Here is a 54877-nt window from a genome sequence, read left to right as displayed (position 1 = left end):
GAGGACGCCGACGTGGCGCTGGCGGTCAAGGCCTCGGGCGGCGCCAAGTTCCGCAACGCCGGCCAGGTCTGCATCTCGCCGACGCGCTTCCTGGTCCACAACAGCCTGAAGGACGAGTTCGCGCGCGAGCTGGTCCGGCATGCCGAGAGCCTCAAGCTCGGCGACGGCCTGGACGCGGCCACCACCCTCGGCCCGCTGGCCAACGGCCGCCGCGTCGCGGCCATGGGCAAGATCCTGGAGAACGCGCGCGCCACCGGCGCCAGGGTCGCCACCGGCGGCGAGCGCGTCGGCAGCGACGGCAACTTCTTCGCGCCCACGGTGCTGACCGACGTCTCGCTCGACGCCGACGTCTTCAACAACGAGCCCTTCGGCCCGATCGCCGCCATCCGCGGCTTCGACACGCTCGACGAGGCGATCGCGGAAGCCAACCGCCTGCCCTACGGCCTGGCCGGCTACGCCTTCACGCGGTCCATCGCCAACGCGCACCAGCTGTCGCAGCGCGTCGAGGTCGGCATGCTGTGGATCAACCAGCCCGCCACGCCGACGCCGGAGATGCCCTTCGGCGGCGTCAAGGATTCGGGCTACGGCTCCGAGGGCGGCCCGGAAGCGCTCGAGGGCTACCTGGTGACGAAGTCGGTCTCCATCATGTCGGTCTGACACCACGAAGGACGGAACGCCGTCGCACGACGGCGTCCGCGAGCCCCGCCACGCGGCGTGCCGTCCCACCCGGCGCACGCCGTGGCGACGGCACCTTCTGGGGCATGACTGATCCACGCAATGTCGCGCACGACAAAAAAGTGCAACAGGAAAAGAAGCATCGCGGCGAGGAAATCGCACCCGGTGCCGAGCATGCGCCCCAGCCCGGCATGAAGCCGGCACTCAAGCACGACGAGCCCCAGGGCGACGACAAGCAGGACTGACACTCGTCGCTCCGCTTCCGGCGCCGCCCGTCGACGGGCGACGCCGACCGACAACACCGCGCTCGCGCGGTGTTTCGACATCCGGGGGACGGCCTTCGCGGCCGGTTCCCGATACTTCTTTTCCTGCTTTCTTTTCCTCCTTTCCCAGCGACGCTTCTTCGGCGTTCATCGAAGACCATGGCCCAGTCGGAAAAACCGAAGATCAGGAACTCGCCGCCGCCCGAGGTGGCGGTCGAGCACTCGCAGGCCGACTCGATCGGCCAGCACCGCGACGACATCTTCTTCGCCGCCATCGAGACCACCCGCATGCCGATGCTGGTGACCGATCCGCGCCAGGCCGACAACCCGATCGTCTTCGCCAACCGGGCCTTCCTCTCGATGAGCGGTTACGCCGCCGAGGAGATCATGGGCCACAACTGTCGCTTCCTGCAGGGGCCCGACACCGACCGCGCCACCGTCGCGGCCGTGCGCGAGGCCATCCAGGACCGCCGCGAGATCAGCACCGAGATCCTCAACTACCGCAAGGACGGCACCTCGTTCTGGAATGCGCTGTACGTCTCGCCGGTCTACAACCAGAACAAGGAGCTGGTCTATTTCTTCGCCTCGCAGCTCGACGTGAGCCGGCGCCGGGACGCCGAGGAGGCCCTCGGCCAGGCGCAGAAGATGGAGGCCCTGGGCCAGCTGACCGGCGGCATCTCGCACGACTTCAACAACCTGCTGCAGGTGATGTCGGGCCACCTCGACCTGCTCGACCTGCGCCGCAAGACCGGCAAGGTGACCGACGCCGTGGTGAGCCGCGCGGTCGACAGCATCCGCAGCGCCGTGCAGACCGCCTCCACGCTCACGCAGCAACTGCTCGCCTTCTCGCGCAAGCAGCGGCTCGAAGGCCGGCTGGTCAACCTCAACACCCTGGCCGAGGGCATCACCGACCTGGTCCGGGAGACGCTGGGCGACGGCATCGAGCTGCGCGTGGAGTCCGAGCCCGCCCTGGCCAACTGCCAGCTCGATCCGACCCAGCTGGAGATGGCGGTGCTCAACGTGCTGGTCAACGCGCGCGACGCCATGCCCGAGGGCGGCACCGTCACGCTCAGGACCCGCAGCGTCGAGGTCGACGGCGAGGACACCGGCACCTTCGTCGGCCTGATGCCGGGGCGCTACGTGTCGCTGTCGATCACCGACACCGGCACGGGCATCGCGCCGGAGATCATCGGCCGCGTCATGGACCCCTTCTTCACCACCAAGGAGGAAGGCAAGGGCACGGGCCTGGGCCTGTCGATGGTCCACGGCTTCGCCAAGCAGTCCGGCGGCACGGCGAGCATCGAGTCGGAGCCGGGCGTGGGCACCACGGTGCGGATGTACTTCCCGGTCACCGACGCCGTGGCGCCTTCGGCCACCGACGTCCCCCGCACCACGCGCCGCGTGGCCGACCATGGCGGTAGCGAGACCATCCTGGTGGTGGACGACCGCATCGAGGTCGCCCGGCTCTCGCGCGACATGCTGCAGGACCTGGGCTACACGGTGCGCGTGGCGGGCAACGCGCGCGAGGCGCTGGCGCTGGTCGAGGACGAGCGCGGCGCCTGGACCCCCGACCTGCTGTTCTCCGACCTGATCATGCCCGGCGGCATGAACGGCTTCGGGCTGGCGCGCGAGATGCGTCGGCGCCTGCCGGACATCCGCATCCTGCTGACGACCGGCTTCGCGGGCTCGGCCGACGGCAAGAACTCCGACCAGGGCACCGAGTTCGAGGTGCTGAAGAAGCCCTACCGGCTGGCCGACCTGGCGCGCCGGGTGCGCATGGTGCTCGACGACCCCGTCGGGCGCTCGGACCGGCCGGACTGACCGGCCCGGACACCTCCGGCCTCAGGCCCGGCCGCCCTGCTGGCCCACGGCCGCCAGGGTCCGCAGCAGCGCCCGGTTGATGTCCTCGGGCTCCATCTCGTGCTCCTGGCGCAGGACGCGCAGGGCGCGCGGGTCGTCCGACTCCAGCGCGAAGGCGACCTCCAGCGTCGGCGCGTAGGGTCCGGTGCGGGTGAGCACGGCCATGACGATGCGGTCGGGCAGTGGAATGCGCGCCAGGCTCGCGCGCAGCGGCTCGTCCATCACCAGGTCGAGCTGCGAGAACAGGCCGCACAGGTAGATCTCGCGCCGCAGGTCCTCCTCGATGCCGGCGTCCATCAGGTGGTGCATGAGCTGGCTGCGCAGCACCATCGACGCGTTCACCGGCCGCAGGCCGACGTCGTCGCTGGCGTGGGCGAGCTGCTCGGCCAGCCAGCGGTTGAGCGTGCGGAAGCCCAGCATCATGAAGCCGTGGCGCAGCGACGCGATGCCGTTGCGCAGCCCCAGGCCGGCCGAGTTGAGATAGATCAGGAGCCGGTAGGCCAGTGCCGGCTCCTGGGCGAAGGCCAGCTCGATGCGGTCGAGCGACTGCTCGGCGTCGAGCGCGTTCATCGTCTGCACGATGGCGCGCCGGGTCGGCGGCAGCGGCTGGCCCTGGTAGCGGTGCAGCACGTCCTCCACCGGCCAGCCGGCCACCGCCCAGGCGCCCTGCTGGTCGAGCGCGTGCTCGGCCAGCGCGCGGCTGGCGACGCCGTCGACCAGCGTGTCGGGCGCGACCGGGCTGTCGCTCGCGCGCCCGGCCATGCGGGCGCCCGCGGAGGTGTCGCGCGCGCGCAGGGCCGCCTGCATGGCGACCGCGGCGTCGGTGGGCGCGAGGTGGACGGCGCGACGCACGGCCCAGCGCTCGGCCTCCAGCGCCCGCAGTTCGTCGGGCGTGCCGCCGAGCACCAGCTGCGCCCCGCGCGCGTGGGCGTTGCGCACGGCGGCGCGCAGGCGGACGTCGTCGAGCCAGGCGGCGGGCACCTCGACCACCGGGTCGGTGCGCGTGGCGTGCGCCAGCAGGCCGGCGAGCAGGTCGCGCGAGCGCACCGCCAGCACCAGGCCGGGCGACTCGGCCGACCACGATTCCTCCAGCGTGCGCAGGAGGTGCAGGCCGTCGACGCCGGGGTCGTCCGCGTGCACGAAGAGCCGCACGCCCGCGAGCGCGCGGGCGCGATTCCACAGGGGACGGTAGCCCAGGGTCAGGCTGCCGAGAACCGATTGCGCCATGCCAGTCCGCTCCTTCGGCTCAGCTGATGAAGTTGAACAGCGACAGCTTCTGCACCTGGGCGTAGGAACTCAGCGCGGCCGAGTACACCGTCTCGTTGGTCTTGAAGTCCGAGATCGCCTTGACGGTGTCGAGGTCCTCCGCGCGCGAGCGGTCGGCCTCGAGCTGCGCGCTGCGCGTCTCCTGGCGGCTGGAGATGCTGTCGACCCGGTTGAGCAGGTCGCCGGCCCGTCCGCGCGAGGTCGACAGGCGCGAGGCCGCCGCGTCGATCTGCACCAGCGACTGCGCCACGCCCTGCGAGACGGCGCCGGCGGTGGCGCCGTCGCGCACGCTGGCGATGGCCTGGTCGAGCACGCCGAAGAGGCTCGACCTGGTGCTCGGGCTCACCACCAGGCTGTCGCCCGCGACCGGCTTGCCGCTGGCCTTCAGCGACAGGCCGTCGAACGCGATCGTCTGGCCGCTCGTGTAGGGCTGGCCGGTCTTCACCGTGGCCTGCGTGACGGCGTCCTTGACGTCGTAGGTGGTGGCGCCGGCGGCATCGACGGCGAAGGTGATCCGGTAGCCGTGGCCCGTGAGCGCGGCCGGATCGGCGACCTGGCCCGCATCGCTCCAGACGCCGCCGGTGCCGGCACCCTGCGCGATGGCGAACACGCCGTTGCCCGTGGGCACGTCCATCCAGGTGGCGTGGCCGTCGAGCGCGGCGGGGACGCCGACCTCGCTGGCCGCCGGCTGGCCGGCGATGCCCTGGTAGCCGACCCCCACGCCGTTGTCGACGAAGGGCGCTCCGGTGCTGCCCAGGCCGCCGAACAGCGGCTGGCCGTTGGTGTCGCGGGTGTTGGCGTAGCCCACCAGCTCGTCGCGCAGGGTGGTCATCTGCTGCGCGATGCTGGCGCGGTCGGTCGCCGAGAGCCCCACCCCGCCGGCCTGCACGACCAGCGTGCGGAAGGTCTGCATCGAGGTCATCGCGTCGCCCAACGTCGACTCGGCGGTGGAGACGGCGTTGCGCTGCACCTCCAGGGCGCGCTGGTCGGTGGCCACGCGCGCCGTGCGCGTGGTGGCGCGCTCGGCCTGCGCGGCGGCGGTCGGGTCGTCGCTCGGGCGCAGCACGCGCTTGCTGGCGCTGATCTGCTCCTGGAGCTTCGACATCTGCGACTGGCGCGTGGCGATGCGGCTCATGGCGTTGTCGTAGGCGTTGGCGGTCGCGAGCCGGGTGCTGGACATGAATCTCTTTCCTTCGTCTGGGCGGGGGGACGTGCGGGGTGCGCGGCGGCGGCGGGGCCGTTCAGCGCATGTTCTGCAGCAGCGTGTCGAACAGGTTCTGCGCCACCTGGATCATCTTGGCCGAGGCCTGGTAGGCCTGCTGGTACTGCAGCAGGTCGGCGGCCTCCTCGTCGAGGTTGACGCCGTCCTGGTTAGCACGCTTGGTCTCGGTGCTGGTGGCGATCGACTCGGAGACGCTGGCGGCGTACTGCGCGCTCTGCGAGCGCACGCCGACCTGCGCGATCAGGCTGGCGTAGCCGTCGACCATCGGCGCGCCGTCGAACACCGCCTTGTCGCGCAGGGCGAGCACCGCGTTGGCGTTGCCCGCGTTGAGCGTCGTGTAGCCGGACGTGGTGGCCTGCACCGTGACGGTGTCGCCGGCCTTGGGCGTGCCGCTGAGCGCCAGCGTCCAGCCGTTGTAGCTGATCGACTGGCCCGACGCGTAGGCCACGCCGCTCGGGTTGCCGGTGCCGGCGCCGGCGACGTTGAAGGTGCCGTTGGCGTTGAAGGTCAGCGTCACCGGCGTCGTGAGGTTGGCGTTGGCCGAGGTGGCCGCGAGCGTGCCGACGGCGATGCTGCCGGTGTTGCCGGCGGCCGGGCGCGCCTCGACTGGACTGGCCGCGGCGAGCTCGCGCGGCGAGTTCAGCGCCACGGCCATCTTGCCGGCCGCCGCCGTGTAGGGCTTGAGCGTGAAGACGTCGCCCGCCGCCGCCGTGCCGCTCGCCAGGTCCAGGCGCAGGCCGTCGACCACGGCGGGCAGCGGCCCGGTGTGCTGCGTCGCCTTGCCGTCGGACAGCCGGGTCACCTCGAACGAACCGCCGGCGCCGAACTTGATCCGGTAGGACGACGCGGCCATCGCGCTGGTGTCGCTCACGCTGGCGGCGACGACCCCGTTGCCGGTGTTGGCCAGCTCGGCTTCGGCATCGGGGATGGCGATGTCGCGGAACAGGCTGCGCCCGGCATGGCCGTCGAGGTCGACGCCCAGCCGGTTCTGCGCGTTGACGTCGGCCGCGATGGCCAGCGCCATGCGGCCGAGGCCGTCGCGCGTGGACGTCAGGTCGCTGTTCTGGAAGCGCAGCAGCCCGGCGACCTTGCCGCCCGAGAGGATCGATTCGTCCACCGGGGTGGAGAGCGTGCCGCGCTCGAGCGTGATCTGGCTGGTGCCGCCGTCGGCGGTCTGCATCGCCAGCTTGGCGGTGCTGGCGCCCAGCACCAGCGCCTGGCTGCCGATGAAGACGTTGAGGCTGCCGTCGTCGGCCGCCACGGTGGAGACCTGCACCTGCGTGCCGATGTCGCGCACCAGCTGGTCGCGCTGGTCGAGCAGGTCGTTGGGCGCGTGGCCGGAGCCCTGCGAGCGGGCGATCTGTTCGTTGAGCGCGGCGACGCGGCCGGCCAGGCTGTTGACCGACTTGACCGCTTCGTCGAGTCCGGAATTCACGCCGCGCTGCAGGTCGTCGAGCTGCGTCTGGGCGTTGGTGAAGCGCGCGGCCATCTCGTCGGCGCGCGAGAGCACCACGTTGCGCGCCGTCGTGTCGCTGGGCGTGGCGGCGACGTCGGAGAAGGCGTTGAGCATGTCGCTCACGGCGGCGCCCAGGCCGCTCTTGCCGCTGGGGAACACGTCCTCCAGCGCGTCGAGCCGGTCGGCGCGGGTCGAGTCCATGGCCGCGATCGACTGCGACTGCACCGCCTGGCGCGCGAGGAACTCGTTGTGCGAGCGCGTGACGTTCGCCACCTCCACGCCCTTGCCGATGTAGCCGCTGCCGGTGTATTGGCCCGGCACCGACTGCAGCACCGCGCTCTGGCGCGAGTAGCCCACGGTGTTGGCGTTGGCGATGTTCTGCCCGGTGGTCGACAGCGCGGTCTGGTTCGCCATCAGGGCGCGCGAGCCGACGTTCATCAGATTGCTCATGGGGGGATCTCGGGGTACGGGGCTTCGGGGGATGTGGCGGAAAAGGCGGCGGCGTCAGACCTGCTGCGCGCGCTGGAGCATGAGCGTCGAATTGATCGCGCGGCTGAGCTTGGCCGCGTAGGCCGGGTCGGTGGCGTAGCCGGCCTGCTGCAGCTCGCTCGCGTAGGCGGTGGCGGCGGCGTTGCCGCCGCCGGCGCCCACGGCGGTCGTGGCGTTGGCGGCGACGGCCTTGGCCTGCGCGTAGCGCGGGCTCTCGCCGATCAGGCGCGCGTAGTCGCGGAACGACGCCTCGTAGGAGTCGTAGGCGCGGAAGTTGGCCTGCACCTTGCGCGGCTCGCCGTCGACGTACTCGGTGGTGGTGATGGTGGCGACCTTGCCGGTCCAGCCGGCGCCGGCCTTGATGCCGAACAGGTTGTGCGAGCTGCTGCCGTCGGCGTTGCGGATCTCGCTCCTGCCCCAGCCGGTCTCGTGGCCGGCCTGGCCGACCATGAACGCCGCCGGGATGCCCGTGGCCTGCGCCACGCGCTCGGCCGCGGCGCTGTGCTGCGAGACGAAACCGCTCTGGCTGGCGCTGGGGTTGACCACCGTCGAGGCGGCGGGCATCGACACCGTCGGCAGGCTGCCGCGCGCGTCGCCGGTCATCTTCTGGCTGAGCTGGCGCGTGATGGCGTCGGTCAGGCCGCCGGGCATGCCCGAGAGCTGGACCGAGAACTGCTGGTCGAGCAGGTCGGTGCCCAGCTTCTCGCCCTCGCTGTCCATCAGGCCCGACTTCATCGTCGCCTCGCGCATGCTCTTGAGCAGCTCGCGCATGAACAGCGACTCGAACTGCTTGGCGGCCTCCTTGACCGCCTTCGGGTCGTTGGTGCCGGCGGCGAGCTTGAGCGCGTCGAGCGAGCGCGCATCGGCCGCCAGCGCGTTGCCGCTGCTCGCGGTCAGGGAGTTGGATGAGGAGGAAATGGTCATGGTTCAACGCTTTCCAGGAACGCCGTGGAACCGGCTCCGCCGGGCCACCGGCGTTGCCCCCGGCGAGGGGGTTGGCGCAGCGACACGCAGTGCGCGAAGACTGGGGGCGAGCTTGATCATCAGATGACTTCGAGTTCGGCGTTCATGGCCCCCGAGGCCTTGATCGCCTGCAGGATGGCCAGCAGGTCCTGCGGCGTGGCGCCCAGCGCGTTGAGCGCGCGCACCACGTCCGAGAGCTGGGGCGAGTTGGGCACCTGGATCAGGATGCCGGGCTCCTGCTTGATCTGGATGCTGGCCTGCTCGGCCACCACCGTGCGGCCGCTGGAGAGCGGCCCCGGCTGGCTGATGACCGGCGTCGAGCTGATCGTCACCGACAGGTTGCCGTGGGCGATGGCGCACGGCCCGAGCGTCACCGACTGGTTCAGCACGATCGAGCCGGTGCGCGCGTTGATCACCACCTTGGCCGCCGGCGCCGCCTGGTCGAGCGTGATCTCCTCCAGCTCGGCGAGGAAGCCGACGCGGGCGTTGGCCTCGGTCGGCGCGCGGACCTCGATGGTGCGGCCGTCGATGGCGCGCGCGGTGCCGGTGCCCATCTTGCGGTCGATGGCCAGGGCCACGCGGCGCGCGGTCTGGAAGTCCGAGCTGTTGAGGCCCAGGCTGACGTTGTCGCCCTCGAGCAGCGGCGAGGGCACCGCGCGCTCGACCTGCGCGCCGTTGGGCACGCGCCCGGCGCTCAGGTGGTTGATCTGCACCTTGCTGCCGCCGGCCGACGCGCCGGCGCCGCCGATCACCAGGTTGCCCTGCGCCAGCGCGTAGATCTCGCCGTCGGCGCCGCGCAGGGGCGTCACCACCAGCAGGCCGCCCTTGAGCGACTTGGCGTTGCCCATCGACGACACGTTCACGTCCAGCATCTGCCCCGGCTGCGCGAAGGCCGGCAGCTGCGCCGTGACGATCACCGCCGCCACGTTCTTCAGCTGCAGCTGCGAGGCCCGGTTGTCCGGCAGCACGATGCCCAACTGCTGCAGGTAGTTGGCCACGCTCTGCGTCGTATAGGGCATCTGCGTCGTCTGGTCGCCCGTGCCGTCGAGGCCCACCACCAGCCCGTAGCCGGTCAGCTGGTTGGTGCGCACGCCCTGGACCGAGGCGAGCTCCTTGATGCGGATGGCGTGGGCCGGCGCGAGCAGCGCGGCACCGAGGGCGAAGGCGGCGAAGAGACGGAGGATCGATGTCATGGAGCGGTCGGTCAGAAGGGGAGCACGTTCATGAAGAAGCGGTTGAGCCAGGGCATGACCTGGGCTTCCTGCTGCGCGCCGCGGCCGCGCGACTCGATGCGCACGTTGGCCACCTGCAGCGAGTTGACGACGCTGTTGGCCTGGATGGCGCGCGGGTCGACGGTGCCGGAGAAACGCAGCACGTCGACGTTCTGGTTCACGCCGATCTGTTTCTCGCCCGCCACCACCAGGTGACCGTTGGGCTGCACGTCGATGACCGTCGCGGTGATCGAGCCGGTGAAGGTGTTGGCGCTCTCGGTGCCGCCCTTGCCCGCGAAGTCGTACTTCGAATCGGCGCTGGCACCGGCGCGCGCGAGCGCCGCGACCGAGAGGAACGGCACCGCCGCGATGTTGGTCTTGATGCCGTCGGTCTTGTCGATCGTCGAGGTCGACTTCTGGCTCGCGCTCACGTTCTCCACGATCAGGATCGTCACCGTGTCGCCCTGCATGCGCGCCCGGCGGTCCTCGAACAGCGGCCGGTAGCGCGCCGGATTGAACAGGCTCCCCGTCGCCGGCCGCACCGCCGTCACCGCCGGCTGCGGCGCCAGCATCGCCACGTTCGTCCTCGGCATCTCCACCTCCGGCGTCTGCGCCAGGGTCGAACACCCCGAAACGAACACGACGCTCGCCACCGCGAAGGCGAGCGAAGCGAAGCCCGTTCCAGAAACGCCGCGGAACCGGCTTTGCCGGGCCGCCGGCGTTGCCCCCTGCAAGGGGGTTGGCGAAGCCACACGCAGTGGGCGAAGACTGGGGGTCATCACAGCTGTCCGAGCTTCTGCAGCATCTGGTCGCTCGTCTGGATCGCCTTCGAATTCATCTCGTAGGCGCGCTGCGTCTGGATCATCGACACCAGTTCCTGCACCACGTTCACGTTCGAGGTCTCCAGGAAGCCCTGCATCACCGTGCCCAGGCCGTTGGTGCCGGCGGTGCCGCCGTTGGGCTGGCCGGAGGCGGCCGTCTCCACGTACAGGTTGTCGCCGCGCGGCTCCAGGCCGGCCGGATTGACGAAGTTGGCCAGCGCCAGCGAGCCGATGTTCTGCGGCGTCGGGTTGTTGGGCAGGGTGGCCGAGACCGTGCCGTCGGCGGCGATGCTGACGTTGGTGGCCGAGGGCGGCACCGTGATGCCGTTGGCCACCGGCAGGCCCGAGGAGGTCACCAGCCGGCCCTGGGCGTCGACCTGGAACGAGCCGTCGCGGGTGTAGCCGATGGTGCCGTCGGGCTGCGTGACCTGGAAGAAGCCATTGCCCTTGATGGCCACGTCGAGCTGGTTGCTGGTCTGCTGCATGCTGCCCTGCGTGAACGAGCGGCTGGTGGCCACCGTGCGCACGCCCAGGCCCAGCTGCAGGCCGGTGGGCAGCTGCGACTGCTCCGAGCTGTTGGCGCCGACCTGGCGCAGGTTCTGGTACATCAGGTCTTCGAAGACGGCGTTCGAGCGCTTGAAGCCGGTGGTCGAGACGTTGGCCAGGTTGTGCGAGATGACGTCCAGCTGGGTCTGCTGGGCTTCCATGCCGGTCTTGGAGATCCAGAGCGAATTGATCATGACGGAGCGGTTCCTTGGAAAGGGAGCGGGTGCGGGCCTCAGCCCTGGACGTTGAGGAGCTGCGAGGCCGACTTGTCGGAACTCTCGGCGGTCTGCAGCAGGCGCATCTGCTGCTCGAACTGGCGGGCCGCGGCGATCATCCCGACCATGGTCTCCACCGGGTTCACGTTGGAGCCTTCGAGCGCGCCCGTCTCCAGCCGGCCGGTGGGGCTCGTGGGCAGCGGGTCGAGCGTGGCGGTGCGGAACAGGCCGTCCTCGCCGCGCGTGAGCCGGTCCTCCGGCGCCGCCGCGGCGAGCTTGATGCGGCCGACGGTCGAGGCCGGCGCGCTGCCGGTCTGAGCGCTGACCGTGCCGTCGCCGCCCACGGTGAGCGTCGAGCCCGGCGGCACGTCGATCGGCGCGCCGCCGTCGGACAGCACCATCAGGCCGTTGGTGGTCGTCAGGGTGCCCTCGGGCGAGACTTGGAACGAGCCCGAGCGGGTGTACGCCTCGGTGCCGTCGAGGCCCTGCACCGCGAACCAGGCGTTGCCCTGGGCCGCCATGTCGAGCGTGCGGCCGGTGCGCTGGATGGCGCCGGGCTTCTCGTCGTGGCCCGAGGTCGCCTCCATCGCGAACACGCGCGTGGAGGCGCCGTCGCCGCGCAGCGGCACCGCGCGGTAGGCGGAGAGCTCGGCGCGGAACCCCTGCGTCGACGCGTTCGCCAGGTTGTTGGCGAGCACGCCCTGCCGCGCGGCGGCGGCGCTCGCCCCGCTCATGGCGGTGTAGATCAGGTGGTCCATCGCTGCGGCTCCGTCTCAGACGCGATCAGCGCAGGTTGACCAGGGTCGACATCACCTGGTCCTGCGTCTTGATGGTCTGGGCGTTGGCCTGGTAGGCGCGCTGCGTGGTCATCATGTTGACCAGCTCGGCCGTCAGGTCGACGTTCGAATCCTCCAGCGCGCCCGAGCGCAGCTGGCCCAGCGTGCCGTCGCCGGGCGCGCCGCGCGTGGGCTGGCCGGAGGCGAAGGTCTGGCTCCAGTAGCCCGCGCCGGTGGGCGACAGGCCCTGGGCGTTGCGGAAGTTCACCAGCGCGATCTGCCCGGCCGACTGCGTCTGGCCGTTGGAGTAGGTGGCGGTGATGACGCCGTTGGCCTCGATGGCGATGCCCGTGAGCTGGCCGGAGGTGTAGCCGTCCTGGGACAGGTCGGCCACGGCGAAGCGCGAGTTCACCTGCGTCATGTTGCTCAGGTCGAGCGAGGCGGTGAAGGTCTGCGCCGGGTTGTTGGGCGAGGCCAGCGTGATGGGCGGCACGCGCGAGGTGGTGGTGTCCAGGCTGCCGTCGGTCTTGAAGTTCAGCTGGAACGGAGTCGAGGCGGCCGGGTCGGCGCCGTTGACGCTGGTGTAGACGTTCCAGGTGTTGTTGGCCGTCTTCTGGAAGTACAGGCCCACGGGCACTTCCAGGCCCTGCGGGTCGTAGGCGGTCAGCGAGGTGCCGTACTTCACCAGCGGCGTGGGCGGCGTGGCGTTGGCCGCGACGGTGGCGGTGGCGTCGAGCGTGATCTCGGCGGTCATCTTGGTGGTGGGCTTGGCCGGGATCGGCGTGCCGGTGGGCAGCTTGAGCGGCTGCGCGTTGAAGCTCTGGCGCACGCCCTTGACGTCGGTCGGATAGCCCATCAGGTTGGCGCCGGCGTTGGTCACGAGGCTGCCTTCCTTGTCGAGCTTGAAGTTGCCCGAGCGCGTGTACGCGGTGCTGCCGTCGTTGGTCTTGACCTGGAAGAAGCCGCCGCCGTTGATGGCCACGTCGAGTTCGTTGCCGGTGATGTTGATCGAGCCCTGGGAGAACTGCTGCGACACGGTGCCCACCTCCACGCCCAGGCCGACGTTGGTGCCGCCGATGCCGCCGGCCGCGCTGGCGTAGACCTCGGAGAACTCGGCGCGCGAGGACTTCATGCCCACCGTGTTGGCGTTGGCGATGTTGTGGCCGATCACGTCGAGGCTGCGGCTGGCGGCGTTCAGGCCGGAGAGTGCTTGCTGGAAACTCATGGAAGTTGCTCCTGGGGATGGAAGGTCGTCGTCGGCGCGTTCAGAGGACCGAGCGCACGCTGGAATAGGACTTCACGCCGTTGCCCTGCAGGGTCAGCGTGAGGCCGTCGGTGCCGCTGCCCACGGCCATGACCTTGTCCTGCATCAACAAGGTGGAGGTGACGGCCGTGGTGCCGTTGGAGGCCACGGCCTGGAACCTGAGCGGGGTGCCGCTCGGGTAGGCCGAGGCGTCGACCTGGAAGCTGTGCTGGCCGGCCTCGAGCGCGCCCATCGAGAGCGTGTCGATCACCCGGCCGCCCGTCGTGAGCACCTGCACCTGCACGTCGGCGGCCTTGCCCGCGAGGTCGAAGCCGCCCGCGCCGGTCTTGCCGTCGGCGCTGACGGCGAGCTTGTCGCCCTCCACCAGCACGCTGTGGCCGACCAGGTTGCCCGCCTGCAGCACCTGCATGGCCGACATCTGGGTCGACATGCTCTTCATCGTGTCGTTGAGCTGGGCGATGCCGCTGACGGTGTTGATCTGCGCGATCTGCGAGGTCATCTGCGCGTTGTCCATCGGGCTCATCGGGTCCTGGTTGTTCATCTGCGCGACCAGCAGCTTGAGGAACTTGTCCTGCTGCTCGGAGGCGTCGGTGGTGGTCAGCGAGGACTTCGCGTCGGCGCTCGCGCTCGCGCTCGACGTCGGCGTGTAGGTCTTGGTGGTGCCGGTCAGGGCGGTGGTCGCGGTGGTGGCGGTCATGGAATGGGTGTTCGGGACGAAGGAGTGAGGAAGAACCGGCTCAGGCGCCGATCTGCAGCGTCTTGAGCAGCAGGCTCTTGGCGGTGTTCATCACCTCGACGTTGTTCTGGTAGGAGCGCGAGGCCGAGATCATGTTGACCATCTCCTCGACCGCGTTGACGTTGGAGTGCGTCACGTAGCCCTGGGCGTCGGCCATCGGGTTGGCCGGCTCGTGCACCTTGCGCCCGGCGGCCGGGTTCTCGGTGACGGCGTCCACGCGCACGCCGGCGTTGGCCTCGCCGCCCATGTCGAGCGTCTGGAAGACCACCTGGCGCGCCTTGTAGGGCTGGCCGTCGGGGCCGGCGACGGCGTCGGCGTTGGCCAGGTTGCTGGCCACCACGTTGAGGCGCTGCGACTGGGCGCTCACGGCGCTGCCGGAGATGCCGAAGATGGAGAACATGGACATGGCTTATTGACCCTGGATCGCGGCGAGCATGGTCTTGCCCTCGCCATTGATGAAGCGCAGCGTGGCCTCGTAGCGCACGGCGTTGTCGGCGAAGGCGGCGCGTTCGCGGTCGAGGTCGACGCTGTTGCCGTCGAGCGTGGGCTGCGTCTGCACGGCGTAGCCGCTCGATCCGCCCACCCCGCCCGCGCCGGCGCCGCCCAGCGGGATGTGGCGCGCGTCGGTGCGGCCGATGGCCTTGCCGCCGGCGCCGCCGCCGCCGCCGGTCGCGTCGCGCAGGGCGTCGGAGAACGAGAAGTCGCGGGCGGCGTAGCCGGGCGTGTCGGCGTTGGCGATGTTGCCGGCGATGGTGCGCTGGCGCTCGGCGCGCAGCACCAGGGCCTTGGCGTTGAAGTCCAGCGAGTTCGTCAGTTGATCCAGCATGGCGGCGGTGGTGGTGCGGGTGGGTGGTGACAGGACGTGGCCCATGGCGGGGCGTGCGGAAATTGTCCGGTCGGGGCGCCCGCCGGAAGCGCGGAGTAAGGGGGGGTTTCGTGGCCTGTTTCCGGCTTTGCGCGGCGCCGTCCTGCCTACAGTTCGGGGCACGGCGACGGGCCGTGCCCGTTCTCCCCGCCTCTTTCGTTCCAGATCCACAAGGAATCCGCCGCATGCGCCTCCCTCCCCTGCTCGCCGCCGCCGTGTGCGCCGCCGCCCTGGCCCTGGGTCCGGCACCGGCACGGGCGCAGCAGGCGCCGTCGGACGGCGCCGAGGTGACGCCCGAGTTCATCGCCTCCACCCAGCAGTGGCTCGACGACGCGGTGTCCAAGGCGCAGTCGGCCAATCCCGCGCCGCTGCGCATGGAGGTCGGCATCGGCGCGCTCGACGCGCGCCTGCGCCTGGCGCCCTGCTCCCACGTCGAGCCCTACATCCCGGTGGGCTCGCGGCTCTGGGGCCGCACCCGCCTGGGCCTGCGCTGCACGCAGGGCGGCGGGCGCTGGAACGTGTTCCTGCCGGTGACGGTCAAGGCCTTCGGCCCGGCCTGGGTGCTGCGCGACAACGTCGTCGCCGGCAGCGTGCTGACGGCGGCCGACGCCGTCCAGGCCGAGGCCGACTGGGCCGCCGAGCCCTCGCCCGTGATCGTCGAGCCCGCCCAGTGGGTCGGCCAGGTGGCCTCGCGCTCGCTGGTGGCGGGTCAGCCCCTGCGCCAGTCGATGGTCAAGGCGGCCCAGGCCTTCGCCGCCGGCACCCCGGTGCGGGTGGTGGCGCAGGGCCCGGGCTTCGAGATCTCCTCCGACGCCGAGGCGATCACGCCCGGCGTGGTGGGTCAGCCGGTGCGCGTGCGCATGGAGAACGGCCGCATCGCCAACGGCGTCGTGGTCGACCTGCGGACCGTCCGTCTGCCCATGTGATACCGATCGTCCGGCCACCCCCGTGCAAAAAACCACTCAAGTTCTCCCCGGCAGCGTCGAAAGTACGCCTAAGGACCCTGTGACAGGGTCGTCGGAGAGCCACCATGAAGATCAATCCCCTCAACGACGCCGCCCAGGCGGCCGCCCTGGGCGCCGCACGCGGCGCCACGGCCGGCACCCGCTCGGCGGGCGCCGGTCCGGTCTCGGCCGTCGCCGCCACCTCCGGCGTGCCGGTGACCGTCTCGGCCACCGCGCGCTCGCTGGAAGTCGTCTCGGCCGGCAGCGGCATCGACGAAGCCAAGGTCGCCGCCGTCAAGAAGGCCATCGCCGACGGCAGCTTCAAGGTCGATTCCGGCGCCATCGCCGACAAGCTCCTGAGCAACGCCCAGGAATTCTTCAGCCACCAACGCAGCTGACCGCCATGCCCGACACCCTCGATTCCACCCAGCAACTGCTGTCCGCCGTCGAGCGCCAGCTCGACCTCGTCGACGCCGTGCTCATCGAGGGCGACGCCGTGCGCCTGGACGCCGCCTGCTCGGACATCCGCATCGCCTCGCTGGCCTTCGCCGGCGCGCTGGAATCGGCGCTGTCGGCCGAGGCCTTCGACCGCGAGTTCCGCGCCCGCATCGAGACCGTGGCCCGGCGCCTGTCGATGCAGCGCACCGGCCTCGCGCAGCGCAACGTGGTGGTCGAGCGCGCGCTCGCCTCCCTCATCAAGCCGCGCGCCAGCGCCACCTACGTCATGCCCGGCTCGCCCGCAGCGTCGGCGATGGCGCACTGACGCGAGCGCTCCTCCCAGCAAGCCGCCGATCGTTCCACTCTCCGTCCCAGGCACACACCATGAATCCGCTGCTCGTCATCTTCGGTCTCGACATCGGTCTGCTGGCGCTGGCCTACTGGGCCGGCTCCCTGCTGGGGCTGATGCTGGTGATGGGGCTGTGCTTCGCCGTCGCCCTCGGCCTGATCGTGTTCTCCACCGCGTCGCCGGAGGCGGAGACCGAGCTGCCGTTCGACGACGACCCGCACACGGCGCTGGGTCCGTACTTCTCCTCCTTCGCCACGCTCGAGCGCTGAGCGCCGGCCCCGTCCCCGGACGGGATCGCGGACGAAAAAAAGGCCCGGAAGCTCTCGCGTCCGGGCCGAATTCCGCATGAACTCCCACTCCTCGACGGGACAGTGGGTGCCCGTCCGCGCCGCCGACCTGTAGGCGTTTCACCCGTTCCCCTGCGAGCGGCCTTCAGGCGCGCCGCCGTCTCCGGTCTTCGGCCTCCGGCCCCGCGGGCTCCGAGGACTACGCCGGCCGCGCGCCGGGCCTGTCATATTGGTCCTCCACCGGAACCATGGTGGTCCGGGGCAGCGCTGCAGGAAAGTGGAACCCATGACGGAATTGAATCTCGCGCTCCAGGGCGGCGGCGCCCACGGCGCCTTCACGTGGGGCGTGCTCGACCGCCTGCTGGAGGAGCCCGGCATCGACATCCGGCGCATCAGCGGCACCAGCGCCGGCGCCCTGAACGGCGCCGCGCTGGCCACGGGCCTGGTCCACGGCGGGCGCGAGGGCGCCAAGGCCAACCTGGCCCTGCTCTGGCAGCGGGTCGCGATGGTGGGACTCCCCTTCACGATGCTGCTGCTGCCGCTGCGCAAGCCGGGCTGGGGGATCTGGGACGACGCGATCCCGCTGGTGTCGCCCTACCTGGTGAATCCGCTGGGCATGGGGCCGCTGCGCTTCATCCTCGACGAGCTGATCGACATCGAGGCCCTGCGCGGCGAGAACGCGCCGGCGATGCACGTGAACGCCGTGGGCGTCAACAGCGGCCGGCACCGCGTCTTCGGCCCCGGCGAGCTGTCGATCGACGCCATCCTGGCCTCGGCCTGCGCGCCGCTGGTGTTCCAGGCGGTGCAGATCGGCGACGAGGCCTACTGGGACGGCAGCTACGCCGCCAACCCCGCCCTGTGGCCGCTGTACGAGGGCCTGACCGACGCCGACGTGCTGATGGTCGAGCTGACCCCGCTCGCGCGCGCCGAGACGCCCACGACCGCCAAGAACATCCTCAACCGCATCAACGAGATCGCCTCGACCCAGGGCCTGATCTCCGAGATGAAGGACCTCCGCGCCTTCAACGCCCGCCGAGGCCGCGACATCCGCATGCACGTGCTGAGCCTGCCGGACGCGTCGTCCGGGCCGGAGACCGAGCCGTCCATCAAGCGCACCGTGGGCATGGAACTGTTCGAGTCGCTGCGGCGCAAGGGACGCGCCACTTGCGAATCGTGGCTCGCGGCGCACCGGGCGTCGCTCGGCGTCGCCGCGTCGGTCGACATCGAGGCGCAGTACCTGTCTGCCCTCGACCGCAACCCCGCGAGGAACGCCTGATGGCCCCGTGGCACCTCGCATCGCTGCCGCTCGCGGCCCTCGTGACCCTCGCGGCCGGGCTCGCCGGCTGCGACGCCAGCAACACGGCGTCGAACGTCCGGGCGCCGGGCGCCGACACCTCGGCCACGACCAGGGCGCTGGAGGCCGGCGCGGCCGCGCTGCAGGACAAGGCGCCCATCCAGGCCCTCAACGCCTACCTCGACGGCTTCCATTTCTACAGCGGCAGGCCGCAGGAGCAGATGGAGGCGCACCACTACTGCGCCATCCTCAACGAGGACGTGATCCAGTGCGTCATCTACGACGGCAACGTCGCCGACGCCAAGCTGATGGGCGTGGAGTACATCGTGACCGAGCGGCTCTTCCGCGACCTGCCCGCGGCCGAGAAGGCGCTCTGGCACAGCCACGCGCACGAGGTGAAGTCGGGACAGCTCGTCGCGCCGGGCATCCCGCAGGTCGCCGAGAACGAACTGATGAAGAAGCTCGTGGGCACCTACGGCAAGACCTGGCACACCTGGCACACGGACCGGCAGAAGACGCTGCCGCTGGGCGTGCCGCAGCTCATGATGGGATTCACCGCCGACGGCCAGGTCCGCCCGGCGCTGGTGGAGGACCGCGACCGGCGCTTCGGCATCCGCAGCGCCGACAAGAAGAAGGAGCGCGAGCCGATCGTCGCGCCGGCGGTCGCGCCGGGCGCGGATGCCTGGCAGGCCGGCCACGCGCCGCAGCTCGCCGATCCGACGGGACAGGAGCACGGCCACGGCCAGGGCGGGGCCGCGCCGAAGCGCTGATCCGCCGGTCGCGCGGGCGACGTGCTGCGTCCGGCGCGTCAGCCGCCGGCATCCGGCGGTCTCGGGCCGAAGCGCGCGCGCGTGTGCTCGCGCGCGGCGTCGCCCATGCGGCGCCTCAGACCGGAGTCGTCGAGCAGCATGGCGATGGCCCGGACCATCTCGTCGCCCGAGGCGCAGACGAAGCCGGTCGTCCCGTGCTCGACCACCTGCCGGTGCCGCGGGCAGTCCATCACGACGCCGGGCAGGCCCGCCGCCATGGCCTGGACCAGGAAGAGCGGATGGCCCCGGGTCCCCCCGGGCGCGACGCAGAGCCAGCCGCGCGCGAGTTCCGCGGCCCGGGCCGCCTCGTCGTCGTCGACGTCGACGCTCCGGATGCCGGCGGCGCGGAAGCGGCTCGCCGTGGCCTCGTCCATGGAGCCCAGCCACCCGAATTCGATGGCGAGCGCCTCGGCGCTCAGGAGCACCGCGATCTGGGACAGGATGTCGATGGAGCGCGTGCCGGCGTGGGTGCCGCCGCTCAGGACCCGCGGCGCCGGGGCCTCGTCGCGCGGCGCCGCCAGGAAGGCCGCGTGGACCGGATGCTCCACGAGATGGCGCAGGTCGCAGGACCCGGGCGCGCGGACCTCGAGCGGGAAGATCGCGACGGCCGCGCGCCGCGACGGCCGCAGCGAGCGCCGCGCCAGCATCCCGATGAGCCAGCCGGCCGCGCGCAGCGCGACGCGGGAGCGGCGCCCCCGGAGCGAATAGAGGACCTGGCCCGTCGCGCCGGACCGGCGCAGGGCCAGCGCGCCGACGACGCAGGCGGCGAGGCCGTGGAAGTGGAGCGTGGCCGGCCGGTCGCGGGCGATCTCCCGGCAGCAGGCCTCGTAGAGCGCCCGGTAGCGGGCACGGCCGCCGCCGTCGGCGACGTCGACGCCGACGAGTTCGGCGTGGCGGCGCAGCCGCTCGGCGTCGGCGCGGGTGCGCACCTCGTCGAAAAGGACGATCGACTGCGGCCGACCCATCCGGGAGAGTTCGCGCGTCGCGGGACCGAGGAAGCCGACGACCTCGTCGGTGACGGTGGACGTCAGGTGCAGGATCCTGGACAAGCCGATCGGACCTTCGGTGATTTCCATGGACGGGGGGCGCTAGCGCGCGCCTTCCCGCCGCAGGACGACCTTGACGGTGCGCAGCAGGATCGCGACGTCCGCGACCAGCGACCGGCTCTCGACATAGCGCCGGTCCAGCGCGACGCGCTCCTCGTAGGTGGTGTCGTTGCGCCCGCTGACCTGCCACAGGCCGGTCATGCCGGGCTTGACGCTGACGTAGTGCCACCGGCTGTCGCCGTACTTCGACAGCTCGGCGACGGTCACGGGGCGCGGGCCCACGAGGTGCATGTCGCCCCGGACGACGTTGAGCAGCTGGGGCAGTTCGTCCAGGCTGGTCCGGCGCAGGAAGGCGCCGACGGCCGTGATCCTCGGATCGTGGGTCAGCTTGCGGTCGCGCTGCCATTCGAGCGCGGCGGCCGGGTCTTCCGCCAGGAGCCGCGCCAGGAGCCGGTCGGCGTCGCGGCGCATCGAGCGGAACTTCAGGCATCGGAAGAGCCTGCCGTCCTGGCCGACGCGGTCGTGGGCGAAGAAGACCGGCAGTCCGTCGGCGCGCCACAGCAACGCCATGACGGCGAGCAGCGTGGGCGACAGCACGACCAGCAGCACGACCGCCAGGCACTGGTGGACCAGGAGCACGAGCCGCTCCCGGACGGCGCCCGAGCGCTCGGCGCGGCTGCCGTGGTACCGCATCCGCGCGGCGATGAATGTCCTGACCTGCGCCATCCGTCCTCCTCGCCGATGAATGAACGGGGCCATCGGCATGGCGGCAGTGTGGGCCGGCGACGGCTCGGACCGGGCACGCTCCGGTCCGAAAACGGCCCGGCGTCTTCGGAGCCGGCGCGACGCCGCCGCAGCGTCCAGACTTACAAGGACTGCATAGGGCGGCGCACGCGGGTGCCGCCCCGGAAGGCCTTGACTGGCAATCTCGATCCATCCGTCACGAGGTCCGCCACCCATGCTCGCCCTGAACTACCGAGGACCGTACCGCGTGCGGGTCTCCGAGAAACCCGATCCCGTCATAGAGCATCCGAACGACGCCATCGTGCAGGTGCTGCGCGCCTGCATCTGCGGCTCCGACCTGCACCTCTACCACGGGCTGGTGCCCGACACCCGCGTGGGCACGACCTTCGGCCACGAGTTCGTGGGTACGGTGGTGGACGTCGGCAACTCGGTGCGCAACCTCAAGCGAGGCGACCGCGTGATCGTGCCCTTCAACGTCTTCTGCGGCAGCTGCTACTTCTGCCAGCGCGAGCTCTACGGCAACTGCCAGAACACCAATCCGCAGGCCAGCGCCGTAGGAGGCATCTACGGCTACTCCCACACCGCCGGCGGTTTCGACGGCGGACAGGCGCAGTTCGTGCGCGTGCCCTTCGCCGACGTCGGCCCGACCAAGATCCCCGACGAGCTGCTGCTGGAGGACGCGGTGATGCTCACCGACGCCTTCCCCACCGGCTACCAGGCCGCCGAGATGGGCGGCATCCGCCAGGGCGACACGGTGGTGGTGTTCGGCGCTGGCCCGGTGGGCATCTTCGCGGCCAAGTCGGCCTGGCTGCTGGGCGCCGGGCGCGTGATCGTGGTCGACCACCTGGAGTACCGGCTGGCCTTCGTGCGCGACTTCGCGCAGTGCGAGACCGTCGACTTCAAGTCGGTCGACGACATGGCCATGCACATCAAGAAGATGACCGACGGACTGGGCGCCGACGTCTGCATCGACTGCGTCGGCTGCGAGGCCGCCGGCAGCGCGGTCCAGTACCTGACGGGCGTGAAGCTCAAGCTCCAGGGCGGCGCCGCCACGGTGCTGCACTGGGCGATCAATTCGGTGCGCAAGGGCGGCACGGTGTCGATCGTCGGCGTCTACGGACCGACCTTCAACGCGGTGCCGATCGGCACCGCGGTCAACAAGGGCCTGACGCTGCGCATGAACCAGGCCAGCGTGAAGCGCCACCTGCCGCGCCTGATCGAGCACGTCCGGGCCGGTCGCGTCGAGCCGCACCGGCTCATCACGCACCGCTTCCCGCTGGAGGACGCGGCCGACGCCTACCACCTGTTCTCGAGCAAGCTCGACGGCTGCATCAAGCCCGTCCTGATCCCCCCGGGCGTCACCGTCTGATCCCCGAGGCCTCCAAGGAGCACCACCGCATGGACACACCACCCGAGTTCGCCCACATCAAGGGCTGGGGCGCCGATCTGGATCACGCCAATCGCCCGGCCTATCCCAAGGAACGCACCCCGCCCCGGCTCGACCCGCCGGTGCGCTGGCAGGAGCCGGAGATGCAGCGCCGCCACGTCGAGGTGCTGGTGTCGAAGGAACGGACGGCGATCACGCCCGTCTTCGGCAGCCCGCAGCCGCCGCGCGGCGTGAGCGGCGGCGTGCGCCGCTTCGCCTTCGGCTACAGCGAGAACGACCTGCGCCACTGGCTCCTGCTGCTGCTGGCCGACCGCATCGACGTCGGCGAGGGGCTGGTCGAGGACCTGGCCCGGGGCCACGTGCCGCGCATCTATTCCGAGATGGGCGGCCGCGCCGAACTCGCGCACAACCCGATGGGCGCGGCCAAGAAGGCCCTGACCGTGGCCGCGGTGCTGGGCGCCGTCTACCTGGTGGCGCGACGCCGGTCGGTCCGGCGCTGACCCCTCCCCTTCCTTCCGAACGTTCAACACAAGGAGATGACGACCATGACGAACCTCGGCGAAAAAACCGGCGCCGGCACCCCGGCCTTCCCGTTCCCGACCGCCGACAACCACGACGCCCATGCGACCCCCGCATCGGCGCCCAAGGTGGAGCACCCCACCGAGGAGGCGCTCGATCACGGCATCGAGGAATCGTTTCCCGCCAGCGACCCGGTGTCGGTCAGCGTGACGAGCAAGCTGCCGCCGGCGGCGGCATCGGCGGCGCAGGTGCCGGGCACGGTGGCCGAGGCGGCCGGCGGCAGCGGCGGCGGACCCGGCCTGTCGAGCGCCGTCGAACCGACCGCGCCGGGCGACGACGCGCCGGCCGGCACGCCGGGCACGGGCGAGAGCCTCTGCAGGGACTGCGGCGGCACGGGCCGCGCCGAGGGGGGCGGGGTCTGCCCGACCTGCGAGGGACTGGGCAAGGTGAACGTCGGGGTCGGCGGGGGCTGAATCCCGCAACCCGTCCGGCGGCGCGGGCCGGTGCTCAGTGCCCGCGCATCTTCGAGCGCAGCCGCGCGATCGACTGGCTGTGCAGCTGGCAGACGCGCGATTCGGTCACGCCCAGCACGGCGGCGATCTCCTTCAGGTTCATGTCCTGCTCGTAGTACATGCCCATGATGAAGCGCTCGCGCTCGGGCAGCGTGTCGATGGCCGCGACCAGCGCGGTGCGCAGGCGCTGGTCCTTCAGCAGGCTCATGGGGTCGGCCTCCGTGTCGGCGACGGCGGCGTGGCGGTCGAGGAAACCGTCGTCGTCCTCGCCCTGGCCGTTGCCGCCCATGTCCTCCAGGTACACCAGCTGCGCGCCGCGCACCCGGCCGAGCAGACCCTGGTAGTCGGCCAGCGGCAGGCCGAGTTCGGCGGCGATCTCGGACTCGACCGGCGCGCGGCCCAGGCGGTGTTCCAGCCGGGAGACGGCCTTCTCGATGTCCTTCTGGCTCTTGCGCGAACCGCGCGAGAGCCAGTCGCCCTCGCGCAGCTCGTCGAGCATGGCGCCGCGGATGCGCTGGGTGGCGAAGGTCTCGAACTGCACGCCCTGGCTGGGCTCGTAGCGCGACAGCGCCTCGGCCAGGCCGATCATGCCGACCTGGATCAGGTCGTCGACCTCCACGTTGGGCGGCAGCTTGGCGATCATGTGGTGCGCGAGCCGCTGGACCAGCGGCACGTACTGCTTGATCAGGGCGTCGCGGCCGAGCTGGCCGCGGGCCGTGTACGTCGGGGCGGAGAAGGTGCCTGCGTGCATGGGTCGGGGGTTCCGGGTGCGGTCGGGTCCGTGCCTCAGAGGGCGCAGGCCGCGGGCGAGAAATAGAAGTCCAGGTCGGCGGCGACCGGGTCGAGGGCGGTGGTGCGCTGGCCGGCGTCCATCGACAGCGCGACCAGTTCGCGCGCGTCGGCCGCGCGCCAGTCCTGCGGCACGCGCTGGCCGTCGGTCACGCCGCGCAGCGTCATGCGGTGGCGCATCAGCGCGTCGAGCGCCGGGCCGATCTTGGCCGCTTCGTCGATCTTGGTCAGCACCGCCTGGTGGGTGCCGTCGGCCGTGAAGGCGGTGGCGATCTCGTCGAGCGTGTCGCCGTGCGCGCCGGCGTTGAGCACCACCACGCGCTTGACGCCGGGGACGTCGATCAGGTCGAGCAGTTCCTGGCGCTGCGGGTCGCGCGGCGCGATGCCGGCGGTGTCGATCAGCACCAGGCGCTTGAGCGACAGCAGGCTGAGCATCTCCTGGAGTTCGGCGCGGTCGTGCGCCTGGTGGGCGACGATGCCCAGCTCGCGGCCGAAGGCGCGCAGCTGCTCGTGCGCGCCGGCGCGCTGGACGTCGAGCGTGACCAGGCCGACGCTGGCGGCGCCCCAGCGGGCCGCGCACTGCGAGGCCAGCTTGGCGATGGTGGTGGTCTTGCCCACGCCGGTGGCGCCGATGAGGGCGAAGATCCCGCCCTCCTCCACGATCGACGGCGCGAAGGCGTCGATGCCCAGGCGCCGCTCGAGCGTGCCCAGCATGGCCTCGACCGCGTCGTCGGCGTCGTCCACCGGATCGACGGTGTCCAGCGGCTCGAGCACCTCGCGCGCCAGGGCGGGCGAGTAGCCCGCGCGCATGAGCTTGAGCATCAGGTTCGAATGCACCGGATCGCGCCGGGCGTGGCCGAGCCAGGACAGCGTGTTGAAGCGCTCCTCCATCAGTCGCTTCATGGCGTCGAGTTCGGCCATCAGGACGCGCGTCGCGTCCAGGCTGGCGGCGGCGACGGCCTTGGCGGCGTCCGGCTCGGCGGGGCGCACGGCGATCGGCGCGATCTCGGGCGACGGCGTCGGTGCCGGCTGGGCGACGACGGGCGCCGGGGCCGGCTCCTGCGCGACGACCGGCGGCTCGGCCGCCATCGGCGGCGGTTCGACGAAGGCGGCGGGCGCCGGGGCGGCGTCGGTCGTCGGCTCGGGCTGGAACCAGGAGACCGGCTGCGCCGGCGCCGCGACGGCGGATGCGGCGAAGAACGACGGATCGTTGAAACGCGGCGACGGCGGCTGCGACTGCGTCTGCTGGGGTTCGGTCAGGCGGTACTGCGGCGGCTGGGGCTGCGGCTGGGGCGCGGGTTGCGGCACGGTGCCGCGCGCCTGGGCCGGCGCCGGGGCCGGCGCCGGGGCCGGGGCGGCGCCGGTCGACTCGGTCTGACGGCGCAGCATGCGTTCGCGCACGTAGTCCTGGAACGACAGCGTGCTCATGGCCAGCTGCTCGACGTCGGCCTGCACCACCTCCTCGGTCGTGGCGCCGCCGGCGGAGACCAGTGCGTAGGGCGTCGGCGCGGCGTTGGCCAGGCGGCGCTCGGTCTGGATCGACGAGGTCGACGACGCGGCCGGCCGCGACGGCGCCAGCGGCTTCGGTGCCGGTGCCTGCGGCTGCGCGGCCGGCTGGGCCTGCGACTGCAGCGCGCCCAGCGGCGACAGCGCCTCCTCGGTCGATGCCATCACCTCGACGCCGGTGCTGGTCTGCCGGTTCGACAGGATCAGCGTCGCATCGCCGAAGGCGGCGCGGGCCAGGGCCAGCGCTTCGCGGGCGGTGGGGGCGTGAAAGCGTTGGATGTTCATGCGTTGGCTCCTCGCAGGATCGGACCGATGCGGATCGTGTGGGTTTCGGGAATTTCACTGTGCGCGAGCACCTGCAGGCGCGGCGCGGAACGTTTGACCAGGCGGGCGATGGCGCCGCGGATGCCGTCGGGCACCAGCAGGCAGGCGGGCACGCCGCGCTCTTCCTGCTTGAGCGCCACCTCGGCGGCGGTGCGCGTGAAGACCTCGGCCACGCCGGGGTCCAGCGCCGGCGAGTGGGGGTTGCCCAGGGCCTGCATCAGCAGCCGCTCGAAGCCGGGCTCGATGGCGATGACGTCGAGCTCCTTCACCGGGCCATAGATCTGCTGCACGATGGCCGGGGCCAGCGCGGTGCGCACGCGGCGCACCAGCTCGACCGGGTCGGTGGTGGCGCCGGCGTTCTCTGCCAGCGTCTCGACGATGGTGCGGATGTCGCGGATGTTCACGGATTCTTCCAGCAGCAGCTGCAGCACCCGCTGGAAGGAAGAGATCGACACCAGCTTGGGTACGACTTCCTCGATCAGCTTCGGCGCCAGTTTGCTCACGTGTTCGACCAGTTGTTGGGTTTCCGTGCGGCTCAGCAACTTCGCGGCCTGCACTTGCATCAAATGTGACAGATGGGTCGCCATCACGGTCTCCGAATCAACGACCGTGAAACCGCCCATTTGCGCGGCTTCCTTCTGCCGCTCCTCGATCCAGTGCGCCGGCAGGCCGAAGGCCGGGTCGGTGGTGGCGGTGCCCAGCAGCGGCATCGTGATGCCGCCGGGATTGATCGCCAGGTACATGCCGGGGAAGGCCTCGCCCTCGGCCACCACCACGCCGCGCAGGGTCACGCGGTAGCCGCTGGGCTTCAATTCGAGGTTGTCGCGCACGTGCACGGCCGGCGGCAGGAAGCCCACCTCCTGAGCGAACTTGCGGCGCACGCCCTTGATGCGCGTGAGCAGGTCGCCCTGGCGGTCCTTGTCGACCAGCGCGATCAGGCGGTAGCCCAGCTCCAGGCCCAGCGGATCGACCGGCAGCAGGTCGTCCCAGGTGGCCTCGGCGTCGGCCGCGGGCGCGCCGACGGCGGCCTCCGGCGCCGCGGCGGCCGGGCGCTTGTGGCTGGCCCAGGCGCCGTAGCCCAGCAGCGCGGCCATGCCCAGGAACACCAGGTGCGGCATGCCCGGGATCACGCCCAGCAGCCCCAGGATGCCGGCCGTGAGGCCCAGCACGCGCGGCGAGGTCAGCAGCTGGGAGATGATCTGCTTGCCGACGTCGTCCTCGCGGCCCACGCGCGAGACCACCATCGCCGCGGCCACCGAGATCAGCAGGCCCGGGATCTGCGCCACTAGCGCGTCGCCCACCGCCAGCAGGATGTAGGTGTCGGCCGCCTTGCCCGCCGACAGGCCGTGCTGCAGCACGCCGATGGCGAAGCCCCCGACGATGCTGATGATCAGGATCAGAATGCCGGCGATCGCGTCGCCGCGCACGAACTTCGACGCACCGTCCATGGAGCCGAAGAAGTTCGCCTCCTCGGCCACCTCCAGGCGCCGGCGACGGGCCTCCTTCTCGTCGATGTTGCCCGAGCTCAGGTCGGCGTCGACCGCCATCTGCTTGCCGGGCATGGCGTCGAGCGTGAAGCGCGCCGACACCTCGGCGATGCGCTCGGAGCCCTTGGTCACCACCACGAAATTGATCACCACCAGGATCGCGAAGACGATCAGGCCGACGGCGAAGTTGCCGCCGATGAGGAAGTGGCCGAAGGCCTCGATCACCGCGCCAGCGGCGCCCGGGCCGGTGTGGCCCTCGAGCAGCACGACGCGCGTGGAGGCGACGTTGAGCGACAGGCGCATCAGCGTGGTGAGCAGCAGCACGCTCGGGAACGCCGCGAAGTCCAGCGGCCGCACCATGTACGCCGCCACCATCATCACCATCAGCGCGACGGCGATGTTGAGCGTGAAGAAGACGTCGAGCATCCCCGGCGGGATCGGCAGCACCATCAGCGCCAGGATCGAGATCACCAGCAGCGGCGCGGCCGCGCGCTGGACCATGCCGCCGTTGTTGCCCATCCATTGGCGGGCGGAAGCGAAGTTCTGGATCATGGGGCGGGGGTGGTGGTGTTGGCGGCGATCGCGGCGTCGGCGGCGGTCTTCTTCTTGTGGAGCGGATCGAGCTCGGGCGGCACGAAGGGTTCGGGCACCGAGGCCGGCATGGGACCCTCGCCGCGCAGCGCGGCCTTCAGGCGGTAGACGTAGGCCAGCACCTGGGCCACGGCCGTGTAGAGGCTCGACGGGATGGACTGGTCGATCTCGGCGTGGGCGAACAGCGCGCGCGCGAGCATCGGCGACTGCACCACCGGGATCTTGTGCTCGGTGGCGATGTCGCGGATGCGCATGGCCAGCAGGTCGGCGCCCTTGGAGATCACCTGCGGCGCGTTCATGGTCTGGTCGTCGTAGCGCACCGCGACGGCGAAGTGCGTCGGGTTCATCAGGACGAAGTCGGCCTTGGGCACGGCGCCGATGCTCGCGCGCTGGGCGATCTCGCGCGCCGCGCTGCGCTGGCGGCCCTTGGTGTGCGGGTCGCCCTCGGACTCCTTGTGCTCCTGCTTGACGTCCTCGTGCGACATCTTCAGCTTGGCGCGGTGGAAGAAGCCCTGCAGCGGCACGTCGACCACCGCCGCGGTCAGCACCACCAGCAGCATCAGGCCCATGCCCGAGACGAGCCAGTCGCCCAGGGTGCGCAGGGCCGCGGGCGCGGGCTGCGTCATCATCTGCGTCACGGTGCCGATCGAGCCGCTGAGGAACAACCAGCCCGTCAGGCCCAGCAGCGCCGACATGAACACCAGCTTGGCGACGTTGAAGAGCTGCTGCTTGGAGAACAGGTTGGCGATGCCCGAGAGCGGGTTGAGCCGGCCGAAGTCGGGCGTGATGGCCTTGGCGCTGGCCACCCAGCCGCCCGCCGCGATGGTGCTGCCCACGGCGACGAACAGCACGATGCCGGCGAAGAGCGCGCACACCGCGAGCCCGAAGCCCGCCAGCCTGGCCAGCCGCGCGAGCATCTGGGCCGGGTCGGACACCGTGGCCGCGTCGAAGACCAGCGCCTGCGCGAGCGCGGCGCGCATCGCCTCGAAGCCCGTGGGCGCCAGCAGCATCAGCGCGACGGCGCCGGTGCCCACCACCGCCAGGTGCGACAGGTCGCGCGAGCGGGCGACCTGGCCGTCCTTGCGGGCCTTGTCGAGCTTGCGCTGCGTGGCGGGGAGGTTGCGGTCCTGGCTGGTGGATGACATGGCGATGCGGTGTGCGTTGCCAGGAATTGTCCGCAGCCGGGGGGAAATCTAAAGGCGGATCAGAGGGGGAAAACGGCGCCTTTCGGGGCGTCTGGATCGACGCCTTCCTTCGGAACGCGGGAGCCGGAGTGACGCCTCTCCGCTCCGGGGAGAGGCGGGGAGAGGGGCTGCGGGCGGTGGATGCGATGGCGGCGCCGGTCACCGCCGTCGGCCCTCACCCCCGCCCTCTCCCGGAGGGAGAGGGAGCAAGACGGGAATCTCGGGGCAGGTTTCGCCTCCTGCTCCTGCTCCTGCTCCTGCTACCTCAGCGCTGAGCCGGCTCGGTCGCCGCCACCTTGGCCGCGCGGCCGGACTCGCGCGCGGGCGCCACCGGCTCGCGCGCGACGCTCTTGTCCTGCGCCTTCATCTGGTCGGTGATCGCCTTCACCGCGTCGTTGCCCTCCATCGCCGGACCGCCGCCCATCAGGCGCGATTCGCCCTCGCGCGTGAGCACGGTGATGCTGATGCGCCGGTTCACGGGCGCGAGCTTGTTGTCCTTGTCGAGCAGGTCGCTCGCGGCCACGCCGACCACGCGCACCAGCTTGTCGTCGGGCATGCCCGAGGCCACCAGCTCGCGCCGCGAGGCGTTGGCCCGGTCGGCCGAGAGTTCCCAGTTGCCGTAGCCCCGGTCGCCGTTGCCGTAGGGCGCGGCGTCGGTGTGGCCGGCCAGGCTGACGCGGTTCTCGATGCCGTTCAACGCCGTGCCGATGTCCTGCAGGATGGTGCGCATGTAGGGCTTCACCAGCGCGCTGCCGCTGTCGAACATCGGGCGGTTTTGGTCGTCGACGATCTGGATCTCCAGCCCGTCGATCGACATCTGCAGCCGGATCTGCGAGCGGTACTCGCGCAGCTTGGGGTTGTTCTCGATCAGGTCCTCGATCCGGGCGCGCAACGTGGCCATGCGCTTGGCGTCCTGCTGGCGCGCCTGCTCGCTCTTGCCGGCCTCGTCGGGCTTGGACTTGGCCTCGCCCTGCGCGCTCTTGACCTCGCCGTGCGTGCGCGAGAGGTCCTTGCCGCCGCCCGTGACGATGCTCGAGCTGCTGCCCGAGCCCGGCCCGCCCGACATCTCCACCTTCAGCGGCGAGTGGAAGTACGACGCGATGCCCTGCAGGTCGCCCTTGGCGGTCGAGCCCAGCAGCCACATCAGCAGGAAGAAGGCCATCATGGCCGTCACGAAGTCGGCGTAGGCGATCTTCCAGGCCCCGCCGTGATGCGCGTGCGCCGCCTTCTTGACGCGCTTGACGATGATCGGCTGGAGCTTCTTCGCTCCCTGTGCTGTCGCCATGTCAGGTTCCTCGCATCACTTCTTTTTGACGTAGGTCTCGAGCTCGCTGAAGCTCGGGCGCTCGGTCGAGAACAGCACCTTGCGGCCGAACTCGATCGCGGTGGTGGGGTTGTAGCCCTGCATGCTCGCCAGCAGCGTGGTCTTGATGCACTGCAGTTCCTTGGAGCCGTCCTCGACCTTCTGCTCCAGCAGGCCGCCCAGCGGCTCGACGATGCCGTAGGCCAGCAGGATGCCCAGGAAGGTGCCCACCAGCGCCGAGCCGATCATCCCGCCGAGCACCGCCGGCGGCTGGCCGACCGAGCCCATGGTGTTCACCACGCCCAGCACCGCCGCCACGATGCCGAAGGCCGGCAGGCCGCCCGCGAGCCGGGCGATGGCCGCCACCGGCGCATGCGCCTCGGAGTGGTGGGTGTCGATCTCGCTTTCCATCAGCGCCTCGATCTCGTGGGCGTTGAGGTTGCCCGAGACCATCATGCGCAGGTAGTCGGTGGTGAACTCGACGACGTGGTGGTCGTTCGCGAGCTTGGGATACTTCTGGAAGATCGGCGAGTCGTGCGGCGTCTCGACGTCCTTCTCGATCGACATCAGGCCGTCCTTGCGCGCCTTCTGCAGGATGTCGTAGAGCAGCGCCATCAGGTCGAGGTAGCGCGCCTTGGTGTACTTGGAGCCCTTGAAGGCGCTGGGCAGCAGCTTCATCGTGCTCTTGAGCACCTTGGGCTGGTTGTTGACGACGAAGGCGCCGATGGCCCCTCCCCCGATCACCATCAGCTCGATGGGCAGCGCGTGGAGCACGACGCCGATGTTGCCGCCGTGGATGATGTAGCCACCGAAGATGCAGCCGATCGCGACGAGATAACCGATGATGACGAACATGGGATGAGGGCCTGGCTTTCTTCTTCAGTAGGCTTGTATTGGGCCGCGACACGGGTCCGGACGGTCCATGAATAAGGGCCCGCGAAGGGCCCTTGTTCGAGTCTTAGGTAGCGCCCGCTCACGCGGCGCCACCCCACGGCGACGGCTACTGCAGCTGGATGCTGCCGGCGGCCGCGCCCTTGCCCGCGCGCGCCGGCGGCTCGCACAGGCCGCAGACGAAATGACGCGCGTTCTCGTAGGGCTCGGTGACGAAATGCCCGCCGCACTTGGAGCACGGGGTCATGGCCAGCATCTGGGCCTCCATGAAGCGCACCAGGCGCCAGGCCCGCGTGATCGACAGCTGCGGATCGAGCCCGCAGACGCCGACCTGCTCGGTGTAGAGCTGGTAGGCCTTGATCAGCGCGTCGATGCCTTCGAGCGTGCTGGTCTTGGCCAGGTAGGTGTAGATGTTGTGGAACAGCGAGGCGTGGATGTTGGGTTGCCACGTCAGGAACCAGTCGGTCGAGAACGGCAGCTGGCCCTTGGAGGGCGACTTGCCCGCCACTTCCTTGTAGAGGCGCAGCAGCCGCTCGTAGGACAGCTCGGTCTCGCTCTCCAGGACCTGGAGCCGGGCACCCATCTCGATCAGGCTGACGGCCCGTTCGATCTGACGCGATTCACCGACGATGCTCTTGTGAGTGGGCATGAGTGAGAGGCTCCTGAGGGTTGGACGACGAGGACGGGCGGCTCAGATCGAGGCTTCGGCGAAGCGGCTGGACATCAGCAGGTTCGCATGCAGGCGGGCGGTGGACTCGTTGGCCGTGCGGGCCGGCAGGTTGTGCTGGGTCAGCAGGTTCCAGACCATGTCGTCGTCGGCGCGGAAGCGGCACAGCAGCATGTTGCTGGAGGCCAGCTTCATGATCTGCGAGGGCGACAGCGTGGCGATCAGGTCGGCCGATTCCTCCGAGATGCCCAGGCGGAACAGCGCCTGCGCCTTGTCCTGGCGGATCAGGCTCTGGGAGAGCATGAGGTAGGTGAGGTTGGCTTCCCGGATCTCCGTCAGCATCTGTTCGCTCGTCATCTTGTGCCTTTCGCGGACCGCGGTCCTGTCGTTCGATGGAGCGATTGTGGAGCGCGTAACAAAAACTTTAATAGGCAAACAACTGTCAACTCGGACCGGTTCTCCGACAAGGCGGCAAGGCAAATTCCTACATCTAAGGTACTCGTGTAAAACGAAGGCATACACAAACAGGCTATCGACTCAATTGATGAAGTTGATTTATGTAATCTTTCATACTCGTTACAGATTGAAATACTCAATCGTTAACTCTTTTGCATTCGTGCTGGAAAGTCCTTCCACCCCCTGCCTGTAGGCCATCTTTTTTGTAACAGAAGCACGAATTTCGACCGAAAGTGTTGTTTGCAACCGACGTAAACGCCAACTTTCGCTCGTTTCAGGTTTTGTCCGACACCGTTTCCGTTCGTCCGAGGGGTCGCCGCACGCGCCTATCGATCGCCACGACGATTTCTTGAGGGTCAAAAAGAAAAATAAAAAGCCTAAAGACTCCGCCTCGACCGCCCGAAAACCACACATCGGGCCTCACAGCGAGGTTTGACCGGTAAGCCAGTGTCAGTGACTGGCGATGACATTGGCAGCAATGCCGTAACTCAACACCTTCAAGGAATCTGATCATGCCTTCCGTCATTAATACAAACATCAACTCGCTCAACGCTCAGCGCAACCTGGGCGCCAGCCAGAACTCGCTGACCACGTCGATGCAGCGCCTGTCGTCGGGCATGCGCATCAACAGCGCCAAGGACGACGCCGCCGGCCTCGCCATCTCCGAGCGCATGACCGCCCAGATCAAGGGCCTGACGCAAGCCGGCCGCAACGCCAACGACGGCATCTCGCTGGCGCAGACCGCCGAAAGCGCCCTGGGCACCATCAGCAACAACCTGCAGCGCGTCCGTGAGATCGCCGTGCAGTCGCGCAACGCCACCAACTCGGCTGACGACCGCGCCGCGCTGCAGAAGGAAGTCTCGCAACTCAAGGACGAAATCGGCCGCGTCGCCAGCCAGACCTCGTTCAACGGCACCAAGCTGCTCGACGGCTCGTTCACGGCACAGGCCTTCCAGGTCGGCGCCAACCAGGGCGAGACCATCAACATCGCGAGCGTCGCCAACGCCACGACCACGGCGCTCGGCACCTGGACCTCGGTGGCGACCACCGCCGCGACGGTCAACGGCGCTGCACCGGCCGCAGCCGGAGCCATCGCGGCCAATGCGTTCAGCATCAACGGCGTCAACATCGGTGCCGTGACCGCCGGCGCGGACGTCAAGGGCCAAGGCGCCAACGTCGCCGCGGCGATCAACGCCAAGACGGCCGATACCGGCGTCACGGCGACGGCGGACGCCGCGACAGGCGCCGTCACGCTGAAGTCCGCGGGCAGCGCCTCGATCGTCATCGCCGGCACGGTCACCAACACCGGCCTGACCGCGGGCACGACCGCCGCCGCCACCGTCGCAGGCACGGCCCAGACCGGTTTCGCCAACCTCGACGTCTCCACCACGGACGGCGCCGACAACGCCATCCTGGCCATGGACGCCGCGCTCAAGTCGGTCAACTCCTCGCGCGCCGACCTGGGCGCCGTCCAGAACCGCTTCGAATCGGTGGTCTCCAACCTGGCCAGCTCGGCCGAGAACCTGACCGCCTCGCGCAGCCGGATCACGGACGCCGACTTCGCGGCCGAAACCGCCAACCTGTCGCGCTCGCAGATCCTGCAGCAGGCCGGCACGGCGATGGTGGCCCAGGCCAACCAGCTGCCCCAGGGCGTTCTGTCGCTGCTGCGCTGATTCCAGTCGTAAAAACGAAAACAGGGGGCTCTTCAGGGTCTTCCTGAAGGTTTCGGCCCCGGGCGGCGAACGGAGAATTCCGTTCGCCGCCTTTTGCATGACGCATCCGTGGCGTAAGCGCTACCTTCGGACAAGCAGAGGACAAAGACCATGGCAACCATTTCATCGGCCGGCATCGGCAGCGGCCTCGATGTCGACGGCATCGTCACCAAGCTGATGGCCGTGGAGAAGCAGCCGCTGACCTCGCTGCAGACCAAAGCCAGCACCCTCACCAGCAAGATCTCGGCCTTCGGCACCATCAAGTCGCAGCTCTCGTCGCTCTCCGACGCGGCCGGCGCGCTGGCCAAGGCCGCGATCTGGGACGGCAAGACGGCCGCCACCGGCAACGCCGCGGCCATTTCGGCCTCCCTCGCCGGCACACCCAGCGCCTCCATCAGTTCCTTCGAGGTCTCCGTCTCCACGCTGGCCCGCGCCCAGACCGCGGCCTCGGCGGCCGTCAGCCCGCCGGGCTCCACCGTGGGCAGCGGCAACCTCTCGATCGCGCTGGGCTCCTGGAGCGGCGGCCCGACGCCCGCGTTCACGCAGGGCACGGCCGCGGCCGTCTCGGTGGCCGTGACGGCGACCGACACCATGAGCAGCATCGCCACCAAGATCAACGCGGCCGGCGCCGGCGTCTCGGCCACGGTCATCAAGGACGCGTCGGGCGAGCGGCTGATGATGCGATCGAGCACCACCGGCGAAGCGGCGGGCTTCCGCATCCAGACCACCGACGACGGCACTTCCACCGGCCCCGGACTGGGCGTGCTGGCCTTCGACGATCCGGCCGGCGGCAAGGGCATGGCCGCGGGCAAGGTCCAGTACGGCCAGAACGCCAAGGCCACCATCAACGGCATCGACGTCAGCTCGCCCACCAACACCCTGGCCGACACCGTGACCGGGGTGTCGCTCACGCTGTCGCAGGTGACCACCACGCCGGTGCAGATCGACGTGACGTCCGACACCAGCGCCATGCGCACCGCGATCAAGACCTTCGTCACCGCCTACAACGCCACGAACGACATGTTCAATTCGGCGATGAAGTACGACGCCACCACCAAGACCGCCGCCCTGCTCCAGGGCGACGGCACCACGCGCGGCCTGCAGAACGCCCTGCGCAGCATGGTGGGGGCGACCTCGGGCGGCGGCGCGATCAAGCAGCTGTCGGACCTGGGCATCTCGGTGGGCAAGGACGCCACCGGCAACCTGGTCGTCGACGACGCCAAGCTCACCAAGGCGCTGGCCGACCCCGCGGCGGTGCGGCAGTTCTTCTCCGCCGCGGCCGCCACGACGAGCGCCACCGGCACCACCGGTACCACCGGCACGGGCGCGGTCGGCGACGCCACCACCGGCTTCGCCACCCGCTTCGCCGCCTTCACCCAGGACGCCATCGGCACGGGCGGCTCGCTCAGCGGCAAGACCGACTCGCTGCAGGCGCAGAAGACCGCCAACGGCAAGGACCAGGACCGCGTGAACACCCGCCTGACGCTGACCGAGGCGCGCCTGCGCAAGCAGTACTCGGCGCTCGACACCACCGTCTCGTCGCTGACGGCGCTCAACACCTACGTCACGCAACAAATCGCACAGTGGAACAAGTCCACCTGAAAACTGGGCCTTGAGTTCCCTCGTCGCCTGCCGATAACAAGAACAAGAACTGCAAAGGACAACGCGCCATGTACACCCCTCCCAGCCTTCGCGCCGCCTCGGCCTACAAGACCGTCGGTGCCCAGTCGAGCGTCGACGGCGCCGATGCCCACCAGCTCATCGTGCTGCTGTTCGACGGCCTGCTGCAAGCCGTCAACGCGGCGCGCGGCGCGCTCTCGCGCGGCGACGTGGCGACCAAGGGCACGCAGATCCAGCGCGCGGTGCGTTTCCTGGAAGAGGGCTTGAAGGGTGGCCTGGACGACCAGCGCGGCGGCGAACTGGCCCGGCGCCTGCGCGCCCTCTACGACTACTGCATCCAGCGCCTGACGCAGGGCAACGCCCGCAACGACGCGAGTGCGCTGGCCGAGGTCGTCGCGCTCATCACCCCGGTGGCCGACGGCTGGAAGGACATGGGCCGCCAGCGCAAGGCGCAAGCCGCGTGAACGCCATCGCCATGCAGCAGCACTTCCGAATCGAGTCCCCCATGCAAGAACGCCTGCTCGACTACTACACCGCGATCGAGGAAGCGAGCAGCCAGATGCTGCGCGCCGCCCGCCGCGAGGACTGGGACGCCGTGGTGCGCTGCGAGGGCGTGTGCGTGGTGCTCATCGAGCAGCTGCGCTACAAGGCCCGCTCCGAGGACCTGCCGCGCGAGGACCGCGCCGAGAAGATGCGCGTGATGCAGCGCATCCTGCGCCACGACGCCGAGATCCGCACCCTGGCCGAGCCCTGGCTGTCGCAGTTCGACCAGTTGCTCGAACCGCGCGCTCAACAAGTGCACTGACCCCCAGTCTTCGCGCACTGCGTGTCGCTTCGCCAACTCCCTTCCAGGGGAGAAATGGGCTCACCCCCAGGCTTGCTCGCTTCGCGTAGCAGCGCCAACCCCCTTCCAGGGGGCGACACCAGAGGCCCGGCGGAGCCGGTTCCTCGGTGTCCTGGGCCTGAGCGGCAGAGGATCGCTCAGCCCTTGGCGACGATGGATGCGATGGCCTCGCCCACTTCGGTGGTGGAAGCCGTGCCGCCCAGGTCGCGCGTGCGCGGGCCTTGGGCCAGCACCTGCTCGATGGCCGCCACGATGGCGTCGTGCGCCGGCTTGCAGCCGAGGAAGTCCAGCATCAGGGCGCCCGACCAGATCATGGCGATCGGGTTGGCGATGTTCTGGCCGTAGATGTCGGGCGCCGAGCCGTGCACCGGCTCGAACAGCGACGGGAAGTCGCGCTCCGGGTTCAGGTTGGCCGAGGGCGCCAGGCCGATGGTGCCGGTGGTCGCCGGTCCCAGGTCCGACAGGATGTCGCCGAACAGGTTGCTCGCCACCACGACGTCGAAGCGCTGCGGCTGCATGACGAAGCGCGCCGTCAGGATGTCGATGTGCTGCTTGTCGACCGTGACCTCCGGATAGCCCTGCCCCACCGCGTCGGCGCGGCCGTCCCACCAGGGCATGCTGATGGCGATGCCGTTGCTCTTGGTGGCCACGGTCAGGTGCTTGCGTGGGCGCGACTTGGCCAGCTCGTAGGCGTACTTCAGCACGCGGTCGGTGCCGAAGCGGCTCATCACCGTCTCCTGCACCACGATCTCGCGCTCGGTGCCGGCGTACATCACGCCGCCGAGGTTGGTGTACTCGCCCTCGGTGTTCTCGCGCACCACGAAGTAGTCGATGTCGCCGGGCTTGCGATTGGCCAGCGGGCACGGCACGCCCTCGAACAGGCGCACCGGGCGCAGGTTGATGTACTGGTCGAACTCGCGCCGGAACTTCAGCAGCGAGCCCCACAGCGAGACGTGGTCGGGCACTGCGGCGGGCCAGCCGACGGCGCCGAAGTAGATCGCGTCCATGGGCTGGAGCTGCGCCTTCCAGTCGTCCGGCATCATCTGGCCGTGCGCGGCGTGGTAGTCGCAGCTGGCCCACTCGATGGGCTTGAAGTTCAGCGTCAGGCCGAAGCGCTTCGCGGCGGCCTCGAGCACGCGGACGCCCTCGGGGATGACCTCCTTGCCGATGCCGTCGCCGGGGATGAGTGCGATGTCGAAGGGGCGGTTGCTCATGGGTGCGTGTCTCCTGGATCGGGTTGCGGATGTGGATGGAAGACACCGAGTGTCGTGAATTCACGCCCGCTCTACCATGGGGTGTTTCGTCAATCGATCGTGCACGCCGCGTGAACAACACCCCTGCCACTCCCGCCACCGATGACCTGCGCGTCTTCGTCGCCGTGACGCGCCAGACCAGCTTCCGCGCCGCCGCGCAGATGCTGGGCGTGTCGCCCGCCTACGTGACCAAGCGCATCCGCGTGCTGGAGACCCAGCTCGCCACCCGGCTGCTGCATCGCACGACGCGGCGCGTGACCGTCACCGAGGAAGGCGAGCGCGTCTACGTCTGGGCCCTGCGCGTGCTCGACGATCTCGACAGCCTGGTCGAGGAGGTCGCCGCCGCGCGGCGGGCCCCGCGAGGATTGCTGCGGGTGAGCGGGAGTTTCGGCTTCGGGCGGCAGGTGGTGGCGCCGGCGCTGGCGCGGATGATCGCCGCGCACCCGACGATGGCGGTGCGGCTGGAACTGTTCGACCACCTGGTCGACATCGCCGGCGACGGCTTCGACCTCGACGTGCGGGTGGGCGACGCCATCGCGCCGCAGTTCATCGCGCGCCGGCTGGCGGCCAACCACCGGGTGCTGTGCGCGTCGCCCGACTACCTCGCGCGGCGCGGCGCGCCGCAGTCGCTGGCCGACCTGGCCGCGCACGACTGCCTGGTGATCCGCGAGCGCGACCATCCCTTCGGCGTCTGGAAACTGGAAGCGGCCGGCGGCGACGCGCAGACCGTGAAGGTGACCGGATCGATGTCGACCAACCACGGCGAGATCGCCGTGCAGTGGGCGGTCGACGGACGCGGCATCGTGCTGCGCTCGATCTGGCAGGTCGGCCCGCTGCTGCGCGAGGGCCGCCTGGTGCGGGTGCTGCCGGACCACCGGCAGGAGGCCAACGTCTGGGCCGTCTACCCGACGCGCCTCGCGCATTCGGCCAAGGTGCGGGTGTGCGTGGAGTTCCTGGAACGCTCGTTCGCGGGACTCGACGGCGGCGCGGTGACGCCCGCCGCCTGAGTCCGCCTCACACCTGCATGTTCATGATGTCGCTGTAGGCCTGCACCATCCGGTTGCGCACGTGCAGCGTGGCCTGGAAGCCGATCTGCGACTTCTGGATGGCGACCATGGTCTCCTCCAGGCCGACCTTGGGGTTTTCGAGCTGCACCTCGCGCTGCATCGAGGTGGCCTGGGTCTGGGCGCTGCTGACGGCGCCGAGGGCGCCCCGGAGGGCGCCGGCGAAACCGCCGTCCGAGGGTGCTTCGACCGCGTGGGCGGTGTCGGCGGAGCGGGCGACGAGGGGGACGGAGACGGGCGAGAGACGGAGTTCCATGCCACCGATGCTAGGGGCCGGCGGCGTTCCGAGCCCGGGGAAATGACGGGCAAAGCGACGCCTTATCGGGCTTATGCCGGAGGGCCGGATCCGAATAATCGCTGGCAGTGGAAGGCAACCGGGCCGTCCGCTGCTCACTCCGATTGCACCCATGCCCGCTGTCGCCGAACTGCCTGTCGCTTCCTTCTCCTCCGCCGCTGCGGCGCCCGCCTGGGGCGGCCGTCTCGCGACGATGGACCGCCGCAAACGCCTGCGCCTGGCGCTCGGCGTGGCCGTGCTGGTGGCCGTGGCGGTCGCCGCCGTCGTGCTCGGCCGCCAGCCCGACTGGCGCGTGCTGTTCGCCAACCTGAGCGACAAGGACGGCGGCGCCGTCGTCGCCCAGCTCACGACGATGAACATCCCCTACAAGTACTCCGAGGGCGGCGGCGCGGTCATGGTGCCGGCCGACAAGGTCCACGACGTGCGCCTGCGGCTGGCCTCGCAGGGCCTGCCCAAGGGCTCGGTCGCCGGCTTCGAGCTGATGGAGAACAGCCGCTTCGGCATGACGCAGTTCCAGGAGAAGCTCAACTTCCAGCGCGGGCTCGAGGGCGAGCTCACGCGCTCGATCCAGGCCCTGGGCTCGGTGCAGAGCGCCCGCGTGCACCTGGCGCTGCCGAGCCAGAACGGCTTCTTCCGCGAGCAGCAGAAGCCCTCGGCCTCGGTGCTGCTGAGCCTCTACCCGGGCCGCGCGCTGGAGCGCGCCCAGATCGCCGGCATCGTCCACCTGGTGGCCTCCAGCGTGCCCGAACTCGCCCCCACCGCCGTCAGCGTGCTCGACGACAGCGGCAAGCTGCTGTCGGACAGCGGCACCGCGGGCGACGCCGCCGGCGCCGTCGACGGCCAGCAGCTGCAGTACCGCCAGCAGCTCGAACAGCTCTACACCCGCCGCATCCTGGACATCCTGGAGCCGGTGGTCGGCCGCCAGAACGTCAAGGCGCAGGTCACGGCCGACGTCGACTTCTCGCAGACCGAGGCCACCTCGGAGGAGCACCGCCCCAACCTCACGGCCGACGCCAGCGCGGTGCGCAGCCAGCAGACGGTGGAGACCACCGGCGCCGCCGCGGCCGGCGCCGCCGCAGGCGGCGTGCCCGGCGCCACCACCAACCAGCCCCCCGGCCCCTCGACCGCCCCGGTCAACGGCGCCGCCGCGCCGCTGGCGCCGACGGCGGCCACGGCCGGCGCGACCGCCGCCACGGCGGCCGGCGCCAAGCCGCCGGGCAAGCGCGAGTCGATCACCAACTACGAGGTCGACAAGACCGTCAAGACCGTGCGCGGCGCCACCGGCCAGATCCGCCGCCTGAGCGCGGCCGTGGTGGTCAACTACCAGAACATCGCCGACGCCCAGGGCAAGAGCAGCCCGACCGCGCTGTCGGCCCAGCAGATCGAGCAGATGACGGCGCTGGTGCGCGAGACCATCGGCTTCAGCAAGGACCGCGGCGACTCGGTCAACCTGATGAACACGCCCTTCCTGGTCGACGCGACGGCCCCGGCGCCCGAGCTGCCGCTGTGGAAGAAGCCCGAGACCCTGGAGCTGGTGCGCAGCCTGGCCTGGCCGATCGGCCTGGCGGTGATCGGCACGATCGTGCTGTTCGGCATGGTGCGCCCCGGCCTGAAGGCGATGGCCGTGGTGCCGCCGCCCGCCGCCCTGCCCGCGCCGGGCACGGCCGCCGTCCTCGCCGCGCCCGGCGCCACGCTCGACGCCATGCTGTCCGAGGAACCCCTGCGCCCGGCGCTGGCCTCGCCCGCGAACGCCGGCGGTCCGGCCAGCCTCGCCAATGCGGCCGCCGCCGCCGCGCTGCCGACGCCGGCCGAGGTGGTGCCCGAACAGGCCCGCCTCGAGGGCGCCCGCCAGATGGCGCGCGACAACCCCGGCGCGGTAGCCAACATCGTCAAGGGCTGGGTCAACGGCGATGCCGCCGCGACCCCGGCCGGAGCCTGATCCGACATGGCCATGGACGAACAGGGACTCAGCGACGCGGCGATCCTGCTGATGTCGCTCGGCGAGGAAGAGGCCGGCCAGGTGCTGCGCCACCTCTCGCCGCGCGAGGTGCAGAAGATCGGCGAGACCATCGCCAAGACGCGCGCCGTCTCGCGCGAACGCCTGGGCGAGGTGGCCGACCGCTTCGTCACCGCCACGGCCGGACAGAGCCTGTTCGCCGCCGACACCAGCGACTACGTGCGCGCGGTGATGCAGCGCGCGCTGGGCGAGGAGAAGGCGGCGATCCTGGTCGACCGCATCCTGCAGACGGCCGACCTCACCGGCATCGAAAACCTCAAGTGGATGGACGCCGCTTCGGTGGCCGAGGTGCTGAAGGTGGAGCACCCGCAGATCGTCGCGGCGATCCTGGTGCACCTGGAGGCCGAGCACGCCTCGGCCATCCTGGTGGCCCTGCCCGAGGCCCTGCGCGCCGAGGTGCTGCTGCGCGTGGCCACGCTCGAGGGCATCCAGCCGGCCGCGCTGGAGGACTTGAACGAGGTCATGTTCCGCGTGCTGGCCGGCGGCGGCAAGATCAAGAAGGCGTCCCTGGGCGGCGCCAAGACCGCCGCCGGGATGATCAACATGCTCGGCGCCGGCGTGGACACCCAGGCGATCGACGCCATCCGCATGCACGACCCCGACCTGGCCCAGCAGATCGCCGACCTGATGTTCGTCTTCGACGACGTCATGAAGCTCGACGACAAGGCGCTGCAGCTGGTCCTGAAGGAGGTCGCCTCCGAGACGCTCATCGTCGCCCTCAAGGGCGCCGCGCCGGCATTGCGCGACAAGTTCCTGGCCAACATGTCCTCGCGCGCGGCCGAGTCGCTGCGCGAGGACCTGGAGTCGCGCGGCCCGATGCGGCTGTCCGAGGTCGAGGCGCAGCAGAAGGAGATCCTGAAGGCGGTGCGCCGCCTGGCCGACGACGGCCAGATCACCCTGGGCAGCGGCGGCGGCGGTTTCGTCTGACGAAGAAGAACTGAGCAGAAGCATCCATGAAGACCGCCCTCATCCCCAGCGAGGACATCGCCGGCTTCTCGCGCTGGCGCTTCGAGCGCGTCGGCGCCCCGGCCGTCGTGCCGGAAGACCCGCGCGAGACCGAGTCCGCCCACCAGCAGGCGCTGTGGCAGGCCCGCCAGGACGCCCTGGCCGAAGGCCACGCCAGCGGCCGCGCCGAGGCCATGGCCGAGGCGCAGGCCCACATGGAGAACTGGTTCGCCACCCACGGCCAGGAGACCGCCACCCGCCTTGCCGCCCTGCTCGCGACCGTCGAGACCGGCCTGGCCGAGGCGCAGCAGGACATCGCGCGCGGCACGCTGGAGATCGCCTGCGCCCTGGCGCGCCAGGTGCTGCGCCACGAGATGGCGACGCAGCCGCGCGCCCTGGAACCGGTGGTGCGCGAGGCCCTGGGCCTGCTGATGGCCGACGGGCGCAACGCCGTCGTGCGGCTGTCGCCGGTCGACTTCGAAGCGCTCGATGTCCACCTGCGCGCGGAGTTCGCCGGCCAGGCCGTCGGCGTCGTCGCCGACGCGGCGCTGGCGCCGGGCGACTGCCGGGTCGAATGCGCCGGCGCCGTGATCGACGGCGGCATGGCCACGCGCTGGGCGCGCGCCGTCGCCAGCCTGGGGCTGGACATGCCGTGGCAGCCGCACCCCGTGGCCGTCGCCGCTCACGCCCCCGTCGGCGCCCCCGCGGAGCGCGACCATGTCGCCTGAACGCGCCGCCTGGCAGCGCTACATGGACGACGCCCGGGCGCGCGTCGAGCGCGCGCCCGGACTGGAGGTCCACGGCACGCTCACGCGGCTGGCCGGCCTGGTGCTGGAGGCCACGGGCATCCGCACGCCGGTGGGCTCGCAGTGCCTGATCCACCAGGCGCACCAGTCGCCGGTGCTGGCCGAGGTGGTGGGCTTCTCCGGCGACCGCGCCTTCCTGATGCCGGCGGGCGACGTCCACGGACTGTCCAGCGGCGCCGGCGTGGTGCCCGCGGCGCCCTACGTGCCGCTGCCGCGCCTGGGCGAGCCCGAGCACGACGTCGCCATCAGCATCGGCGCGCTGCGCCTGCCGCTGGGCGCCGGACTGCTCGGCCGCGTGGTCGACCCGCAGGGCCGGCCGATGGACCACCAGGGCCCGGTCACCGACGTCAAGGCCGAGCCGATGGACCGCCGCCCGATCAACGCCATGGACCGCGACCCGGTGCGCGAGCCGCTGGACACCGGCGTGCGCGCCATCAACGCCCTGCTCACCGTCGGGCGCGGCCAGCGCATCGGCCTGTTCGCCGGCTCGGGCGTGGGCAAGAGCGTGCTGCTGGGGATGATGGCGCGCTACACCGAGGCCGACGTCATCGTGGTCGGCCTGATCGGCGAGCGCGGGCGCGAAGTCAAGGAGTTCATCGAGGACATCCTGGGCGCCGAGGGCCGCGCGCGCTCGGTGGTGGTTGCCGCACCGGCCGACGCGCCGCCGCTCTTGCGCATGCAGGGCGCGGCCTACGCCACGGCCATCGCCGAGCACTTCCGCGACAAGGGCCAGCACGTGCTGCTGCTGATGGACTCGCTCACGCGCTATGCCATGGCGCAGCGCGAGATCGCCCTGGCCATCGGCGAGCCGCCGGCCACCAAGGGCTATCCGCCGTCGTGCTTCGCCAAGCTGCCGCAGCTGGTGGAGCGCAGCGGCAACGGCCTGAACGGCGTCGGCTCGATCACCGCCTTCTACACCGTGCTCTCCGAGGGCGACGACCAGCAGGACCCGATTGCCGACGCCGCGCGCGCCATCCTCGACGGCCACATCGTGCTCTCGCGCGCCCTGGCCGAGGAGGCGCACTTCCCGGCCATCGACATCGAGCAGTCGGCCTCGCGCGTGATGCACAACGTCGTCTCGCGCGAGCACCTGGCCGCCGCGCGCGACTTCCGCGCCACCTACTCGCGCTACCGCAAGAGCCGCGACCTGGTGCGCCTGGGCGTGTACGTGGCCGGCAGCGATCCCGCGCTCGACCAGGCGATCCGCCGCCAGCCGGCCATGAGCGCCTTCCTGCAGCAGGCCATGCACGAGGGCGCGCCCTTCGCTTCGAGCCTGGACCACATGGCCCAAACCCTCGGATGACACATCCTCTCTTCCCGATCCGGAGAACTTCCGCATGACCCGAATGAACGGCCTCGAACTCGCGCTCCAGCAGGCGCTCGAGCGGCGCGACGCCGCCGCGCGCGTGGTGGCGCAGGCCCGCCAGGGCTGGGCCGCCGCGCGCGCGCAGCTCGACCAGCTGGAGACCTACGCCAGCGAATGCACCGACCGCTGGGCCGCCAAGCAGATCGGCTGCCAGCCGGAGATCATGCGGCACCACTACCAGTTCATGGCCCGCCTGACGCACGCCATCGTGCTGCAGACCGGCATCGTGAGCGACGCCCTGGCCGGCATCGAGCGCGAGACCGGCGCGCTGCGCGAGACCGAATCCCGCCTGGAGAGCCTGCGCCAGCTCAACGCGACGCGGCTGCTCGGCGAGCGGCAGGTGCAGGACCGGCGCGAGCAGAAGCAGTCCGACGAGACCGCCTCGCTGCAGTACCGCCGCATGGTCGAGCTGCGCATGAGCGAGGGCGCGCGATGAGAACGAACGAATCGCAGGGCGCCGGCCTCTCCGTCCTGGCCGCGCTCTCGGGCACGCCGCGCGCGCCGGGCCGCGACGCATCGGGCGAGCGCGAGGCCGGTGGCGGCTTCCGCTCGGCCCTCGCCGCGGTCGAGCCGCCGCCGGCGCCGCCCGCGCGCGAGAAGGCCCCGACGGCCGCGAAGAGCCCGGCACCGGCCCGCACCGAGGCGAAGGCGCCCCGCGCGGAGACCGCTCCGAAGGACGCCGCCGCGCCCGCCGAGGCCCGCGCCGACGCCGGATCTGCCGGGCGCGCCGCCACGGACCCCGACGCCGACCCGGCCCGCGACGGCCGCGAGCCGGACGGCGGCACGGCCTCCGCCGCCGGCGCGACCGCGGCGGCGAACGGCGATGCCGCGACCCCGACCCCGCAGGACACGCAGGCGACGGCGGCGACACCGGCCATCGACACCGCCCTGCTGCTGGCGCAGAGCGGCCTGATGGCGGCGGCGACCCTGCCGGTGCCGCCGGCGACGACGCCGGGCGGAACGGTCCGCCTCGCGGGCGCCGCGGGCACGCCGGCGATCGGCGACGCGACGGACGGCGGACCCGCCGCCGGCGGCGCCCGATCGCCGATCGCGTCGACCCGGCCGGGACCGGCCGCCGGCACGGCGGAGACGACCACGGCCGATGCGGCCGGCGCGTCCCTCGCCTCCGGTGCGGCGACCGGCGCGGGCCAGCCCCCGACCTGGCGCCCCGCGACCGCCGGACGCGGCCGGACCGGCGGCCTCGACGCCGCCACCGCCACCGCGGACGATCCCGCCAGGGCGCGCGACGCCGCGGCCGGCGCGGCCACCGCCGCGCGGCTGGCCTCCGCGACGGCCGCGATCCAGGAACGCCGACAGGATCAGGCCGCGTCCGCGGCGCACACCCCCGCCACCCTGCTGCAGCAACGCGCCGCCATCCAGGAAGCCGCGACCGGAACGCTGCCGACGGCCACGGCCGCCGCCTCGGCGGCGGCGACCTCGAGCGCGACGATCGACGCCGCGCTCGCCGCCGGCATCGCCCTGGCGCCGTCGCAGGCCGCGTCGCGGCGCACGGAGCGCACGGGCGGCGCGTCGTCCGGCGTGGACGGCGGCGCCTTCGCCGGCGGCGGCGGCGCGATGCCGGCCGGCTTCGCCTCGACGCTGCCGGCCGACGCCGCCGGCGCCGCCGGGCAGGCCACGGCGGCCGGCGCGTCGGAGAACCTGCTCGACCAGTTCGGCTGGTGGATGGCGCAGAAGACGCAGAGCGCGGAACTCACGGTCGACGTCGGCGGCCAGCCGGTGTCGGTGAGCGTCAAGGTCCAGGGCAACGAGGCGCAGGTGGTGTTCCGCAGCGACGCGCCCGAGGCCCGCCAGGCGCTGGCGCAGGCCCTGCCGCAGCTGCGCGAGATGCTCGGCAGCGAGGGCATGGTGCTGGCCGACGCGTCGGTGGGCGGCCAGGCCGCGGGCGGCGGCGCGGCGGCCGGCGGCGGGCGCGACGGCGCGCGCCCGCCGGCCACCGCGACCCTGGGCGGCAGCGGCGACGGCGGCCGCGCGCAGGTGGGCGCGCCGGTGGCGGCCGCCACCGCGCCGCGCGGCATCGCCGGCCGGCGCTCGCTGGACCTCTACGTCTGAGCGTGCCCTCGCTTCGCGACCCTGCGAAGCCGGCGGCGAAGGCACCGTAAAGCGCCGCTTTCCCGCCCCTTTTTCCGCGCTTCGTCCCGGGCGATCGCTCGAATAATCGGTTCCACGCCACCGGCGCGCCCGCCCGCGAGCGCCCGACTTGGCATCGAACCGACGACCGACCGAACGAACGAAAGCAAGGAACCATCACCGTGTCAGCCAAAGCCGCCGATCCCGCCGCCCCGGCCACCGACAAGCCCAAGGGCAAGAAGGGGCTCGTCATCGCGCTGGTCGCGGTCCTCGTGCTGGCCGGCGCCGGCGGCGGCGGCGCCTGGTACTTCATGAACAAGAAGGGCCACGACGCCACGGCCAAGGAGGAGCCCGCCCACGAGGAGGAGGCGCCCTCGGGCAAGCACGGCGCCGCGCCGGTCTACCTGGCCATGGAGAACATGGTGCTCAACCTGGCCGACCCCGGCGGCGAGCGCGTCGCGCAGGTCGGCATCACGCTGGAGCTGGAGAGCGAGAAGACGGTCGAGAAGATCAAGACGCTGATGCCCAAGGTGCGCAGCGGCGTGCTGATGCTGGTCTCGCAGCGCACCTCCGACGAACTGCTCAAGCGCGACGGCAAGGAGAAGCTCGCCATCGACATCCGCGCCGAGGTCTCCGACGTGCTGGGCTACGAGGTCGAGTCCTCGAAGCCGTCCAAGGCCAAGGCCAAGGCCAAGGGCGACGACGACGAGGACGACGAAGACCCGCCGCCGCGCCGCAAGAAGCGCTCGTCCTACAGCCCGGTGCAGGGCGTGCTGTTCTCCGCCTTCATCGTCCAATGACCGACACCCCCGTCCTCGACGACGCGCCGGCGGCGACGCCCGCCGCCGAGCCGCCGCTGCCGGCGGCCGACGACGCGGTCGCGCGCATGGCCGCCGCGGCGGTGCGCGAGCACGACCTCTCGGTGGCCGACCGCATGGTGCGCCGTCCGATGCCCACGCTGGACATCGTCAACCAGCGCTTCCTGCGCCACCTGCGCGTGGGCGTGTTCCAGTTCCTGCGCCGCAGCGCCGAGATCTCGATCGCGCCGGTCGAGATCTCGACGTACGCCGAGTTCGTCGGCGCGCTGCCCTCGCCCACCAACTACAACGTCGTCTCGCTGCAGCCGCTGCGCGGCCACGGTCTGGTGGTGTGCGAGGCGGCGCTGATCTCGGCCCTGGTCGACGCCCTCTACGGCGGCGCCTGCCGGCTGCAGACGGTGATGGAGGGACGCGATTTCTCGCCCACCGAGCTGCGCGTGATCCAGCGCCTGGTGGGCATCGTCTGCGGCGAATACAACAAGGCCTGGAAGGAGATCTACCCGCTCGAGCTGGCCTACCAGCGCAGCGAGACGCACATCCAGTTCCTCAACGTCGCGGCGCCGGCCGACAAGCTGGTGGTGACCACGCTGCGCTTCGTCGTCGGCGACTTCGAGGGCGCGGTGCGCATCGCCATCCCCTACGCCGTGCTCGACCCGATCCGCGACGTGCTCTACGGCGCCCAGCAGGCCCAGGCCCTGGCCGAGGACCGGCGCTGGGTCACCCTGCTCACGCGCGAGATCCAGGCCGCCGAGGTCACGCTGGTGGCCGACCTGGCCCAGCCCGAACTCACCATCGGCCAGCTGCTGGCGATGAAGCCGGGCGACTTCATCCCCTTCGACCGCGCGCCGCGCGTCGTCGCCTCGGTCGAAGGCACGCCGGTCTTCGCCTGCCACTACGGCACCCACAACGCGCACTACGCGCTGCGCATCGACGAATGCCTGCGCGGGGACGACCCGCACTGGCTTGGAGGAACCCATGTCCGCTGAACCATCCACCCTTTTCGAAGCCCCCCCCGTCGCCGAGGGCGCGGCCTGGGCCGAGGCGCTCGACGCCGGCACGCCCGGCCCGGCCCCCGCGGCCGAGGCGCAGGCGCCGCTGCAGGACATCCAGCGCGTGCTGGACATCCCGGTGCAGCTCACGGTCGAGCTCGGCCGCAAGAAGGTGCCGATCAAGCACGTGCTGCAGCTCGGCCAGGGCTCGATCGTCGAACTCGACACGCTCGCCGGCGAACCCATGGACGTGCTGGTCAACGGCTACCTGGTGGCCCAGGGCGAGGTGGTGGTGGTGAACAACAAGTTCGGCATCCGCCTGACCGACGTCGTGACGCCCTCCGAGCGCCTGCGCCGCGTGAATCGTGGCTGACCGATCGACATGACGCAGAGCCTCATCACCGTCGTCCTGTTCGTCCTGGCGATCCTGTCGATTCCGTTCCTGCTCAAGCGCTGGCAGGAGAAGCGCGGCGGGCTGCTGCCCGGCGCGACGGCGGCCGGGCCGGGCGCCAAGCTGGTCTCGGCGGTCGCCGTCGGGCCTCAGCAGCGCGTCGTCACGGTCGAGGTCGGACCCGAGGGCGCGCGGACCCAGCTGGTGCTGGGCGTGACGGCGCAGTCGATCACCTGCCTGCACACGCTGGGCGGCACCGTTGCCGTTCCAGGCGCCACGTCGGCGTCGCCTTTCACCGCCGCTTCCTTGCCGGGACCCGAGGAACCGTATGTCTGATCGGCCTGTCCCGTCGCGATCGCGCGCGACCTCCCCCGCCGGCATCGCCGGCACCGGCGCCACCGTCGCCGCCCTGCTCGCGCTGGCCGTCCTGGCGCCGTCCGCGCAGGCGCAGGAAACCGGCAGCCAGCTGCCGCTGCTCATCGGCCAGGGCGCCGGCGGCACCAACTTCTCGGTGCCGGTGCAGACCCTGCTGTTCTTCACGGCGCTGTCGTTCCTGCCGGCCATCGTGCTGATGATGACGGGCTTCACCCGCATCGTGATCGTGCTGTCGCTGATGCGCCAGGCGCTGGGCACGCAGTCGGCGCCGCCCAACCAGGTGGTGATCGGGCTGTCGCTGTTCCTCACCTTCTTCGTCATGGGGCCGACGCTCGACCGCGTCTACGCCGAGGCCTACAAGCCCTACACCGAGAACACCATCGGCTTCGAGGCGGCCATCGCCAAGGCCGAGGCGCCGATGCGCGACTTCATGCTCAAGCAGACCCGCCAGTCCGACTTCGCCCTGTTCGCCCGGCTGGCCCAGCTGCCCGCCGGCACCACCGCCCAGACCGCGCCGATGCGCGTGCTGATCCCGGCCTTCGCCACCAGCGAGCTGAAGACGGCCTTCCAGATCGGCTTCATGATCTTCATCCCGTTCCTGGTGATCGACATCGTGGTCTCCAGCGTGCTGATGTCGCTGGGCATGATGATGCTGTCGCCGGTGCTGGTGGCGCTGCCCTTCAAGCTGATGCTGTTCGTGCTGGCCGACGGCTGGAACCTGCTGATCGGCTCGCTCGCCGCGAGCTTCGCCCGATGAATCCCGAGACCGTCGTCACGATGGGCGGCGACGCCCTGGCGATGCTGCTGACGGTGTCGATGCCGGTGCTGCTGACCGTGCTGGCCGTCGGGCTGGTGGTGAGCATCTTCCAGGCCGTCACGCAGATCAACGAGCAGACCCTGGCCTTCGTGCCCAAGCTGATCGCCGCGGTCGCCGTGCTGGTCGTCACCGGGCCGTGGATCCTGGAGACGCTGGTCGACTACATCCGCCGCGTCATCGAGTCGATCCCGCAGATGGTCCTGTGACGAGGCGCCCGGCGTGCTGACCTTCACCGAGGCCCAGCTGATGGCCTGGATCAGCCCCGTGCTGTGGCCCTTCCTGCGCGTGCTGGGCCTGTTCACCACCTCGCCGATCTTCTCCTCGCGCGCCTTCCCCATCCGTGCCCGCGTCGGCCTGGCCTTCATGGTCGCGCTGTGCGCGCAGGCGACGCTGCCGCCGCAGCCCGCGATCGGCCTCGACGACGTCGCGGGCATCGGCACGCTGGTCCAGCAGGTGGGCATCGGCATGACGATCGGCTTCGCGGTGCGGCTGATCTTCGCGACCATCGAGCTGGCCGGCGAGCTCGTCGGCCTGCAGATGGGCCTGAACTTCGCCGCCTTCTTCGACCCCATGAGCAACGCCCAGGTCAGCGCGGTGTCGCGCTTCTTCGGCAACATGGCGGTGCTGCTGTTCATCGCCGTCAACGGCCACCTCACGGTGCTGATGGCGGTGATCAGGAGCTTCGACGCCTTCCCGGTCGGCGGCAGCATCCTCCAGGCGCTGGCGCGGCTGCGCATGCACGAGCTCGGCGCCGACCTGTTCGCCAGCGCGCTGTGGATCGCCCTGCCGATGATCGGCCTGCTGCTGTTCGTCAACCTGGTGCTGGGCGTGATCTCGCGCGTCGCGCCGCAGATGAACATCTACGCCATCGGCTTCCCCGTGACCCTGACCGCCGGCCTCGCCGGCATCGCCCTGGTGCTGCCGATGATGGAGCAGCCGCTGCTGCTGGCGATGGAGCGGATGCTGTCGCTGTTCATGGGAGGGCGGTGACGCCGGCGACGCGTCCGGTCACGCCCCGCTTCCCGGAGCGACCGACGCGGCGTCGCCGCCTCGACGCCCCCCGCGCCCGCGCAAGGTCCGGAACGCCGCCGCCACGATCAGCGCGCCGCCGGCCCATCCCGACGCGTCGAGCGTCTCGCCCAGCCAGGCGACGGCGAACAGCGCGCCCCAGGCGGGCTCGGTGCCCATCAGCAGTCCGACCCGGCTCGGCGCGCTGTGCCGCAGCGCCCAGTTCTGCGCGACGAAGGCGAACACCGTGCAGCCGCCGACGAGGTAGAGCGTGGCGAGCCAGAACGCGCCGTCGCGCGGCAGCGGCGGCAGCCCGCCGGGCAGACACGCCGCCAGCGCCAGGCAGCCCAGTCCCACCACCAGGGACTGCACCACCGTCAGCGCCGCCATCGGCGCCCTCGCGTGGCGGCGCGCGAGGCGGCTGGTGGCACACACCGTGACGGCGCGCAGCACGGCGGCGCCCAGCATCAGCGCATCGCCCGCGCCCCACCGCATCCGCCAGTCGCCCGCCAGCAGCGCCGCCCCCAGCAGCGACACGGCCGCGAAGCCGAACATCGCCGGCGCCGGCCGCCGCCCGAGCATCGACCACTCGGCGAAAGGCGTGAAGACCACGCACAGGCTGATCAGCAGCGCGGCGTTGCTGGCCTGGGTCAGGGCCAGTCCCCGGGTCTCGCAGACGAAGATCGCCATCAGCAGGCCGCCCAGCGGCAGGCCGGCGCGCAGTGCGTCGCGCCATTGCGCGCGCGTGACGCGCAGGCAGGCCGGCGCCAGCAGCATCGCGGCGAGCAGGAAGCGCACGGCCAGGAAGCCCAGCACCGGGTAGTGCGCCAGCGCGCCCTTGGCGACGCCGTAGCTGGTGCCCCAGACGACGGCCACGAGCAGGAGGGTCAGATCGGATGCGCGCAGCGCCCAGGGAGCGCCGATGGAGGGAGCGGTGGTCATGCCGACGATGATGGATTGGCTCAGGCGATTCGATAATCCCGCCCTTGCGAACAACATCCGTTCCCCATGCGCACGAATGAAGCCCTGGACAGCCTGGCCGACATGGCCGTGTTCGCGCGCGTGGTCGAGGCGGGCAGCTTCTCCGGCGCGGCGCGCGACCTGGGCCTCACGCCCTCGGCGGTCAGCCGCCAGGTGGCGCGGCTGGAGACCGTGCTGCGCGTGCGGCTGCTGGAGCGCACCACGCGGCGGCTGCGCCCGACCGAGGCCGGTCACGCGGCCTTCGCCCGCTGCCAGGGCCTCGAAGCCTCGGCGCGCGAGGTCCTGTCGCTCGCCGGCCACCATGCCGACGTGCCCAGCGGGCTGGTGCGCATGAGCGCCCCGAAGGCCTACGGCCGCCAGCGCCTGCATCCGCTGGTGCCCGCCTTCCTGGCCGCGCACCCCCGGGTCGACGTGCAGCTGGTGATCACCGACCGCACGGTGGACCTGTACGCCGAGGACGTCGACGTCGCCGTGCGCATCACCGACACGCCGCCGCCCGGGCTGGCCGGCCGCCCGCTCGAGGTGGTGGAGCACCTGGTGTGCGCGAGCCCGGCCTACCTGGCGGCGCGCGGCGTGCCGGCGCACCCGCGCGAGCTGGCGGCGCACGACTGCCTCTACCTGGGCGAGGACGAGCGCGACCGGCACTGGCGCTTCGAGCGGCCCGGCAAGGGCGCGGCCGGCGCGGCCACGGTCAAGGTGCGGGGCCGCTACGTCGCCAACCACAGCGAGGTGCGCTGCGAGGCCGCCGTCGCCGGCCTCGGCATCGCCACGCTGCCGGACTTCACGGCGGCGTCGGCGCTGGCGAGCGGCTCACTGGTGCGCGTGCTGGGCGACTGGCGCCACGCGACGGCGTACTCCGGCACGGCGTGGCTGCTCTATCCGCCCAACCGCTTCCTGCCCGCGCGCGTGCGGGCGTGGATCGATCACGTCGCGGCGCGCTGAACGCCCGCCGGGAAGAGCCGCACCATCCTGAGCCCCGTGGGGGTGATCCGCGTCACGGTCGCGGAGGGGTGCTTCCAGCCGTTCGGGGTGCGGATCGCCTTTTCCATCCGGGCCTCGACGTGACCGCCGAGCACCAGGATGTGGACGGCGTCGACGAGTTCGCCGCCCCTGACGACCATGGGAAGATCTTGCGTGGACAGGATGCGGAGAAGGGATGACGCCATGCCGGTATTCTGAATCTGAACGATTCGAACACGCGACGGCGGCACCGCTCAAAAACGCGTTCGAAGCGTCAAATTCACGAAGCGCCTGTCGCCGTAGTTCGGATAGTCCAGCGTCGCCCAGTAGCGCTTGTCGGCGGCGTTGAAGACCGCCACGCTCAGGGTCGTCGCATTGTCGAAGCGCCAGCTGGCGTTGAGGTTGAGCAGACCGAAGGGCGACTGCCCGACCGTCGCCGGACCGGCCGGGCTGGGCACGTTGACCGCGTCCATGCGGCCCTGCCAGAGCCACTGCGCGCCGACCTCCAGCGGCTGCAGCGCGCCGCCGAAGCGGTACTGCGTGCCCAGCTTCACCAGCCACTCCGGCAGGTTGGCGTAGGTCAGGTCGGTGGCGGCGCGCCGCGTGGCCACGCGCGTCACGCCGGCCGTGGCGCGCCAGTTGGGCGCCAGGCGCGCCGACGCGTCCAGTTCCCAGCCGGTGCTGCGCGTGCCGTTGACGCCGACGTAGGGCGTGCCGCCGTCGGGCAGGCTGCCCGCGGGGCGCGTGTTGTCGACGATGCCGAAGTTGTCCTGCTTGACCTCGAAGACGGCGAAGGAGGCGGCCAGGCCGCGGTCGAGCCACTCGCCCTTGACGCCGATCTCGTTGCTGGTGCCCTGGACCGGGTCGAGCGGGACGTTGTTCCGGTCGCGGTAGTTCTGCGGATTGAAGATGCCGGTGTGGCTGGCGTAGGCCGCCAGTTCGGGCGTCAGGTCGTAGACCAGGCCGAGGAAGGGCGAGGTCTCGCGGCGTACCGACTGCGTCGCGGTGGTGCCGGTGTAGGCGCCGGCGGTGTTGAAGTTGTCGGTCTGGCGACGCCAGTTGGTCACGCGCGCGCCCGTGAGCAGGGCCAGCTCGTCGGTCAGGCGCCAGCGGGCCGAGGCGTAGAAGCCGTCCTGGCGCGTGCGCTGCTCGGTGCGCGCCCCGGTGAGCCGGTAGACCGGTTCCGGCGCCGTGCCGTCCCAGGTGTAGACGTTGGGGATGGTGTAGCTCCAGGCGTTCGCGCCGGCGGTGATGCTGGAGTAGCCGTCGTTGCGCGTGGTGGTGCGCAGGCTGCTCACGCCCAGCGTCAGGTCGTGGCGCCGCCCGCCCAGGCTGAACTTGCCCGTGAGGTAGGTGTCGAGCGTGTCCTGCGTCTCGGCGCCGCCGCCGACCGCGCCGTAGAGGCGCACGCCCGCGCCCGTGGCGCGGTCGACGAAGGGCGCGCTGGAGGTGGTGCGGCCGTAGGCGTAGGTGCGCAGACTGAAGTTCTCGCCCTCGGTGTGGTTGTAGCTGGCCTTGAGCGACCAGTCGTCGTCGATCTGGTGGTCGACGGTGGCGAACACGGTGCCGGACTCGCGCGACCAGCGCGTCCAGGCCGGCGAGAAGTTGCTCGAGCGCGGCAGGTCGGCCAGGCCGCCGTCGGCGGCGAAGCGCGGGATCGTGCCCCACAGGCCGGCGATGGGGTCGTTGTCCTGGCGCTGGTAGCCCAGGGAGGCGACGGTGGCGCGGCCGAGGTCGGCCTCGACCACCCCCAGCAGCGCGTACTTGTCCTCCTGGTAGCGGTCGCGGAAGCTGTGGCGCTTCTGCGGCGCGATCACGAAGCGGCTGCGCACGCTGCCGTCCGCGTTGAGCGGCACGTTGAGGTCGAGCTCGCCGCGGTAGAAGTCCCAGGAGCCCGCGCTCAGGGCCACCGAGCCGCCGAAGGTGCGCTGGGGCCGCTTGCGGATCAGGTTGATGGTGGCCGAGGGCGTGCCCACGCCGGTCAGGATGCCGTTGGCGCCGCGCACGATGTCGATGCGCTCGTACAGGGCGGTGTCGAACTCCTGGTTGGTGTTGGCGCTGTAGGTGGGCAGTCCGTCGACCTGGAAGTCGGTGATCTGGAAGCCGCGCGCGTAGTAGAGCGGGCGCTGGGTGTCGTAGAAGCTCACGTGGATGCCGGTGGCGCCGCGCAGCACCGAATCGATGCTCAGGAGCGAGCGCTGCTCGATCTCCGCGCGGTCGACGGTGCTGACCGACTGCGGCGTCTCGCGCGGCGCGAGCGGCAGGCGGGTCGAGGTCGCGCCGACCTCGCGTCCGCTGCTGACCGTGACGGCGGACAGCTCGGGAGCGGCGGCGACGCCACCGGCGTCGGTGGCGTTCTGCGCCCAGGCGGGC

General features: G+C 71.1%; 58 protein-coding genes (2 of these 58 running past the window's edge). 31 read left to right on the top strand and 27 right to left on the bottom strand.

What is annotated here, in order from left to right:
• The 3 genes from ABID77_RS01120 to ABID77_RS01110 form a co-directional block, all read left to right on the top strand.
• Positions 1-657: the 3' end of an NAD-dependent succinate-semialdehyde dehydrogenase gene (locus tag ABID77_RS01120; protein WP_429589697.1), read on the top strand. 783 nt of this gene lie to the left of the window's left edge; the window shows 657 of its 1440 coding nt (coding positions 784-1440); its start codon lies off the left edge, out of view; it ends in the stop codon at positions 655-657.
• 104 nt (positions 658-761) lie between these two features.
• Positions 762-920, top strand: a complete 159-nt coding sequence (locus tag ABID77_RS01115) for a hypothetical protein (protein WP_429589694.1) — start codon at positions 762-764, stop codon at positions 918-920.
• A 177-nt stretch (positions 921-1097) separates the two neighbouring features.
• On the top strand, positions 1098-2759 hold the full coding sequence (locus ABID77_RS01110) for a histidine kinase famiy protein (RefSeq protein ID WP_429589691.1): 1662 nt from the start codon (positions 1098-1100) through the stop codon (positions 2757-2759).
• A gap of 21 nt (positions 2760-2780) precedes the next feature.
• Here the strand turns inward: ABID77_RS01110 and ABID77_RS01105 are convergent, their stop codons facing one another.
• The 12 genes from ABID77_RS01105 to flgB form a co-directional block, all read right to left on the bottom strand.
• Positions 2781-4025 carry an HDOD domain-containing protein gene (locus tag ABID77_RS01105; protein ID WP_429589688.1) on the bottom strand — a complete coding sequence of 415 codons (1245 nt, stop codon included), beginning with the start codon at positions 4023-4025 and terminating at the stop codon, positions 2781-2783.
• A gap of 19 nt (positions 4026-4044) precedes the next feature.
• Positions 4045-5244, bottom strand: a complete 1200-nt coding sequence (gene flgL, locus ABID77_RS01100; protein WP_429589685.1) for a flagellar hook-associated protein FlgL — start codon at positions 5242-5244, stop codon at positions 4045-4047.
• A gap of 61 nt (positions 5245-5305) precedes the next feature.
• Positions 5306-7192 (bottom strand): flagellar hook-associated protein FlgK, encoded by a 1887-nt coding sequence (flgK, locus tag ABID77_RS01095; RefSeq protein ID WP_429589682.1) that lies wholly within the window; start codon positions 7190-7192, stop codon positions 5306-5308.
• Between the two features lie 54 nt (positions 7193-7246).
• Positions 7247-8155 carry a glucosaminidase domain-containing protein gene (locus ABID77_RS01090; RefSeq protein ID WP_429589679.1) on the bottom strand — a complete coding sequence of 303 codons (909 nt, stop codon included), beginning with the start codon at positions 8153-8155 and terminating at the stop codon, positions 7247-7249.
• A 119-nt stretch (positions 8156-8274) separates the two neighbouring features.
• Positions 8275-9387, bottom strand: a complete 1113-nt coding sequence (locus tag ABID77_RS01085; protein ID WP_429589676.1) for a flagellar basal body P-ring protein FlgI — start codon at positions 9385-9387, stop codon at positions 8275-8277.
• Between the two features lie 11 nt (positions 9388-9398).
• Complete coding sequence (locus tag ABID77_RS01080) at positions 9399-9998, bottom strand: flagellar basal body L-ring protein FlgH (protein WP_429589674.1); 600 nt, start codon at positions 9996-9998, stop codon at positions 9399-9401.
• A gap of 185 nt (positions 9999-10183) precedes the next feature.
• Positions 10184-10966, bottom strand: a complete 783-nt coding sequence (flgG, locus tag ABID77_RS01075; protein ID WP_429589671.1) for a flagellar basal-body rod protein FlgG — start codon at positions 10964-10966, stop codon at positions 10184-10186.
• Positions 10967-11004: 38 nt separating this feature from the next.
• The gene (flgF, locus tag ABID77_RS01070; RefSeq protein WP_429589668.1) at positions 11005-11745 is read right to left on the bottom strand and encodes a flagellar basal-body rod protein FlgF; all 741 of its coding nucleotides are present in this window, start codon (positions 11743-11745) and stop codon (positions 11005-11007) included.
• A gap of 25 nt (positions 11746-11770) precedes the next feature.
• On the bottom strand, positions 11771-12988 hold the full coding sequence (gene flgE, locus ABID77_RS01065; RefSeq protein ID WP_429589665.1) for a flagellar hook protein FlgE: 1218 nt from the start codon (positions 12986-12988) through the stop codon (positions 11771-11773).
• A 40-nt stretch (positions 12989-13028) separates the two neighbouring features.
• Entirely contained in the window at positions 13029-13724 is a 696-nt protein-coding gene (locus ABID77_RS01060; protein WP_429589662.1) for a flagellar hook assembly protein FlgD, read from the bottom strand.
• A gap of 40 nt (positions 13725-13764) precedes the next feature.
• A complete protein-coding gene (gene flgC, locus ABID77_RS01055; RefSeq protein ID WP_429589659.1) occupies positions 13765-14169 on the bottom strand; it encodes a flagellar basal body rod protein FlgC in 405 nt (134 codons plus the stop codon).
• Positions 14170-14172: 3 nt separating this feature from the next.
• Positions 14173-14589, bottom strand: a complete 417-nt coding sequence (gene flgB, locus ABID77_RS01050) for a flagellar basal body rod protein FlgB (protein WP_429593209.1) — start codon at positions 14587-14589, stop codon at positions 14173-14175.
• A 224-nt stretch (positions 14590-14813) separates the two neighbouring features.
• On the opposite strand from flgB, the gene flgA reads away from it, so the two are divergent.
• From flgA to ABID77_RS01020, 6 genes are all read left to right on the top strand, one after another.
• Positions 14814-15554, top strand: coding sequence for a flagellar basal body P-ring formation chaperone FlgA (flgA, locus tag ABID77_RS01045; protein WP_429589656.1), 741 nt, complete (start codon positions 14814-14816; stop codon positions 15552-15554).
• A 104-nt stretch (positions 15555-15658) separates the two neighbouring features.
• Complete coding sequence (gene flgM, locus ABID77_RS01040; protein WP_429589653.1) at positions 15659-15970, top strand: flagellar biosynthesis anti-sigma factor FlgM; 312 nt, start codon at positions 15659-15661, stop codon at positions 15968-15970.
• 5 nt (positions 15971-15975) lie between these two features.
• Positions 15976-16335, top strand: a complete 360-nt coding sequence (locus ABID77_RS01035) for a hypothetical protein (protein WP_429589650.1) — start codon at positions 15976-15978, stop codon at positions 16333-16335.
• 59 nt (positions 16336-16394) lie between these two features.
• The gene (locus tag ABID77_RS01030; protein WP_429589647.1) at positions 16395-16628 is read left to right on the top strand and encodes a hypothetical protein; all 234 of its coding nucleotides are present in this window, start codon (positions 16395-16397) and stop codon (positions 16626-16628) included.
• 304 nt (positions 16629-16932) lie between these two features.
• Positions 16933-17922: a patatin-like phospholipase family protein gene (locus ABID77_RS01025; protein ID WP_429589645.1), complete on the top strand. Its 990-nt coding sequence runs from the start codon at positions 16933-16935 to the stop codon at positions 17920-17922.
• Positions 17922-18710 (top strand): OBAP family protein, encoded by a 789-nt coding sequence (locus tag ABID77_RS01020; RefSeq protein ID WP_429589643.1) that lies wholly within the window; start codon positions 17922-17924, stop codon positions 18708-18710. The genes ABID77_RS01025 and ABID77_RS01020 overlap by 1 nt, the downstream gene beginning before the upstream one ends.
• Positions 18711-18748: 38 nt before the next feature.
• Here ABID77_RS01020 and ABID77_RS01015 read toward each other — a convergent pair whose 3' ends face one another.
• Together ABID77_RS01015 and ABID77_RS01010 are read right to left on the bottom strand one after the other, a co-directional pair.
• Positions 18749-19825: a glycosyltransferase gene (locus ABID77_RS01015; protein ID WP_429589640.1), complete on the bottom strand. Its 1077-nt coding sequence runs from the start codon at positions 19823-19825 to the stop codon at positions 18749-18751.
• Between the two features lie 12 nt (positions 19826-19837).
• Positions 19838-20521 carry a sugar transferase gene (locus tag ABID77_RS01010; protein WP_429589637.1) on the bottom strand — a complete coding sequence of 228 codons (684 nt, stop codon included), beginning with the start codon at positions 20519-20521 and terminating at the stop codon, positions 19838-19840.
• 232 nt (positions 20522-20753) lie between these two features.
• On the opposite strand from ABID77_RS01010, the gene ABID77_RS01005 reads away from it, so the two are divergent.
• From ABID77_RS01005 to ABID77_RS00995, 3 genes are read left to right on the top strand one after another with little or no spacing between them, the layout of a single operon-like run.
• Positions 20754-21908 (top strand): zinc-dependent alcohol dehydrogenase, encoded by a 1155-nt coding sequence (locus ABID77_RS01005; protein ID WP_429589634.1) that lies wholly within the window; start codon positions 20754-20756, stop codon positions 21906-21908.
• Positions 21909-21937: 29 nt separating this feature from the next.
• Positions 21938-22426 carry a hypothetical protein gene (locus tag ABID77_RS01000; protein ID WP_429589630.1) on the top strand — a complete coding sequence of 163 codons (489 nt, stop codon included), beginning with the start codon at positions 21938-21940 and terminating at the stop codon, positions 22424-22426.
• 45 nt (positions 22427-22471) lie between these two features.
• A complete protein-coding gene (locus ABID77_RS00995) occupies positions 22472-22918 on the top strand; it encodes a hypothetical protein (RefSeq protein WP_429589627.1) in 447 nt (148 codons plus the stop codon).
• A gap of 34 nt (positions 22919-22952) precedes the next feature.
• On the opposite strand, the gene ABID77_RS00990 is transcribed toward ABID77_RS00995, so the two are convergent.
• From ABID77_RS00990 to flhD, 8 genes are all read right to left on the bottom strand, one after another.
• The gene (locus tag ABID77_RS00990; protein ID WP_429589624.1) at positions 22953-23708 is read right to left on the bottom strand and encodes an RNA polymerase sigma factor FliA; all 756 of its coding nucleotides are present in this window, start codon (positions 23706-23708) and stop codon (positions 22953-22955) included.
• A gap of 35 nt (positions 23709-23743) precedes the next feature.
• Positions 23744-25537, bottom strand: coding sequence for a flagellar biosynthesis protein FlhF (gene flhF, locus ABID77_RS00985; protein ID WP_429589621.1), 1794 nt, complete (start codon positions 25535-25537; stop codon positions 23744-23746).
• Positions 25534-27615, bottom strand: coding sequence for a flagellar biosynthesis protein FlhA (gene flhA, locus ABID77_RS00980; RefSeq protein WP_429589618.1), 2082 nt, complete (start codon positions 27613-27615; stop codon positions 25534-25536). Before flhA ends, flhF begins: the two co-directional genes overlap by 4 nt.
• Positions 27612-28799, bottom strand: a complete 1188-nt coding sequence (locus ABID77_RS00975; RefSeq protein WP_429589615.1) for an EscU/YscU/HrcU family type III secretion system export apparatus switch protein — start codon at positions 28797-28799, stop codon at positions 27612-27614. Before ABID77_RS00975 ends, flhA begins: the two co-directional genes overlap by 4 nt.
• A gap of 304 nt (positions 28800-29103) precedes the next feature.
• Positions 29104-30123, bottom strand: a complete 1020-nt coding sequence (gene motB, locus ABID77_RS00970; protein ID WP_429589612.1) for a flagellar motor protein MotB — start codon at positions 30121-30123, stop codon at positions 29104-29106.
• Between the two features lie 15 nt (positions 30124-30138).
• The gene (motA, locus tag ABID77_RS00965) at positions 30139-30996 is read right to left on the bottom strand and encodes a flagellar motor stator protein MotA (protein WP_429589611.1); all 858 of its coding nucleotides are present in this window, start codon (positions 30994-30996) and stop codon (positions 30139-30141) included.
• 145 nt (positions 30997-31141) lie between these two features.
• A complete protein-coding gene (flhC, locus tag ABID77_RS00960) occupies positions 31142-31681 on the bottom strand; it encodes a flagellar transcriptional regulator FlhC (RefSeq protein ID WP_429589608.1) in 540 nt (179 codons plus the stop codon).
• 42 nt (positions 31682-31723) lie between these two features.
• Complete coding sequence (gene flhD / locus ABID77_RS00955; RefSeq protein ID WP_429589605.1) at positions 31724-32056, bottom strand: flagellar transcriptional regulator FlhD; 333 nt, start codon at positions 32054-32056, stop codon at positions 31724-31726.
• A 611-nt stretch (positions 32057-32667) separates the two neighbouring features.
• Here flhD and ABID77_RS00950 point away from each other — a divergent pair.
• From ABID77_RS00950 to ABID77_RS00935, 4 genes are all read left to right on the top strand, one after another.
• Positions 32668-33828, top strand: coding sequence for a flagellin (locus ABID77_RS00950; protein WP_429589602.1), 1161 nt, complete (start codon positions 32668-32670; stop codon positions 33826-33828).
• 150 nt (positions 33829-33978) lie between these two features.
• The gene (gene fliD / locus ABID77_RS00945; protein ID WP_429589599.1) at positions 33979-35469 is read left to right on the top strand and encodes a flagellar filament capping protein FliD; all 1491 of its coding nucleotides are present in this window, start codon (positions 33979-33981) and stop codon (positions 35467-35469) included.
• A gap of 68 nt (positions 35470-35537) precedes the next feature.
• The gene (gene fliS / locus ABID77_RS00940; RefSeq protein ID WP_429589595.1) at positions 35538-35951 is read left to right on the top strand and encodes a flagellar export chaperone FliS; all 414 of its coding nucleotides are present in this window, start codon (positions 35538-35540) and stop codon (positions 35949-35951) included.
• Positions 35952-35992: 41 nt separating this feature from the next.
• Complete coding sequence (locus ABID77_RS00935; RefSeq protein WP_429589592.1) at positions 35993-36292, top strand: flagellar protein FliT; 300 nt, start codon at positions 35993-35995, stop codon at positions 36290-36292.
• Positions 36293-36468: 176 nt separating this feature from the next.
• Here ABID77_RS00935 and ABID77_RS00930 read toward each other — a convergent pair whose 3' ends face one another.
• Positions 36469-37545, bottom strand: a complete 1077-nt coding sequence (locus tag ABID77_RS00930; protein WP_429589588.1) for a tartrate dehydrogenase — start codon at positions 37543-37545, stop codon at positions 36469-36471.
• A gap of 110 nt (positions 37546-37655) precedes the next feature.
• Here ABID77_RS00930 and ABID77_RS00925 point away from each other — a divergent pair, with 110 nt between their 5' ends.
• Positions 37656-38591, top strand: a complete 936-nt coding sequence (locus ABID77_RS00925) for a LysR substrate-binding domain-containing protein (protein WP_429589585.1) — start codon at positions 37656-37658, stop codon at positions 38589-38591.
• 7 nt (positions 38592-38598) lie between these two features.
• Here ABID77_RS00925 and fliE read toward each other — a convergent pair whose 3' ends face one another.
• On the bottom strand, positions 38599-38904 hold the full coding sequence (gene fliE, locus ABID77_RS00920; protein WP_429589582.1) for a flagellar hook-basal body complex protein FliE: 306 nt from the start codon (positions 38902-38904) through the stop codon (positions 38599-38601).
• 151 nt (positions 38905-39055) lie between these two features.
• Here fliE and fliF point away from each other — a divergent pair, with 151 nt between their 5' ends.
• The 13 genes from fliF to fliR all read left to right on the top strand — a co-directional run bounded on the left by fliF (position 39056) and on the right by fliR (position 50545).
• The gene (fliF, locus tag ABID77_RS00915) at positions 39056-40882 is read left to right on the top strand and encodes a flagellar basal-body MS-ring/collar protein FliF (protein WP_429589579.1); all 1827 of its coding nucleotides are present in this window, start codon (positions 39056-39058) and stop codon (positions 40880-40882) included.
• Positions 40883-40894: 12 nt separating this feature from the next.
• Complete coding sequence (gene fliG, locus ABID77_RS00910; RefSeq protein WP_429593206.1) at positions 40895-41887, top strand: flagellar motor switch protein FliG; 993 nt, start codon at positions 40895-40897, stop codon at positions 41885-41887.
• Between the two features lie 26 nt (positions 41888-41913).
• Complete coding sequence (locus ABID77_RS00905; protein ID WP_429589576.1) at positions 41914-42633, top strand: FliH/SctL family protein; 720 nt, start codon at positions 41914-41916, stop codon at positions 42631-42633.
• Positions 42634-42655: 22 nt separating this feature from the next.
• Positions 42656-44014: a flagellar protein export ATPase FliI gene (gene fliI, locus ABID77_RS00900; RefSeq protein ID WP_429593203.1), complete on the top strand. Its 1359-nt coding sequence runs from the start codon at positions 42656-42658 to the stop codon at positions 44012-44014.
• A gap of 34 nt (positions 44015-44048) precedes the next feature.
• The gene (locus ABID77_RS00895; protein WP_429589573.1) at positions 44049-44513 is read left to right on the top strand and encodes a flagellar export protein FliJ; all 465 of its coding nucleotides are present in this window, start codon (positions 44049-44051) and stop codon (positions 44511-44513) included.
• Positions 44510-46147 (top strand): flagellar hook-length control protein FliK, encoded by a 1638-nt coding sequence (locus tag ABID77_RS00890; RefSeq protein WP_429589570.1) that lies wholly within the window; start codon positions 44510-44512, stop codon positions 46145-46147. The genes ABID77_RS00895 and ABID77_RS00890 overlap by 4 nt, the downstream gene beginning before the upstream one ends.
• A 200-nt stretch (positions 46148-46347) precedes the next feature.
• Positions 46348-46965, top strand: coding sequence for a flagellar basal body-associated FliL family protein (locus ABID77_RS00885; protein WP_429589567.1), 618 nt, complete (start codon positions 46348-46350; stop codon positions 46963-46965).
• Positions 46962-47969 (top strand): flagellar motor switch protein FliM, encoded by a 1008-nt coding sequence (gene fliM, locus ABID77_RS00880; protein WP_429589564.1) that lies wholly within the window; start codon positions 46962-46964, stop codon positions 47967-47969. The genes ABID77_RS00885 and fliM overlap by 4 nt, the downstream gene beginning before the upstream one ends.
• The gene (gene fliN, locus ABID77_RS00875; protein ID WP_429589560.1) at positions 47959-48345 is read left to right on the top strand and encodes a flagellar motor switch protein FliN; all 387 of its coding nucleotides are present in this window, start codon (positions 47959-47961) and stop codon (positions 48343-48345) included. The genes fliM and fliN overlap by 11 nt, the downstream gene beginning before the upstream one ends.
• 9 nt (positions 48346-48354) lie before the next feature.
• Positions 48355-48699, top strand: coding sequence for a FliO/MopB family protein (locus ABID77_RS00870; protein ID WP_429589557.1), 345 nt, complete (start codon positions 48355-48357; stop codon positions 48697-48699).
• Positions 48692-49495, top strand: coding sequence for a flagellar type III secretion system pore protein FliP (fliP, locus tag ABID77_RS00865; protein ID WP_429589554.1), 804 nt, complete (start codon positions 48692-48694; stop codon positions 49493-49495). The genes ABID77_RS00870 and fliP overlap by 8 nt, the downstream gene beginning before the upstream one ends.
• Positions 49492-49761, top strand: a complete 270-nt coding sequence (fliQ, locus tag ABID77_RS00860; protein ID WP_429589551.1) for a flagellar biosynthesis protein FliQ — start codon at positions 49492-49494, stop codon at positions 49759-49761. Before fliP ends, fliQ begins: the two co-directional genes overlap by 4 nt.
• 13 nt (positions 49762-49774) lie before the next feature.
• The gene (fliR, locus tag ABID77_RS00855) at positions 49775-50545 is read left to right on the top strand and encodes a flagellar biosynthetic protein FliR (protein ID WP_429589548.1); all 771 of its coding nucleotides are present in this window, start codon (positions 49775-49777) and stop codon (positions 50543-50545) included.
• Between the two features lie 18 nt (positions 50546-50563).
• Here the strand turns inward: fliR and ABID77_RS00850 are convergent, their stop codons facing one another.
• Positions 50564-51505, bottom strand: a complete 942-nt coding sequence (locus tag ABID77_RS00850; RefSeq protein WP_429589545.1) for a DMT family transporter — start codon at positions 51503-51505, stop codon at positions 50564-50566.
• A 66-nt stretch (positions 51506-51571) separates the two neighbouring features.
• Here ABID77_RS00850 and ABID77_RS00845 point away from each other — a divergent pair, with 66 nt between their 5' ends.
• The gene (locus ABID77_RS00845) at positions 51572-52486 is read left to right on the top strand and encodes a LysR family transcriptional regulator (RefSeq protein ID WP_429589542.1); all 915 of its coding nucleotides are present in this window, start codon (positions 51572-51574) and stop codon (positions 52484-52486) included.
• Here the strand turns inward: ABID77_RS00845 and ABID77_RS00840 are convergent.
• Positions 52468-52710, bottom strand: a complete 243-nt coding sequence (locus ABID77_RS00840) for a hypothetical protein (protein ID WP_429589539.1) — start codon at positions 52708-52710, stop codon at positions 52468-52470. The genes ABID77_RS00845 and ABID77_RS00840 overlap by 19 nt on opposite strands.
• Positions 52711-52758: 48 nt before the next feature.
• Positions 52759-54877, bottom strand: partial view of a TonB-dependent siderophore receptor gene (locus ABID77_RS00835; protein ID WP_429589536.1) — the 3' portion only. 125 nt of this gene lie beyond the right edge of the window; the window shows 2119 of its 2244 coding nt (coding positions 126-2244); the start codon falls outside the window, past its right edge — the gene reads right to left on this strand; the stop codon is at positions 52759-52761.

Origin of the sequence: Variovorax sp. PvP013 (assembly GCF_050435945.1) — a bacterium.
Lineage (GTDB): Bacteria > Pseudomonadota > Gammaproteobacteria > Burkholderiales > Burkholderiaceae_C > Variovorax.
Note: the sequence above shows the minus strand (reverse complement) of the source record. Positions and strands in the feature narration are given on the sequence as shown.

Coding starts and splice junctions, on each gene's coding strand:
- fliI (WP_429593203.1), top strand. CDS start 42,656: ATGGACGACGCCCGGGCGCGCGTCGAGCGCGCGCCCGGACTGGAGGTC.
- motB (WP_429589612.1), bottom strand. CDS start 30,123: ATGGCGACAGCACAGGGAGCGAAGAAGCTCCAGCCGATCATCGTCAAG.
- ABID77_RS00990 (WP_429589624.1), bottom strand. CDS start 23,708: ATGCACGCAGGCACCTTCTCCGCCCCGACGTACACGGCCCGCGGCCAG.
- fliP (WP_429589554.1), top strand. CDS start 48,692: ATGTCTGATCGGCCTGTCCCGTCGCGATCGCGCGCGACCTCCCCCGCC.
- motA (WP_429589611.1), bottom strand. CDS start 30,996: ATGTTCGTCATCATCGGTTATCTCGTCGCGATCGGCTGCATCTTCGGT.
- flgL (WP_429589685.1), bottom strand. CDS start 5,244: ATGTCCAGCACCCGGCTCGCGACCGCCAACGCCTACGACAACGCCATG.
- ABID77_RS01060 (WP_429589662.1), bottom strand. CDS start 13,724: ATGACCGCCACCACCGCGACCACCGCCCTGACCGGCACCACCAAGACC.
- ABID77_RS01110 (WP_429589691.1), top strand. CDS start 1,098: ATGGCCCAGTCGGAAAAACCGAAGATCAGGAACTCGCCGCCGCCCGAG.
- ABID77_RS01005 (WP_429589634.1), top strand. CDS start 20,754: ATGCTCGCCCTGAACTACCGAGGACCGTACCGCGTGCGGGTCTCCGAG.
- ABID77_RS00890 (WP_429589570.1), top strand. CDS start 44,510: ATGAGAACGAACGAATCGCAGGGCGCCGGCCTCTCCGTCCTGGCCGCG.
- ABID77_RS01085 (WP_429589676.1), bottom strand. CDS start 9,387: ATGACATCGATCCTCCGTCTCTTCGCCGCCTTCGCCCTCGGTGCCGCG.
- ABID77_RS01080 (WP_429589674.1), bottom strand. CDS start 9,998: ATGCCGAGGACGAACGTGGCGATGCTGGCGCCGCAGCCGGCGGTGACG.
- fliS (WP_429589595.1), top strand. CDS start 35,538: ATGTACACCCCTCCCAGCCTTCGCGCCGCCTCGGCCTACAAGACCGTC.
- ABID77_RS00995 (WP_429589627.1), top strand. CDS start 22,472: ATGACGAACCTCGGCGAAAAAACCGGCGCCGGCACCCCGGCCTTCCCG.
- flgG (WP_429589671.1), bottom strand. CDS start 10,966: ATGATCAATTCGCTCTGGATCTCCAAGACCGGCATGGAAGCCCAGCAG.
- flgB (WP_429593209.1), bottom strand. CDS start 14,589: ATGCTGGATCAACTGACGAACTCGCTGGACTTCAACGCCAAGGCCCTG.
- fliD (WP_429589599.1), top strand. CDS start 33,979: ATGGCAACCATTTCATCGGCCGGCATCGGCAGCGGCCTCGATGTCGAC.
- ABID77_RS01105 (WP_429589688.1), bottom strand. CDS start 4,025: ATGGCGCAATCGGTTCTCGGCAGCCTGACCCTGGGCTACCGTCCCCTG.
- flhC (WP_429589608.1), bottom strand. CDS start 31,681: ATGCCCACTCACAAGAGCATCGTCGGTGAATCGCGTCAGATCGAACGG.
- ABID77_RS01115 (WP_429589694.1), top strand. CDS start 762: ATGACTGATCCACGCAATGTCGCGCACGACAAAAAAGTGCAACAGGAA.
- fliM (WP_429589564.1), top strand. CDS start 46,962: ATGACCGACACCCCCGTCCTCGACGACGCGCCGGCGGCGACGCCCGCC.
- ABID77_RS00850 (WP_429589545.1), bottom strand. CDS start 51,505: ATGACCACCGCTCCCTCCATCGGCGCTCCCTGGGCGCTGCGCGCATCC.
- flgM (WP_429589653.1), top strand. CDS start 15,659: ATGAAGATCAATCCCCTCAACGACGCCGCCCAGGCGGCCGCCCTGGGC.
- ABID77_RS00905 (WP_429589576.1), top strand. CDS start 41,914: ATGAAGACCGCCCTCATCCCCAGCGAGGACATCGCCGGCTTCTCGCGC.
- fliE (WP_429589582.1), bottom strand. CDS start 38,904: ATGGAACTCCGTCTCTCGCCCGTCTCCGTCCCCCTCGTCGCCCGCTCC.
- fliN (WP_429589560.1), top strand. CDS start 47,959: ATGTCCGCTGAACCATCCACCCTTTTCGAAGCCCCCCCCGTCGCCGAG.
- fliQ (WP_429589551.1), top strand. CDS start 49,492: ATGAATCCCGAGACCGTCGTCACGATGGGCGGCGACGCCCTGGCGATG.
- ABID77_RS00840 (WP_429589539.1), bottom strand. CDS start 52,710: ATGGCGTCATCCCTTCTCCGCATCCTGTCCACGCAAGATCTTCCCATG.
- ABID77_RS01020 (WP_429589643.1), top strand. CDS start 17,922: ATGGCCCCGTGGCACCTCGCATCGCTGCCGCTCGCGGCCCTCGTGACC.
- ABID77_RS00845 (WP_429589542.1), top strand. CDS start 51,572: ATGCGCACGAATGAAGCCCTGGACAGCCTGGCCGACATGGCCGTGTTC.
- ABID77_RS01025 (WP_429589645.1), top strand. CDS start 16,933: ATGACGGAATTGAATCTCGCGCTCCAGGGCGGCGGCGCCCACGGCGCC.
- fliF (WP_429589579.1), top strand. CDS start 39,056: ATGCCCGCTGTCGCCGAACTGCCTGTCGCTTCCTTCTCCTCCGCCGCT.
- flhD (WP_429589605.1), bottom strand. CDS start 32,056: ATGACGAGCGAACAGATGCTGACGGAGATCCGGGAAGCCAACCTCACC.
- ABID77_RS00975 (WP_429589615.1), bottom strand. CDS start 28,799: ATGTCATCCACCAGCCAGGACCGCAACCTCCCCGCCACGCAGCGCAAG.
- flgF (WP_429589668.1), bottom strand. CDS start 11,745: ATGGACCACCTGATCTACACCGCCATGAGCGGGGCGAGCGCCGCCGCC.
- flgC (WP_429589659.1), bottom strand. CDS start 14,169: ATGTCCATGTTCTCCATCTTCGGCATCTCCGGCAGCGCCGTGAGCGCC.
- flhF (WP_429589621.1), bottom strand. CDS start 25,537: ATGAACATCCAACGCTTTCACGCCCCCACCGCCCGCGAAGCGCTGGCC.
- fliG (WP_429593206.1), top strand. CDS start 40,895: ATGGACGAACAGGGACTCAGCGACGCGGCGATCCTGCTGATGTCGCTC.
- ABID77_RS00895 (WP_429589573.1), top strand. CDS start 44,049: ATGACCCGAATGAACGGCCTCGAACTCGCGCTCCAGCAGGCGCTCGAG.
- flgE (WP_429589665.1), bottom strand. CDS start 12,988: ATGAGTTTCCAGCAAGCACTCTCCGGCCTGAACGCCGCCAGCCGCAGC.
- ABID77_RS01015 (WP_429589640.1), bottom strand. CDS start 19,825: ATGGAAATCACCGAAGGTCCGATCGGCTTGTCCAGGATCCTGCACCTG.
- ABID77_RS00870 (WP_429589557.1), top strand. CDS start 48,355: ATGACGCAGAGCCTCATCACCGTCGTCCTGTTCGTCCTGGCGATCCTG.
- flgK (WP_429589682.1), bottom strand. CDS start 7,192: ATGAGCAATCTGATGAACGTCGGCTCGCGCGCCCTGATGGCGAACCAG.
- ABID77_RS01090 (WP_429589679.1), bottom strand. CDS start 8,155: ATGACCATTTCCTCCTCATCCAACTCCCTGACCGCGAGCAGCGGCAAC.
- ABID77_RS00935 (WP_429589592.1), top strand. CDS start 35,993: ATGCAAGAACGCCTGCTCGACTACTACACCGCGATCGAGGAAGCGAGC.
- ABID77_RS01000 (WP_429589630.1), top strand. CDS start 21,938: ATGGACACACCACCCGAGTTCGCCCACATCAAGGGCTGGGGCGCCGAT.
- flhA (WP_429589618.1), bottom strand. CDS start 27,615: ATGATCCAGAACTTCGCTTCCGCCCGCCAATGGATGGGCAACAACGGC.
- ABID77_RS01035 (WP_429589650.1), top strand. CDS start 15,976: ATGCCCGACACCCTCGATTCCACCCAGCAACTGCTGTCCGCCGTCGAG.
- ABID77_RS00950 (WP_429589602.1), top strand. CDS start 32,668: ATGCCTTCCGTCATTAATACAAACATCAACTCGCTCAACGCTCAGCGC.
- ABID77_RS01030 (WP_429589647.1), top strand. CDS start 16,395: ATGAATCCGCTGCTCGTCATCTTCGGTCTCGACATCGGTCTGCTGGCG.
- flgA (WP_429589656.1), top strand. CDS start 14,814: ATGCGCCTCCCTCCCCTGCTCGCCGCCGCCGTGTGCGCCGCCGCCCTG.
- ABID77_RS00930 (WP_429589588.1), bottom strand. CDS start 37,545: ATGAGCAACCGCCCCTTCGACATCGCACTCATCCCCGGCGACGGCATC.
- ABID77_RS01010 (WP_429589637.1), bottom strand. CDS start 20,521: ATGGCGCAGGTCAGGACATTCATCGCCGCGCGGATGCGGTACCACGGC.